This is a genomic window from Amycolatopsis sp. La24, from assembly GCF_029087445.1.
Taxonomy (GTDB): Bacteria; Actinomycetota; Actinomycetes; order Mycobacteriales; family Pseudonocardiaceae; genus Amycolatopsis; species Amycolatopsis nivea.
In genome coordinates this window covers 1-56,037 of sequence record NZ_JARACH010000058.1, presented here as the reverse complement: position 1 = coordinate 56,037, position 56,037 = coordinate 1, and the positions used below count along the sequence as shown (strand labels likewise).

The 56,037-nt window shown below is 69.5% G+C and carries 55 protein-coding genes (1 of these 55 only partly in view); 20 read left to right on the top strand and 35 right to left on the bottom strand.

The window, feature by feature from the left end; genetic code table 11:
• On the top strand, positions 1-271 hold the 3' end of the coding sequence (gene rfbC, locus PUT80_RS36465; protein ID WP_275294843.1) for a dTDP-4-dehydrorhamnose 3,5-epimerase. The gene continues 338 nt to the left of window position 1, outside the view; the window shows 271 of its 609 coding nt (coding positions 339-609); the start codon falls outside the window, past its left edge; it ends in the stop codon at positions 269-271.
• On the opposite strand, the gene PUT80_RS36460 is transcribed toward rfbC, so the two are convergent.
• On the bottom strand, positions 268-1,890 hold the full coding sequence (locus PUT80_RS36460) for a GMC oxidoreductase (RefSeq protein ID WP_043832876.1): 1,623 nt from the start codon (positions 1,888-1,890) through the stop codon (positions 268-270). The genes rfbC and PUT80_RS36460 overlap by 4 nt on opposite strands.
• Before the next feature lie 124 nt (positions 1,891-2,014).
• Positions 2,015-2,491: a hotdog fold domain-containing protein gene (locus tag PUT80_RS36455; RefSeq protein WP_037816508.1), complete on the bottom strand. Its 477-nt coding sequence runs from the start codon at positions 2,489-2,491 to the stop codon at positions 2,015-2,017.
• A gap of 86 nt (positions 2,492-2,577) precedes the next feature.
• Here PUT80_RS36455 and PUT80_RS36450 point away from each other — a divergent pair, with 86 nt between their 5' ends.
• Positions 2,578-3,168, top strand: coding sequence for an acid phosphatase (locus tag PUT80_RS36450; protein ID WP_037816510.1), 591 nt, complete (start codon positions 2,578-2,580; stop codon positions 3,166-3,168).
• A 1-nt stretch (position 3,169) separates the two neighbouring features.
• The gene (locus tag PUT80_RS36445; protein ID WP_037816515.1) at positions 3,170-3,652 is read left to right on the top strand and encodes a GNAT family N-acetyltransferase; all 483 of its coding nucleotides are present in this window, start codon (positions 3,170-3,172) and stop codon (positions 3,650-3,652) included.
• A 51-nt stretch (positions 3,653-3,703) separates the two neighbouring features.
• On the opposite strand, the gene PUT80_RS36440 is transcribed toward PUT80_RS36445, so the two are convergent.
• Both PUT80_RS36440 and PUT80_RS36435 read right to left on the bottom strand, forming a co-directional pair.
• Positions 3,704-5,287 carry an alpha/beta hydrolase gene (locus PUT80_RS36440; protein ID WP_275294842.1) on the bottom strand — a complete coding sequence of 528 codons (1,584 nt, stop codon included), beginning with the start codon at positions 5,285-5,287 and terminating at the stop codon, positions 3,704-3,706.
• A 120-nt stretch (positions 5,288-5,407) separates the two neighbouring features.
• Entirely contained in the window at positions 5,408-5,890 is a 483-nt protein-coding gene (locus tag PUT80_RS36435; protein ID WP_037816520.1) for a hypothetical protein, read from the bottom strand.
• 357 nt (positions 5,891-6,247) lie between these two features.
• On the opposite strand from PUT80_RS36435, the gene PUT80_RS36430 reads away from it, so the two are divergent.
• Together PUT80_RS36430 and PUT80_RS36425 are read left to right on the top strand one after the other, a co-directional pair.
• On the top strand, positions 6,248-7,174 hold the full coding sequence (locus PUT80_RS36430; protein WP_037816524.1) for a diacylglycerol kinase family protein: 927 nt from the start codon (positions 6,248-6,250) through the stop codon (positions 7,172-7,174).
• A 271-nt stretch (positions 7,175-7,445) separates the two neighbouring features.
• Positions 7,446-7,700: a WhiB family transcriptional regulator gene (locus PUT80_RS36425; protein ID WP_009082948.1), complete on the top strand. Its 255-nt coding sequence runs from the start codon at positions 7,446-7,448 to the stop codon at positions 7,698-7,700.
• Positions 7,701-7,960: 260 nt separating this feature from the next.
• Here the strand turns inward: PUT80_RS36425 and PUT80_RS36420 are convergent, their stop codons facing one another.
• From PUT80_RS36420 to PUT80_RS36405, 4 genes are all read right to left on the bottom strand, one after another.
• Positions 7,961-8,920, bottom strand: coding sequence for a GNAT family N-acetyltransferase (locus tag PUT80_RS36420; protein ID WP_275294841.1), 960 nt, complete (start codon positions 8,918-8,920; stop codon positions 7,961-7,963).
• 44 nt (positions 8,921-8,964) lie between these two features.
• Positions 8,965-10,485, bottom strand: coding sequence for a PAS domain-containing sensor histidine kinase (locus PUT80_RS36415; RefSeq protein ID WP_009082952.1), 1,521 nt, complete (start codon positions 10,483-10,485; stop codon positions 8,965-8,967).
• 330 nt (positions 10,486-10,815) lie between these two features.
• A complete protein-coding gene (rsrA, locus tag PUT80_RS36410) occupies positions 10,816-11,139 on the bottom strand; it encodes a mycothiol system anti-sigma-R factor (protein ID WP_037816528.1) in 324 nt (107 codons plus the stop codon).
• Positions 11,136-11,762, bottom strand: coding sequence for a sigma-70 family RNA polymerase sigma factor (locus PUT80_RS36405; RefSeq protein WP_037816837.1), 627 nt, complete (start codon positions 11,760-11,762; stop codon positions 11,136-11,138). Before PUT80_RS36405 ends, rsrA begins: the two co-directional genes overlap by 4 nt.
• A 189-nt stretch (positions 11,763-11,951) precedes the next feature.
• Between PUT80_RS36405 and ybaK the strand changes: the two genes are divergently transcribed.
• Complete coding sequence (ybaK, locus tag PUT80_RS36400) at positions 11,952-12,431, top strand: Cys-tRNA(Pro) deacylase (RefSeq protein WP_037816530.1); 480 nt, start codon at positions 11,952-11,954, stop codon at positions 12,429-12,431.
• Here the strand turns inward: ybaK and PUT80_RS36395 are convergent.
• The 3 genes from PUT80_RS36395 to PUT80_RS36385 all read right to left on the bottom strand — a co-directional run bounded on the left by PUT80_RS36395 (position 12,428) and on the right by PUT80_RS36385 (position 14,789).
• Entirely contained in the window at positions 12,428-13,156 is a 729-nt protein-coding gene (locus PUT80_RS36395) for a class I SAM-dependent methyltransferase (protein WP_275294840.1), read from the bottom strand. The two genes, ybaK and PUT80_RS36395, sit on opposite strands and share 4 nt — an antisense overlap.
• Positions 13,157-13,428: 272 nt before the next feature.
• Positions 13,429-14,037 (bottom strand): alpha/beta family hydrolase, encoded by a 609-nt coding sequence (locus PUT80_RS36390; protein WP_275294839.1) that lies wholly within the window; start codon positions 14,035-14,037, stop codon positions 13,429-13,431.
• Positions 14,034-14,789, bottom strand: a complete 756-nt coding sequence (locus PUT80_RS36385) for an SOS response-associated peptidase (protein ID WP_275294838.1) — start codon at positions 14,787-14,789, stop codon at positions 14,034-14,036. Before PUT80_RS36385 ends, PUT80_RS36390 begins: the two co-directional genes overlap by 4 nt.
• 112 nt (positions 14,790-14,901) lie before the next feature.
• On the opposite strand from PUT80_RS36385, the gene rsgA reads away from it, so the two are divergent.
• From rsgA to PUT80_RS36365, 4 genes are all read left to right on the top strand, one after another.
• Complete coding sequence (gene rsgA / locus PUT80_RS36380) at positions 14,902-15,921, top strand: ribosome small subunit-dependent GTPase A (protein ID WP_037816845.1); 1,020 nt, start codon at positions 14,902-14,904, stop codon at positions 15,919-15,921.
• Positions 15,922-15,993: 72 nt separating this feature from the next.
• Positions 15,994-16,785: a hypothetical protein gene (locus PUT80_RS36375; RefSeq protein WP_037816556.1), complete on the top strand. Its 792-nt coding sequence runs from the start codon at positions 15,994-15,996 to the stop codon at positions 16,783-16,785.
• A 166-nt stretch (positions 16,786-16,951) separates the two neighbouring features.
• Positions 16,952-17,848, top strand: a complete 897-nt coding sequence (locus tag PUT80_RS36370; protein ID WP_037816559.1) for a hypothetical protein — start codon at positions 16,952-16,954, stop codon at positions 17,846-17,848.
• A gap of 152 nt (positions 17,849-18,000) precedes the next feature.
• Positions 18,001-18,798: a lipoprotein gene (locus PUT80_RS36365; RefSeq protein WP_037816564.1), complete on the top strand. Its 798-nt coding sequence runs from the start codon at positions 18,001-18,003 to the stop codon at positions 18,796-18,798.
• A gap of 59 nt (positions 18,799-18,857) precedes the next feature.
• Here PUT80_RS36365 and PUT80_RS36360 read toward each other — a convergent pair whose 3' ends face one another.
• A complete protein-coding gene (locus PUT80_RS36360) occupies positions 18,858-19,349 on the bottom strand; it encodes a hypothetical protein (RefSeq protein ID WP_106961329.1) in 492 nt (163 codons plus the stop codon).
• Positions 19,346-20,743 carry a wax ester/triacylglycerol synthase family O-acyltransferase gene (locus tag PUT80_RS36355; protein ID WP_037816566.1) on the bottom strand — a complete coding sequence of 466 codons (1,398 nt, stop codon included), beginning with the start codon at positions 20,741-20,743 and terminating at the stop codon, positions 19,346-19,348. Before PUT80_RS36355 ends, PUT80_RS36360 begins: the two co-directional genes overlap by 4 nt.
• Positions 20,744-20,777: 34 nt before the next feature.
• On the opposite strand from PUT80_RS36355, the gene PUT80_RS36350 reads away from it, so the two are divergent.
• Complete coding sequence (locus PUT80_RS36350) at positions 20,778-21,542, top strand: RNA methyltransferase (RefSeq protein ID WP_037816568.1); 765 nt, start codon at positions 20,778-20,780, stop codon at positions 21,540-21,542.
• On the opposite strand, the gene PUT80_RS36345 is transcribed toward PUT80_RS36350, so the two are convergent.
• On the bottom strand, positions 21,535-21,918 hold the full coding sequence (locus tag PUT80_RS36345) for an HAD-IA family hydrolase (RefSeq protein WP_275294837.1): 384 nt from the start codon (positions 21,916-21,918) through the stop codon (positions 21,535-21,537). The two genes, PUT80_RS36350 and PUT80_RS36345, sit on opposite strands and share 8 nt — an antisense overlap.
• 324 nt (positions 21,919-22,242) lie before the next feature.
• Here PUT80_RS36345 and PUT80_RS36340 point away from each other — a divergent pair, with 324 nt between their 5' ends.
• Entirely contained in the window at positions 22,243-22,722 is a 480-nt protein-coding gene (locus PUT80_RS36340; protein WP_205670141.1) for an Rv3235 family protein, read from the top strand.
• 144 nt (positions 22,723-22,866) lie between these two features.
• Here PUT80_RS36340 and secA read toward each other — a convergent pair whose 3' ends face one another.
• From secA to mtrA, 6 genes are all read right to left on the bottom strand, one after another.
• Positions 22,867-25,788, bottom strand: coding sequence for a preprotein translocase subunit SecA (secA, locus tag PUT80_RS36335; RefSeq protein ID WP_134666965.1), 2,922 nt, complete (start codon positions 25,786-25,788; stop codon positions 22,867-22,869).
• A 263-nt stretch (positions 25,789-26,051) separates the two neighbouring features.
• Complete coding sequence (gene raiA / locus PUT80_RS36330; RefSeq protein WP_037816576.1) at positions 26,052-26,735, bottom strand: ribosome-associated translation inhibitor RaiA; 684 nt, start codon at positions 26,733-26,735, stop codon at positions 26,052-26,054.
• An 866-nt stretch (positions 26,736-27,601) separates the two neighbouring features.
• Positions 27,602-28,117, bottom strand: coding sequence for a ComF family protein (locus PUT80_RS36325; protein WP_275294836.1), 516 nt, complete (start codon positions 28,115-28,117; stop codon positions 27,602-27,604).
• Positions 28,118-28,308: 191 nt separating this feature from the next.
• Positions 28,309-30,066 (bottom strand): LpqB family beta-propeller domain-containing protein, encoded by a 1,758-nt coding sequence (locus tag PUT80_RS36320; protein ID WP_275294835.1) that lies wholly within the window; start codon positions 30,064-30,066, stop codon positions 28,309-28,311.
• Positions 30,063-31,793, bottom strand: a complete 1,731-nt coding sequence (mtrB, locus tag PUT80_RS36315) for an MtrAB system histidine kinase MtrB (RefSeq protein WP_037816580.1) — start codon at positions 31,791-31,793, stop codon at positions 30,063-30,065. The genes PUT80_RS36320 and mtrB overlap by 4 nt, the downstream gene beginning before the upstream one ends.
• Positions 31,794-31,800: 7 nt before the next feature.
• Positions 31,801-32,478, bottom strand: a complete 678-nt coding sequence (gene mtrA, locus PUT80_RS36310) for an MtrAB system response regulator MtrA (RefSeq protein ID WP_037355684.1) — start codon at positions 32,476-32,478, stop codon at positions 31,801-31,803.
• A 173-nt stretch (positions 32,479-32,651) separates the two neighbouring features.
• Between mtrA and PUT80_RS36305 the strand changes: the two genes are divergently transcribed.
• The 3 genes from PUT80_RS36305 (at position 32,652) to solA (ending at position 36,979) form a co-directional block, all read left to right on the top strand.
• Complete coding sequence (locus PUT80_RS36305) at positions 32,652-33,437, top strand: IclR family transcriptional regulator (protein ID WP_037816581.1); 786 nt, start codon at positions 32,652-32,654, stop codon at positions 33,435-33,437.
• Positions 33,438-33,620: 183 nt separating this feature from the next.
• On the top strand, positions 33,621-35,858 hold the full coding sequence (locus PUT80_RS36300; RefSeq protein WP_275294834.1) for an FAD-dependent oxidoreductase: 2,238 nt from the start codon (positions 33,621-33,623) through the stop codon (positions 35,856-35,858).
• Entirely contained in the window at positions 35,855-36,979 is a 1,125-nt protein-coding gene (gene solA / locus PUT80_RS36295) for an N-methyl-L-tryptophan oxidase (protein WP_275294833.1), read from the top strand. Before PUT80_RS36300 ends, solA begins: the two co-directional genes overlap by 4 nt.
• On the opposite strand, the gene PUT80_RS36290 is transcribed toward solA, so the two are convergent.
• Positions 36,969-37,871 (bottom strand): SDR family oxidoreductase, encoded by a 903-nt coding sequence (locus PUT80_RS36290; RefSeq protein WP_275294832.1) that lies wholly within the window; start codon positions 37,869-37,871, stop codon positions 36,969-36,971. The two genes, solA and PUT80_RS36290, sit on opposite strands and share 11 nt — an antisense overlap.
• An 84-nt stretch (positions 37,872-37,955) precedes the next feature.
• Here PUT80_RS36290 and PUT80_RS36285 point away from each other — a divergent pair, with 84 nt between their 5' ends.
• Positions 37,956-38,528 carry a TetR/AcrR family transcriptional regulator gene (locus PUT80_RS36285; protein WP_275294831.1) on the top strand — a complete coding sequence of 191 codons (573 nt, stop codon included), beginning with the start codon at positions 37,956-37,958 and terminating at the stop codon, positions 38,526-38,528.
• Here the strand turns inward: PUT80_RS36285 and PUT80_RS36280 are convergent.
• Both PUT80_RS36280 and PUT80_RS36275 read right to left on the bottom strand, forming a co-directional pair.
• Positions 38,525-39,166 carry a dTMP kinase gene (locus tag PUT80_RS36280; RefSeq protein WP_037816588.1) on the bottom strand — a complete coding sequence of 214 codons (642 nt, stop codon included), beginning with the start codon at positions 39,164-39,166 and terminating at the stop codon, positions 38,525-38,527. The two genes, PUT80_RS36285 and PUT80_RS36280, sit on opposite strands and share 4 nt — an antisense overlap.
• A gap of 26 nt (positions 39,167-39,192) precedes the next feature.
• On the bottom strand, positions 39,193-39,441 hold the full coding sequence (locus tag PUT80_RS36275) for a hypothetical protein (RefSeq protein WP_205670142.1): 249 nt from the start codon (positions 39,439-39,441) through the stop codon (positions 39,193-39,195).
• A 336-nt stretch (positions 39,442-39,777) separates the two neighbouring features.
• Here PUT80_RS36275 and PUT80_RS36270 point away from each other — a divergent pair, with 336 nt between their 5' ends.
• Positions 39,778-40,770: a hypothetical protein gene (locus tag PUT80_RS36270; protein ID WP_037816597.1), complete on the top strand. Its 993-nt coding sequence runs from the start codon at positions 39,778-39,780 to the stop codon at positions 40,768-40,770.
• Positions 40,771-40,773: 3 nt separating this feature from the next.
• Here PUT80_RS36270 and PUT80_RS36265 read toward each other — a convergent pair whose 3' ends face one another.
• A complete protein-coding gene (locus PUT80_RS36265) occupies positions 40,774-41,238 on the bottom strand; it encodes a YbaK/EbsC family protein (protein ID WP_134666981.1) in 465 nt (154 codons plus the stop codon).
• Positions 41,239-41,285: 47 nt separating this feature from the next.
• On the opposite strand from PUT80_RS36265, the gene PUT80_RS36260 reads away from it, so the two are divergent.
• Positions 41,286-41,828, top strand: a complete 543-nt coding sequence (locus PUT80_RS36260; protein WP_275294830.1) for a helix-turn-helix domain-containing protein — start codon at positions 41,286-41,288, stop codon at positions 41,826-41,828.
• On the opposite strand, the gene PUT80_RS36255 is transcribed toward PUT80_RS36260, so the two are convergent.
• The 3 genes from PUT80_RS36255 to ahcY all read right to left on the bottom strand — a co-directional run bounded on the left by PUT80_RS36255 (position 41,825) and on the right by ahcY (position 44,126).
• Positions 41,825-42,271: a type II toxin-antitoxin system VapC family toxin gene (locus tag PUT80_RS36255; protein WP_275294829.1), complete on the bottom strand. Its 447-nt coding sequence runs from the start codon at positions 42,269-42,271 to the stop codon at positions 41,825-41,827. The two genes, PUT80_RS36260 and PUT80_RS36255, sit on opposite strands and share 4 nt — an antisense overlap.
• The gene (locus PUT80_RS36250) at positions 42,265-42,552 is read right to left on the bottom strand and encodes a toxin-antitoxin system HicB family antitoxin (protein ID WP_037816605.1); all 288 of its coding nucleotides are present in this window, start codon (positions 42,550-42,552) and stop codon (positions 42,265-42,267) included. Before PUT80_RS36250 ends, PUT80_RS36255 begins: the two co-directional genes overlap by 7 nt.
• A gap of 101 nt (positions 42,553-42,653) precedes the next feature.
• Complete coding sequence (gene ahcY, locus PUT80_RS36245; RefSeq protein WP_037816606.1) at positions 42,654-44,126, bottom strand: adenosylhomocysteinase; 1,473 nt, start codon at positions 44,124-44,126, stop codon at positions 42,654-42,656.
• 128 nt (positions 44,127-44,254) lie between these two features.
• Here ahcY and PUT80_RS36240 point away from each other — a divergent pair, with 128 nt between their 5' ends.
• Complete coding sequence (locus tag PUT80_RS36240) at positions 44,255-46,492, top strand: hypothetical protein (protein ID WP_275294845.1); 2,238 nt, start codon at positions 44,255-44,257, stop codon at positions 46,490-46,492.
• A 568-nt stretch (positions 46,493-47,060) separates the two neighbouring features.
• Here PUT80_RS36240 and PUT80_RS36235 read toward each other — a convergent pair.
• The 8 genes from PUT80_RS36235 to PUT80_RS36200 all read right to left on the bottom strand — a co-directional run bounded on the left by PUT80_RS36235 (position 47,061) and on the right by PUT80_RS36200 (position 55,166).
• Positions 47,061-47,780 carry an LPXTG cell wall anchor domain-containing protein gene (locus PUT80_RS36235; protein ID WP_275294828.1) on the bottom strand — a complete coding sequence of 240 codons (720 nt, stop codon included), beginning with the start codon at positions 47,778-47,780 and terminating at the stop codon, positions 47,061-47,063.
• Positions 47,781-48,058: 278 nt separating this feature from the next.
• Entirely contained in the window at positions 48,059-49,603 is a 1,545-nt protein-coding gene (locus PUT80_RS36230) for an amino acid permease (protein WP_275294827.1), read from the bottom strand.
• A 78-nt stretch (positions 49,604-49,681) separates the two neighbouring features.
• Entirely contained in the window at positions 49,682-50,596 is a 915-nt protein-coding gene (locus tag PUT80_RS36225) for a cation diffusion facilitator family transporter (protein ID WP_275294826.1), read from the bottom strand.
• Between the two features lie 94 nt (positions 50,597-50,690).
• Positions 50,691-51,923 carry a mannose-6-phosphate isomerase, class I gene (gene manA / locus PUT80_RS36220; protein ID WP_037816612.1) on the bottom strand — a complete coding sequence of 411 codons (1,233 nt, stop codon included), beginning with the start codon at positions 51,921-51,923 and terminating at the stop codon, positions 50,691-50,693.
• Between the two features lie 83 nt (positions 51,924-52,006).
• Positions 52,007-53,092 carry a hypothetical protein gene (locus PUT80_RS36215; protein WP_037816614.1) on the bottom strand — a complete coding sequence of 362 codons (1,086 nt, stop codon included), beginning with the start codon at positions 53,090-53,092 and terminating at the stop codon, positions 52,007-52,009.
• A gap of 2 nt (positions 53,093-53,094) precedes the next feature.
• Positions 53,095-53,313, bottom strand: coding sequence for a Trm112 family protein (locus PUT80_RS36210; RefSeq protein WP_037816616.1), 219 nt, complete (start codon positions 53,311-53,313; stop codon positions 53,095-53,097).
• A 68-nt stretch (positions 53,314-53,381) separates the two neighbouring features.
• The gene (locus PUT80_RS36205) at positions 53,382-54,737 is read right to left on the bottom strand and encodes a phosphomannomutase/phosphoglucomutase (protein WP_037816618.1); all 1,356 of its coding nucleotides are present in this window, start codon (positions 54,735-54,737) and stop codon (positions 53,382-53,384) included.
• 75 nt (positions 54,738-54,812) lie between these two features.
• On the bottom strand, positions 54,813-55,166 hold the full coding sequence (locus PUT80_RS36200) for a DUF3499 domain-containing protein (protein WP_037718335.1): 354 nt from the start codon (positions 55,164-55,166) through the stop codon (positions 54,813-54,815).
• Positions 55,167-55,245: 79 nt separating this feature from the next.
• Between PUT80_RS36200 and PUT80_RS36195 the strand changes: the two genes are divergently transcribed.
• Positions 55,246-55,710, top strand: a complete 465-nt coding sequence (locus PUT80_RS36195) for a metallopeptidase family protein (RefSeq protein WP_037816621.1) — start codon at positions 55,246-55,248, stop codon at positions 55,708-55,710.
• Positions 55,711-56,037: the final 327 nt, after the last annotated feature.

Here is a 56,037-nt window from a genome sequence, read left to right as displayed (position 1 = left end):
GGCGGAAGGCATCGGGCACGCCTTCATCGCGCTGGAAGACAACACCGTGATGGCGTATCTCTGCTCGGAGCCGTACAACCCGGCGGGCGAGCACGGCATCAACCCGCTCGACCCGGCGCTGGACCTGCCGTGGCCGACCGGACTGGCCCCCATTGTGTCCGAAAAGGACAAAGCAGCGCCGACCCTGGCCGAAGCGCTCGACCAGGGCCTGCTGCCGTCGTACGCCGATTGCGCGGCGTACTACGAAAAGCTGCGGTCAGCGCACCGCTAGGCGCGCACGCCGTCCTCGGCGATGACCCGTTCGATATTGCGCTCGGCCAGCGCGGTGATCGTCACGAACGGGTTCACGCCGGTGCTGCCCGGAATCAGCGAACCGTCCGTCACATACAGGTTCCGGTACCCCTTCACCCGGCCGTAGTCGTCGGTCGCTTCGCCGAGCACCAATCCGCCGAGCGGGTGGTAGGTGAAGCGGTTCTCGAACGCCCGCGTGTCGCCGAAGAGGTCGTAGCGGTAGATCGTGGAGTTCGCCTTGTTGATCCGGTCGAACAACGATTTCGCCGCGTCGATCGACGGCTGCCCCTGGTCCGGCGACCACTGCAGTTTCGCCGAATCGCTGGCCGCGTCGTAGGCGAAATGGCCGCGTTCGGGGTTCTTGGTGATCGCCAGGTACAGGCTCGCCCACGTTTCGAGCCCGGCGGGCACCGGCGCGATCTCGGCGAACACCGGATGCGTCGGGTTGTCCCAGTCGTCGATGCCGAGCGCGGGCATTCCCGCTTCGAGGCTGCCGGTCGTGTCCCACACGTGGTTGGCGCGGCCGAGCATCACGTTGCCGTTGGTGCCCCAGCCCTGGCCGACGGCTTCGGACAGCCGCGGCAGCCGCCCGGTGTCGCGGGCGCGCACCAGCAGTTCGGTCGAGCCGAGGCTGCCCGCGCCGAGGAACAGGTACTTCGTGGACAAGTGCTTGGTGGCGAGCACATTGCCGAGCGCGTCGGACTCGCGCACCACCAGCGTGTACGTGCCGTCCTGCTGCTGGATGATCTCGCGGACCTCGTGCAGCGTCTGGATGGTCACGTGCCCGGTGCCGAGCGCGGCGGCGAGATACGTCTTGTCCAGCGAGCGTTTGCCGTGGTTGTTGCCGTAGATGACCTCGGACGCGAGCGCCGAGCGTTCGACCGTGCCCGCCTCTTCCTTCTTCATGTACTCGAAGTCGTAGACGCTCGGCACGAACGTCGTCTTCAACCCGGTTTTCTGCGCGGCTTTCCGGGAAACGCGCGCGAACTGGTACGACTTGCAGGTCTCGAACCAGTCCTCGTCGATGTGGTTCACGCCGAGGCCCGCGTTGGCGCGCGGATAATACTTGCCGTACATCTCGTCGGCGTTCACCCGCGGCAGGATTTCCTCGAAGTATGAACGCTTCGGCTGCACCGCCATCGCGCCGTTCACCAGCGACCCGCCGCCGACGCCGCGCCCGACGTACACCGACATCCCGCCGTAGTTCACCCGGTCCAGCACCCCGGCGTACGGATCGATGTCGTGGTTCGCGACGTCCAGCCACAGGAAGGACGCGAGCGGCGCTTCAGTGCGCTTCTTGAACCACATCGACCGCCGGTCCGGCTTCAGCATGTCGCAGAAGACCTTGCCGTCCGGGCCCGGTTCGTTCCACAGCTGGCCCATTTCGAGCATCACCGTGGGCACGCCCGCCTCGCCGAGCCGCAGCGCGGTGACCGCCGCGCCGTACCCGGTGCCGATCACCACCGCGGGCGAGTAGTCCGGCAGCGGCGGAGGCGTCGCCGCACGCGCGGTCGTCGCCGAAATGCTGGTCAGTCCAAGGGCCGCGGCGGAGTTCAGCGCGGCGAGGCCGAGAAATCGGCGACGGTTGAGGGAGGCCATGCCCGGCATGCTGACGCGGCCCGGAGCACCCTGGCAAGGCTAAAACGAACGCTATTCGCATTTGCCCAGTAAACGGTGTTAAGTTTCACTCGGCCGGGGTAACGGGAGGTCCAGCTTTCGCCGGTCAGGCCGCTTTCCGGGGTGTGACCCACACCGTGATCGTCGCGGTGACGACCTCGGTCCCGCGCGCGTCCACGATCCGCACCGGAACGGGAAGATCGAATCCCTTGTCGCCGAACTCGGGGATCTCCGGCAATTCGGCGATCGCCCGGAGCCCGGTTTCGGCTTTCGCGACGTACCTCACTTCCATGCCCTTGGGCAGCCACCGGTGCGTGGCCGGGACGGTGGCCTCGGCCAGCATGCCCATCGCGATCTCGGCGAGGTTGCAGGCGGCGATCGCGTGGAAGGTCCGGATGTGGTTGTGGACACCCCACCACTTCGGCGCGGTCACCGAACAGTGGCCGGGACGGATCTCCCGGATGCTGGGCAGCACGGTGCCGAAGTAGGGCACCCGGAGGCACATCGCGGCGGAAAACAGCTGCTTGCCGCCCGGTTTCGCGGCCAGTTTGCGCCACAGCCCGTACGTCGACGGCGTACCCATCGGCACCTCCCAGGTGAAGTTACTCACCAGTAGCCTTACACACGACGAACCTGCCGGGCAAACCCGCCCCGGCTATATTCGGCCGCGTGGCACATCGGCTCTTTCTTCTCCGGCACGGCCAGACCGAATGGTCGTCGAACGGCAAGCACACCGGGCGCACCGACATCCCGCTGACCCCGGCGGGCGAGGACCAGGCGCGCGCGGCGGGCGGCACCCTGCGGACTCTGCTCGGCGGACCCGGGCTGGTGCTTTCCAGCCCGCGCGGCCGCGCGCTGCGCACGGCGGAACTCGCCGGCCTGCGCGTGGACGAGGTCACCGAAGACCTGGCCGAATGGGACTACGGCGACTACGAAGGCGTCACCACGCCGACGATCCGCGAGACGGTTCCGGACTGGACCGTCTGGACCCACCCCGTCCCCGGCGGCGAAAGCGCGGACGACGTGCAGGCCCGCGCGGACAAGGTGCTCGACCGCGCCCGGCGCGAAATCGAGAACGGCGACGTCGTCCTGGTCGGGCACGGGCACTTCAGCCGCGTGCTCGTCGCGCGCTGGCTCGGCCTGCCCGGCACCTCGGGTGTCCACTTCGGACTGGACCCGGCCGGTCTCGCGGTGCTCGGCGACGAGCGCGGCGAACCGCAGATCGAACATCTGAACCTGCTGCCCGCGTTGGAGGGATGAAGTGACCGACCCCCGCGTACGGCGGATCCGGCCGGAAGACGTCGACGCCGTCGTGGAGCTCGTCTACGCGCTGGCCGAGTACGAACGCGCCCCGCAGGAATGCCATCTCACCGCCGAGCAACTGCACGGCGCGCTGTTCGGCGAGGCTCCGGCGCTGTTCGGCCACGTGGCCGAAGTGGACGGCGAGATCGCCGGATTCACCTTGTGGTTCTTGAACTTCTCGACTTGGCGCGGCACGCACGGGATCTACCTGGAAGACCTGTACGTACGCGAGGAACAACGCGGTTCGGGCCTCGGCAAGGTGCTGCTGGCGACGCTGGCCGCGGAATGCGTGGACAAGGGCTATCACCGGCTGGAGTGGTCGGTGCTGAACTGGAACCCGGCGGTCGGGTTCTACCGGGCGCTGGGGGCGCTGCCGCAGGACGAATGGTCGGTGTACCGGCTGACTGACGAACCGTTGCAGGTGCTGGCCAAAGAGGCGTGAGACTCGTGCGCGCCTAGGCCGGTTCTAACCGGCTTAGGCGCGCACGAGCTTTTACGGCGTGGGCAACGGCAGCCCCGGCAGGCTCTGGTCCCTCGGCACCACCCCGTCGACCAGGTAGTCGTCGACCACCTTGTCCACGGCCTTGTTCCCGCCAATTCCGTAGATCCCGTGGTCGCCTTCCCCGGTCACGGTCAGCATTCGCGAGTTCTGGAACGCGGCGTGCGCCTTCCGGGCGCCTTCGATCGGCGTGGCCGGGTCGTGTTCGGACTGGACGATCACCACTGGCGGCACGCCTTTCCCGTCCAGCACCGGCATCGGCCGCGGCTGCCCGGGCCAGAAGGCACAGACCTGCATAGACATCCACAACGAACTGTGCACGGTCACGCCCTGGTCGAGATACTCCTGCGACCGGCGGATCAGCGACTGCCGGTTGCCCTTCCACGGCCCGTCGTTGCACAGGGTCGTGATCAACGTCGACACCATCGCGTCGTCCGCACCGGCCTGAACCGCGACGCCCATCGGACTCGTGTTCTTCGCCTCCGACAACGTCTTCCCGAGCGCCGCGCGAGCGTCGTCCTTGACCTGCGCCGAAGACCGCGCGTCGGTCAGCGTTTTGACCCGGACCAGCACGGTCGCGATCGTCGGGAACTGGCTTTTGGCCTTGAGCGCGCCGACGATGAAGGAGTCGAGCGCGACCGCGCCGAGCTTCGTGCCGTTCACCTCGACCGGCTCGCGGGTCAGCGCGTACCGGACGCTTTCGTAGGTTTGCCGGGCCGCCTCGCCGGTCGTGCCGAAGTGGAACTTGGCGTCGTAGCGGGCCAGCCACGGCAGGAAATCCTGCCGCCAGCGGCGTTCGTAGCCGGCCGGCTGGAAGTCGAACGACTGCTGCCAGGAGCCGGTGAACTGGGTCGAGGAATCGAGCACGAACCGGCCGGTGTGCTGCGGGAACTGCTGGGCGTAGTGCGCGCCGAGCCAGGTGCCCGCCGAGTACCCGATCCAGTTGATCCGGTCGCGGCCGAGCAGGGTGCGCAGCAGGTCGAGGTCCCGGACGTTCTGGAAGGTGCTGATCAGCGACCCCAGTTCGCCCGAGGCCCGGTGGCAGGCGGTCGCGACGTACCGGACCGCGTCGACGATCTGGTTCAGATTGCGCGGATCGCGGTCGCGGGGATCGAGATCGGCTCCGGTGTCGGCCGCGCCGCCGCAGGTGACGTTGGTGCTGCGGCCGGTGCCGCGGGTGTCGATGCCGATGATCTCCTGGTGCTCGCGCAGTTTGCCCTGCCCGCGCAGCATCGCCGGGAACCAGCGGCCGGCGCCGCCGGGACCGCCCGGGTTGGTGAGCACCGACGCCGTCGTGGCCCCGGTGGATTTGAGCCTGCTGATCGCGATGGTCAGGTACTGCCCGTCGGCCGGACGGTCCCAGTCCCGGGGCGTGCGGTAGGCGGAGCATTCGAGGCCCGAGATGTCGGTGCCCGGTGGCAGGTCGGCCAGCTCGCCCGGCGCGCAGGCGTGCCAGTCCAGCGCCTGCCCGGCGTAGCGGGCCGGGATCGCGGCGGCGTCCGCGGCCGCGGGCAATGCCCCGGCAAGCAGCCCGCCCGCCACCGCGGTGCTGGTCACGACGAGACGCAGTCTCCTCATGGGTTCCCCTCTTCGGAATTCGGATGAATTCGGTTGCGCAGTCCCGATTCCATCGGCTGAGGGGTGCCGCTACCAGTGCCGCCGCGTCACCTGTCCGCTATGACGTGACGTCACTGTCGTTCAGTCCTGTTCGTGCCGCTCCCGCTCGGCCCGCCGCCCCGCGAGACCGCCGCGTTCGGCGGCTTCTTCCTCGGTCTCGTCGTCGTGCATTCCGAGCGCCCACGCCCGCGACGGGCGGCGGAACAGCAGCACCAGCGCCGCCAGCCCGCACAGGCCGATCGGGACGCCCCACAGCGGCTGCCCGGACGGTCCGAGCAGGTACCAGCCGACCCCGATCAGCAGCAGCGCCACGACGACGCCGGGCGACCGCGCCCACGTCTGGCCCAGCAGCAGTCCGACCGAGGCGGCGAGGAAGACCACCGCCAGCACCGCGTACGTGCCGAACTCGGCCCACACGTTGTTGCCCGGGATCGGCGGGTTCTGCAGCCCGTGCACCAGCAGCACCACGCCGAAGACCAGCAGGCCGATCCCGGGCACTCCGGTCAGGACGCCCGCGAGGCGGACCTCGAACGGGGTGGGCGGCGGGTTCTCGGGATGCGACACGGGCGCGGCCCTTTCAGCTGCTGGGGCGGGACTTTTGCGGGGAGCTTCGCCGGGGCACAGCCACCCGACCAGCGCGGGTCACCGTGCGTGAGCACTACTGATCGTATGCCACCCGGTCGGCCGTTTTCCGGGGCGGCGGCCGCGGAGAAAATCGGGGTAGTCGTCGATGAGCGGGCGGTCGGCCCGGGTGCACTTGTCACGACGCGCGGAGTTTTCGCCGTCTGCAGAGGAGGACCGCCCGCCACAGGGTCGCCACAGGTCACCGAGCCGGGACGGCGCGCGCGAGCGGCTGAGCTTCGCGTCACCATGTGGCGCTGGAGGTACGTCCGCCGGGCGGAAAGCACTTACCCTGCGGTAGTGCGCGCCATCCTCGTCGTGAACCCCCAGGCCACCTCGACCACCGCGGGTGGCCGGGACGTGCTGGCGCACGCGCTGGCCAGCCAGGTGAAGCTCGACGTCGTCGAAACCGACTACCGCGGGCACGCGCTCGCGGTGGCCCGTTCGGCGGCCCGCGACGGTTTCGACCTGGTCGTGGCCCACGGCGGCGACGGCACGGTCAACGAGGTCGTCAACGGTCTCCTCGCCGATACCGCGGGCGCTCCCGGACGCTCCGGGTCCGTCCCGATGCTCGGCGTCGTGCCGGGCGGCTCGGCCAACGTGTTCGCCCGCGCGGTCGGCCTTCCCGCCGATCCGGTCGAGGCGACCCACCAGTTGCTCAACGCACTGGAGACCGAACGGACCCGGCGGATCGGCCTCGGACTGGCCGACGGGCACTGGTTCACCTTCAACGCGGGCCTCGGCTGGGACGCCGACGTCGTCGGCCGCGTCGCGAAACGACGCGGCAAGCAAACCAGCGCGAGCCTCTATCTGCGGGCCGCGGTGCGCTCCTACTTCCGCCCTCCGCTCGGGCGGCCGGCGCTCACCGTCCGGATCCCCGGCGAGGAACCGGCCGAGGCGGTGACCGCGTTCGTGTCGAACACCGATCCGTGGACTTACCTCGGGGAACGTCCGGTCCACCTCAACTCCGGCTGCTCGTTCGAGACCGGATTGGGCCTGTTCGCGTTGAACGGTCTGCGATTGCCCACCGTGTTCACGCATGTACGGCAAGCTCTGCTCACGGAGAGCGATCAGCACGGCCGCCGTCTGCTCCGTCGCGACGATGTGCCTCTGATCCGCATCGACGCAGCTGAACCGGTCAACTTCCAGGTCGACGGGGACCTCGTCGGACAACGCACCCGGGTCGAGTTTCAGAGCGTTCCGGATGCACTCACCGTAGTCGGGTAGCCGAGCGACCACTGATCGCCCGCGGCAAAGTGCGTTCTGCCGCTCGGCGACGCAAACCCTCCGTTCACCGCACCGGCCTTCCGGCGAGCGGAGCTTTTCAGAACGAAACCGCAGGTCAGAGGCATAGCTCGGCCGGGTGAGCTGACTCACCGATCTTGTCGAAACCCTTGTCGAACGCGGTGCTTCGTGAAAGCATTCACAAGCACCCAAAAACACGACCGCCACTACTGTGGCGCGGCCCTCCCGCGTCACTGTGAAGGAGCTCACGAACATGGACTGGCGCCACGACGCGGCCTGCCGAGACGAGGACCCCGAGCTGTTCTTCCCGGTGGGAACCAGCGGTCCGGCTCTGTTGCAGGTCTCCGAGGCGAAGGCCGTGTGCCACCGCTGCCCCGCGGCTTCCGACTGCCTGGCCTGGGCTCTGGCCAGCGGCCAGGACGCAGGCGTCTGGGGCGGAATGAGCGAAGACGAGCGACGCGCGCTCAAGCGCCGCCGTACGCACATCGGCACGCGTACCACCGCCTGAGTCTTTCGACTCAGCTGCAGCACCCAGAATCGCAAGCACCACCTCGGACCGGACTTTCGCCCGGCGGGCATTCGCGTGCCCGTGCCGCACATGGCGACATATACCCGGTTCGAGCGTAACAACCGAGGTCGGCCACCCCGCATCCGGGTGCCGCCTCGCCAAGGACTATCCAAGTCCTCCCGCGGAACGTTGAACGGGCCGGTACCGCCGAGCTTCACTGGTACCGGCCCTTCACCGCGTCTGGGGTCCGATGTGGACACTCAGGCTTCGCGTGCCCAGCGCACGTAACGCATCTTCTGCGTGAACCCGGCGCGCTCGAAAACTCCGGGTGCCCCGACTGCGCTCGCCGTGTCCACGGCGAGGCTGGCTTGGTCGTACCCGTGCTCCGCGGCGGCCCGCAACGCGTGTGCGATGGCCGCGCTGGCCAGTCCTCGGTTCCGGTAGCCGGGAATGGTGCCGATCACCATGAAGTGCGCGTCGCGAATTCCGGTCGCTTCGGTGTCGGCTGCCCAAGACAGGGCCAGCACGAGACTCACCGGAGCGCCGGTTGCCTTGTCCCGCAGCAGAAAACTGATCTCGGGCTGAAGAGTGTGGTTGGTGAACTTGTTCTGCCACGCGTCCGCGTTCACCGGGGTCGCGCCCCAGTGGTCTGAAAAGGACTCGTTGCGGACGAGCCGGAACTCCTCGTCGAGGTCCCGGGTCCACTGTTCCGCTTGGAATCCGTCCGGGAGCGGCGCTTCGCCGACCGTCCCGAGTGGATGTTCCATGCGCTGGAACCAGCGAGCGGGCGAAAAACCTTGCGCGGCAAAGAGTTCTTTCGTCCCGGCGATGTGCTCGGCCTTGTGGATGTCGACGGCGAGCTTCAACGTCGGATGGTGCAGTTCGTGCACCGCCTTCGCCCCGGCGATCCCGGCTTCCACCAGCCTGGTGCCGATCCCCTGGCGGCGATAGTCCGGATGGACCCCGCCGTCGAGGAAGACCCGGTGGATTTCCTCGGGATGCTGCTTGTACCGGGTCTTCACGTAGCCGACCATCCGGTCGCCGTCGAACGCGGCGAGGCTCGCGCGTTCGAGATCGGAGAACGGGTCGATCAGCTCTTGGAGAGTGTCGTCGGCGGTGTAGTTCTCGCCGATCCGGTCGGCCGTTTCGATGGCGTTGAGCAGATCGGCCGAGGACTGGGCGTCCGCTTTCGTGAGCGGGCGCCACTCGAGGGCAGGCATGCGCCGGACAGTAATCCGGCGCCTGCGGGCTGTCGCCGGATTTTCTAGAGCCGCCGCGACAACGGAATCCGCAGCGCCGCCTCGGTGCCCGGCACCCGGTTGCCCGCCTCGTCGGTGCGGACCTGGCGCAGCGAAAGCGACCCGCGCAGCTCCGATTCCACCAGCGTCCGCACGATCTGCAGCCCGAGCCCGTCGCTGCGCTCCAGCGAGAACCCGGACGGCAGGCCGCGGCCGTTGTCGCGGATCAGGATGTCCAGCCAGCGCGCCGACCGTTCCACTATCAGCTCGACCTTGCCCGGCCTGCCCTGCGGGAACGCGTGCTCGATCGCGTTCTGCACGAGTTCGGCGAGCACCATCACCAGCGGTGTCGCGATCTCGGCCACGACCACGCCGAACGAGCCCTTGCGGGTCATCCCGACCTTCGATTCCGCGGTGGCGACCTCGCCGACCATCGGGAGCACGTTGTCGAGCAGTTTGTCCAGGTCCACGCGTTCGTCGACGGAGATCGACAACGCCTCGTGCACCATCGCGATCGACGACACCCGCCGCACTGATTCGCCCAGCGCCAGCCGGGCCTCCTCGCTCGTGGTGCGCCGCGACTGGAGCCGCAGCAGCGCGGCGACGGTCTGCAGGTTGTTCTTCACCCGGTGGTGGATCTCGCGGATCGTGGCGTCCTTCGACATCAGCGCGCGGTCGCGGCGCTTGACCTCGGTGACGTCGCGGACCAGCACCAACGCGCCCGCGGGCTGTCCGGCCGGGCGCAGCGGCAGCGCACGGAACAGCACGACCGCGCCGCGCTTCGAGTCGGCCTCGGTGCGGGTGGACGGCTTGCCGTCGAGTGCCTCGATGATCCGGTGCGACACCTCGGTGGCGTCGAACGGGTCGCGGATCAGGGACCGGGTGAGCGGGGCCAGCCGCTGCCCGACGAGGTCGGATTCGTGGCCCATCCGGTGGTAGGCGGACAGGCCGTTGGGGCTGGCGAACACGACCGTGCCGGCCTGGTCGAGCCGGACGAGACCGTCGCCGACGCGCGGGCTGGTGTGCGTGTCGGTCTGGTTGCCGCCGGCGGGCGGGAAGGTGCCGTCCACGATCATCTGGCACAGGTCGCCCGCGCTGCCGAGGTACGCGATCTCCAGCGGGCTCGGCACGCGCGGCGCGGCGAGGTTGGTCTCGCGGCTCAGCACGGCGATCACCTCGCCGCCGAAGCTCACCGGCACCGCTTCGCGGCGCATCGGCAGGTCGCGGTACCAGTGCGGGTCTTCCTCGCGGCAGATCTTGACCTCGCGCATGGCCTTGGCCAGCTGCGGGTGCTCGTCCACGGTGAACCGGGTGCCGACGACGTCCTCGGGATGCGCGGTGGGCGCGGTGGTCGGCCGGGCGTGCGCGACGCACACGAAATCGCCGCCGTCGGGCTGGTGCTCGGCGGAAACCGGGACCCAGAGCAGGAAGTCGGCGAACGAAAGGTCGGCGAGCAGCTGCCACTCCGCGACGACGGTCTGCAGGTGGTCGGCCGCTTCGCCGGGGAGGCCGGTGTTCTCGGCGAGCAGGTCGGAAAGGGTCGACACGGCTACCGGCCGCCCTCGAATGCGGTGTGTTCGTTCATGCCTGCGCACCTCCTGAGTTCATCCAACCAGAGCGTAGGCGCGGGTGCCGCCGAGGAGCTCAGCGGCCGCATGACACACTGGAACGGTTGACCCGTTCCCGGCCGGTGTGTCGAACCCCGCCCCGGGACATGCAGCGGACACCCGAGGAGAGAACATGTCGAAGCGCGCCCGCAAGCGTCGCGACCGCAAGAAGAACGGCGCCAACCACGGCAAGAAGCCCAACGCCTGAGTCCGCGCCCGGACGTGACACGGCCCCCGCACCGGATCGGTACGGGGGCCGTTGTCGTGTGGTCAGTCGCGGCTGGTGCGCTGCTCCACGGTGATCTCGGTGCGCTCCACGGTGACGCCGCCCTGCGTGGCGACGGTCTGCCGGATGGAGGCGCGCAGCCTGCTCTTCAGCTCCGCGGGGGCGAGGTCGCCGCCGCATTTGCGGGCCAGCAGGTGCTTGATCTGCTCGTCGATGCCGTACTCCTCGAGGCACGGCGGGCAGTCCTCGATGTGCCTGCGCAGTTCCGCGTCCCGCTCCGGACTGCATTCGCGGTCCAGCAGCAGGTAGATCTCCGCGAGCGCGTCCTCGCAGGGCATCTTCTCCGCGGGCACGTCTTCCGAGCTCATCGTTTCGCCACCTCCTCGCGGTTGCCCCGGATGAAGCCGCGCTCGCGCGCGACGTCGGCCAGCAGGTCGCGCAGCTGGGCGCGGCCGCGGTGCAGCCTGGACATCACGGTGCCGATCGGAGTGTCCATGATCTCGGCGATCTCCTTGTACGCGAAGCCCTCGACGTCGGCGAGGTAGACCGCGAGCCGGAACTCCTCGGGCAGCTTCTGCAAAGCGGCCTTGACGTCGGTGTCCGGCAGGTTGTCCATCGCCTCGACCTCGGCCGAGCGAAGGCCGGCGGAGGTGTGGCTTTCCGCACGGGCGATCTGCCAGTCGCTGATCTCGTCCGTCGGCTGCTGCACCGGCTGCCGCTGACGCTTGCGGTAGCCGTTGATGTAGGTGTTGGTGAGGATGCGGTACATCCACGCCTTGAGGTTCGTGCCCGCCTTGAAGGACGCGAACGCCGCGTACGCCTTCAGGTAGGTTTCCTGGACCAGGTCCTCGGCGTCGGACGGGTTGCGGGTCATCCGCATCGCGGCCGCGTATAGCTGGTCGAGCAGGGGCATCGCGTCGCGCTCGAAGCGCTCGGCGAGCTCCAGTTCGTCGGCCGCCGTCTCCGGCGCGGAGTTGGGGGTGCTCGGCAAACCGTTCCCTTCCCGTTCGGCGTCGATGCGCGTCTGCGCATACGGCAGCACCGAGTTTACGCGGGGATTCGGAAAGCCGGTCCCGGGACGGCTCCTTGCGGGGCGGGGGGTGGCGAGCGTGGTGGTCACGCTGTCTTCAACAGAGTGTGCCGACCAGGCATTCCCGAGCTGTTTCGTAGACTCGCCGCCATGGCGGGCAAGGGCACTCCGGCGACGGCGCTGCTGCAGAAGCAGAAGGTGGCGCACACCGTGCACACCTACGACCACGATCCCCGGGCCGAGTCGTTCGGCCTGGAGGCGGTGGAAGCGCTGGGCCTCGAGCCCGGCCGGGTGTTCAAAACGCTGGTCGCGGACGTGGACGGGAAACTGGTCGTCGGCGTGGTGCCGGTCACCGGCCAGCTGGACCTGAAGGCGCTCGCCGCGGCGGCCGGGGGCAAAAAGGCGAAAATGGCCGACCCGGCCGCGGCCCAGCGGGCCACCGGATACGTGCTCGGCGGGATCTCGCCGCTCGGCCACCGGAGCCGCCTGCCCGTGGTCCTGGACGGCTCGGCACTGGACCACCCGACGATGTTCTGCTCCGGCGGCCGCCGCGGTCTCGAGGTGGAACTGGATCCCGCCGAACTGGTCCGGCTGACCGGCGCGGTCGTGGCCGGGATCGCGGCGGGCTAAGCGGCTTCGGGTTTTTCGAGGACGAAGAACAGGAAGCAGAGGAAAGCTTCCTTGCCCTGCATTTCCTCGGGGAACTTCTCCTTCGCCCCCTCGGCCGGGTGCGGCTCGCTGACCACTGAGATGCGGAACCCGGCTTTGGCGAAGTCGTCGGTCATCGCGTGCAGCGGACGGTGCCAGTACTCGAGGACGCCCTTTTGCCCGTTGAAGGTGTACTCCTCGGACCATCGTTCGACGGCGAAGTAATCGCCCTCGGGATGGACGAATTTGCAGAGAACCGGGTGGTTGACCGCCAGGATCAGCCGCCCGCCGGGCCGGATGATCCGGCGCAATTCGGCCAGCGGGGCGGTCCAGTCCTCCAGGTAATGCAGCACGAGGGCCACGATGACGTCGTCGAACTGCTGGTCGGCGTACGGCAGCGGCTGGCTGATGTCGGCGACCCGGAGATCCGCGTCCGCGCCGAGTCTTTTCCGGGCGAGCTCGACCATGGTGGCGCTGAAATCGAAACCGCTCACCTGCGCGCCGCGTTCCCGCAGCGAGGCTGCCAGCGGTCCGGCCCCGCAGCCCGCGTCGAGGATCTTCCGGCCTGCCACGTCGCCGGCGAGGTCGAGAATCGCGGGGCGGGTGTAGTAGGCGTTGATGAGACTGTGCTCGGTTTCGATCGCGTAGGCCTCGCCGAACGTGTCGTAGTCGTTGGCGAGAGTCTCGTCGGAAGCGTTGGCAGTCATGAAATCCACCCTGGCACGGGCTGCCCATCGCTCGCCGCCGCAGCCACGAGTTGCCCACAGGCTCGCCAGCTTGTGGATAACTCAGTTTAATAGGGTCTGAGCTGCGAATTCTTTGCGCCGGATTATCCACAGGCCACCGGGCGAGCCGCCAAAACGGCGCGGTCGGAAAAACGCGGCCAAACCGGTGCGCGAGCCGCTGCGGCCGCTCAGAGGTACGTGAGGGGAACCCTCACGACACCACCTCCCACCGCAGCCAAGACAAGTCCCAGCCGTCACAGGTGCGGCCGGACAACCCGCCCCAGCCACTCCGCGGCAGCCCGCGCCACCGCGTCCAAATCGCTCGCCAGCGTGTGGTCCCCCGCCACCATGACGACCTCGTGGTGCGGAGCCGCCGAAGGCCTCCCGAACGGGTCCCGCTCCCCCTGGATCACCAGCGCGGGCACCTCGACCGCATCGAGCTCCGCTTGCCGGGACTTCTCCGGCTTCCCCGGCGGATGCTCCGGAAAAGCCAGGCACAGCACGGCAACCGCCTGCCCGGCCGAAGCCGTTCGGCACGCCACCCGGGCACCCGAGGAACGGCCGCCGAACACCAGCGGCAGATCGTCGAACCGGGCGGAGATCTCGTCCGCCACCGTCAGCCACGCCGTGTCCAGTTGCTTGGCCGGAGCGGGAGCCCGGCGGCCGGCCACCCGGTACGGCTGTTCCACCAGCGCCACGTGCATCCCGGCCGCCTTCGCCGCCTGGGCTACCGCGACGAGGTCCTTCGCCCCGATGCCGCCGCCCGCGCCGTGGCCGAGCAGGAGCACCGCGTCGCCATCGGGCGCGCAATGCAGTTCGGCTCGCGCGATCCCGTGCTCGGTGTCGATCTCGAGCGTGGTCATGACAGGTCGAACAGCGAGTCGACGGATTGTTCGGTTTCCGTGCGCCGCAAGAGTTCCGGGCCGTTGTTGCGGACGTTGTTCACCAGGCTCGACACCGGCCGCAGCTCCAGCGATTCGACGACCGAGGGCGACGTCGGCACCATCAGTTCGTCCACTTCGGACCGGTCCGGGTCGAGCCAGCCCGCCCAGTTCTCGTGCGGCACGATCAGCGGCATCCGGTGGTGGACGTCGGTGAGCTGGCCCGCGGCGTCGGTCGTCAGGATCGAGAAGGTGATCAGCGGTTCGGCGTCCGCGTCGTCCTTGGCCCGCCAGCTTTCCCAGATTCCGCCGAAGGCGAGCGATTTCCCGGAGGGATCCGTCATGTAGAACGGCTCCTTCTCCTTGCCCGTGCGCCGCCACTCGAACCAGCCGTCGGCGGGGACCAGGCAGCGCCGCGACGCCAGCGCGCGCTTGAACGCGGGCTTCTCCTTCGCGGTTTCCGCACGCGTGTTGATCATCCGCGAACCCGCCGAAGGATCCTTGGCCCAGAACGGAACCAGGCCCCACCGCATGATCCGCAGCGAGCGCTCCGCCGGTTCGTCCTCGAGAACGAGCCCCTCGGCGTCGCGGGGGTGCCGCTGCACCACGGTCACGACGTTCTTGGTCGGCGCGACGTTGTGATCCACTCGCGCCCGGCCCTCGGTCAGGTCGACCGCGGCGAACTCCTCGACCAGCTTCGCCGGGTCTTTCGTCGCGGCGTAACGGCCGCACATGCCAACCTCCTCGGGGTGCCTCGAACGCCATCGTCGCACGCAAACCGGGCCCGGCGCGACCGGCATGGGATCATTCGACCAGGCAAAGGGCGACCGGGAGGACGTGGGCGGCTTGGGGCGAGGCGACTGGAGGCGGCTGGACGAATCCGACGTGCGGGTGCGTCCTGGCAAGGGCACCAGGCCACGCAGCAAGCGCAGGCCCGAGCACGCCGACGCGGTCACCGCGATGGTGATCGGCAAGGACCGCGGCCGCTGGACGTGCGCGGTCGACGCCGATCCGGATCGCGTCGTGATGGCCATGCGGGCCCGCGAAATGGGTCGGGTCTCGGTGGTCGTCGGGGACATGGTCGCGCTGGTCGGCGACGTGTCCGGACGGCCGGACACGCTCGCCCGGATCGTCCGCGTCGACGAGCGCACCAGCGTGCTGCGCCGCACCGCCGACGACACCGACCCGTACGAACGGGTGGTCGTCGCCAACGCCGCGCAGCTGCTGATCGTCACCTCGCTGGCCGATCCCCTTCCCCGGCCGGGATTCATCGACCGCTGCCTCGTCGCGTGCTACGCGGGCGGCCTGGAACCCGTGCTGTGCCTGACGAAAGCCGACCTCGCCAGCCCGGATTCGCTGCTCGCCGGCTACGCGGGCCTCGACGTCCCGGCCATCGTCACCCGGCACGACGAGGAGCCCGAGGGCCTGCGCGAACGCCTCGCCGGCCGGATCACCGCCCTCGTCGGGCACTCCGGAGTCGGCAAGTCGACATTGGTCAACCGCCTGGTGCCCGCCGCCGAACTGGCGACCGGCGACGTCAGCTCGGTCGGCAAGGGACGGCACACCTCGGTCGCCGCGGTGGCGCTGCCGCTGGCGGGCGGCGGCTGGGTGGTCGACACCCCCGGCGTCCGGTCGTTCGGGCTCGCGCACGTGACCGCGGACGACATCGTGAACGCCTTCGAGGAGTTCGCCGCGGCCGCCGAGGAATGCCCGCCGAACTGCGGCCACCTCGGCCCGCCCGAGGACCCGGACTGCGCGCTGGACGACGTGGTCGCCGACGGAAACGCCGGAGCGGAACGGCTGGCGTCGCTGCGCAGGCTCCTGGTGTCGCGTTCGGGCGGCGGGGACATCCGCACCGAATCGTGACCTGAACGGCGTAACCCCTGGCGTCGGCCGCCGATACGGAGTGCGACAGCTTCCAAGTCCAGGGGGAAATCCATGCGGCTCCGCGTTGGCGCCGCGGCCGTTTGCGCCGCGCTCGCGCTGGCTGGGTGCGGCGCGCCCGCGCCATCGACGGCGGGCCCGTTCACCGATCTCGGGTCGCTCGCCGCGGCTGTCCGCCAGAGCCTCGGGAAGACCGGCACGGTGCGGCTGACCATGTCCGAAGAGAGCGGCAAAGGAACGGCCGACGTCGAGGTCGGCCTTCTCTACAACGGCCCGCACACCGCGGTCGACCTGCGCATGACCAACGGGGCCGAACTGCGCATGTCCGGCCAGACGGTGTTCGTCAAACCGCCCACCGCGCAGGCCGACTCCGGCAGCCGGTGGATCCGGGTCTTCCCGCTCGCCGCCGACCTGTACTCCAGGGCGTTCTGGAAGCTCGCGGAGCAAACCGCCGAACAGACCGACCCACTGCGCACCGTCGACCAGCTCGTCCGAGGCGGCGAGCTGGCCGGGTCCGAACCGGCCGAACTCGACGGCCGCAAGCTCACGCACTACCGAGTGCGGCTCGATTTCGAACGCGTGGCGGACCATCTGATCGGCTTCGTCTCCGACGAATCGCAGTACCGGATCCGGACGCGCTTGTCCGGGAAGGAGGTACGGATCCCGCTCGACCTGTGGCTCGACGACTACCAGCGGCCGGTCAAGGTCGTCCTGGACGAACGGCCCATGGCCCGGTTCGACCCCGATCTGACCGGCTCGGTGCTGACCGTCCAGTACCGCCGCTGGGGCACTCCGGTCGAGGTCGCGGCCCCGGCCGCGGATCTGGTGGACAACCTGGGCGGATAAGGTAAACCGGAAAAACCTCTCCGGCGGAGGGAACCTTTTCCCGCCGGACGGCGTCTCAGAAGCAACCTCGCGGAGTCGCCCCGCGCGCCGGACCGCAAGGACGCGGCCGCGAAGGCAGCCGGCGGCAACGCAGGTGAAAGACCGATTCCTTCCTAGGGGGAGAACCATGCGCAAGACCACGACGTTCGCTGTCGCCGCCGGTGCGGCGCTGGCGCTGGTGCTGACGGGCTGCGGCTCGAGCGCCGAGAACGGCACCGCGTCCCCGGCCGGGCAGTCCAAGGACGGCGGGTCCGGCCTGGCGTCGCCGTTCAGCGACGCGCTGAAGCTGGCCGACGCGGCCAAGCAGGGCACGGAGAAGGCCAAGTCGGCGAAGATGACGATGGAAATGATGGGCCAGAAGGCCGAAGGCTCGATGCGCTTCGACGGCGAGAACTCGGCCATGGCCATGACGATGGACAGCCCGCAGGGCCCCACCGAAATGCGCTACGTCGACAAGACCCTCTACATGAAGGTCCCGGCCTCGCAGTCCAAGCAGTTCGGCAGCGACAAGCCGTGGCTGAAGATCTCGCCGGACGCCACCGACCCGATGTCGCAGTCGTTCAGCAAGATGATGTCGCAGTCGACCCAGCAGAGCGACCCGACCCAGATCCTCGACCAGGTCTCGAAGGCCGGCCGGATCGTCTCGGCCGACCAGGTCGACCTGAACGGCGAGAAGGTCAACCACTACAAGGTGGAGCTGGACGTCAGCAAGTCCATGGAGACCTACGCCAAGGGCATGCCCGAAGAAGTGAAGACCCAGATGAAGAAGATGCTCGAGGGCAAGAGCATCCAGATCCCGGCCGAAATCTGGATCGACAAGGACCAGCTTCCGGTGCAGATCACCATGGACCAGACGGAAATGATGAAGCAGCTCGGCGCCTCGACCGGCTCGCCCGCCGCGGCCGCGGCCGGCGGCAAGATCGACGTCAAGTACAGCGACTGGGGCAAGCCGGTCGACGTGACCGCGCCGCCCGCCGACCAGGTCACCGACTTCGGCGAGCTCATGAAGAAGATGGGGCGCTGACCCCCGCCGCTCTTCGCGGGCCCCGAGCCACTCCGGCTCGGGGCCCGTTTTTTGTGCGCTACTGCCGGTAGCACGCGTTCCCCCGAACGGGGCGGACCCGCCCGTTGTGCTTGGCTTGAGACACCTTACGGCCGGTCAGAGAGGGTTTTCGGATGCGCAGGACGGCCGTGGCGGGTGTCGCCGCGCTGCTGGCGATCGCCTCGGCGGGTTGTTCCAGCACCCCGGAACCGCAGCGCTTCACCGACGCCCGCGCGCTCGCGGACGCCGCTTCGGCCGCGACCTTGGCCGGGCACACCGCGAAGTTCACCGCTGACGTCACCACCGGCACCCTCGTGTCCCACGGCCAGGGCCAGGCGAAATTCGACCCCGCCGGAACGTCGCTCTCGATGACGACGGACTACGTCGGCGAGCCGATCGAACTGCGCCTGGTGGACAAGACTCTGTACGCGAAGGTGCCGGAAAGCGCGCGAGACCAGGTCAGCGACCACAAAGCGTGGGTGAAGGTGTCGCCGGACGGCACCGATCCGCTCTCGCAGGTGCTGGGCGGCAGCCTGGCGCAACTGGCCGAGCAGAACGACCCGGCGCGCACCCTGGCGCAGGTCCGCACGGCGGGAACCGTGGCGTCCAGCGAGCAGACCACCCTCGACGGAGCCTCGGCCGAGCACTATCACCTGACCGTCGACCTGGGGAAACTCGGCTCGGAACTGCCCGGTGGGCTTCCCGCCGAAGCGCTGACCCGGCTCGGCGACCGCGGCAAGACGGTGCCGTTCGACCTTTGGCTGGACCCGCAGCACCGGCCGATGCAGCTGGTCCTGGACCTGACGCCGGTCATGCAGGCCACCGGGCAGACCGGCGTCGCCACGGTCAAGGCGCACTACACGGACTGGAACTCCCCGGTCACCGTGCACGCCCCCGCCCCGGCGGAGATCGGCGTCCTCACCGGCGGCTGACGTGCCGTGAAGGGCTCCTTCCGGGAATCTGATTCCCGGAAGGAGCCCTTCACGGACCGCTAAAGCAGTTCGAGCAGGAAGGGCAGTTCCTGCAGCGCGTACCAGGCCAGCTCGTGGTCTTCGGCGTCGCCGAGGGTGAACTCGGCGTCCTCGTCGCCGAGGTCAGCGGCGTCGATCACCGCCGCCGCGGCGGCCACGGCTTCCTCCGCTTCGGCCGAGTCCACGTGGATCGCCGCGATCTGGGACTTCGGCACGGGACCGGCGAGGCGCACGACGGCCGCGTCCAGGTCCGGCCGCAGCGTCGCGTCGTCGACGTCGACCGAGACCACGGCCCGCCGCGGTTCGGCCTTTTCCTCAGCGGCGATCAGGCGCAGCGAGGCACGGGCCGCGTCCAGCAACGCCGCGTATTCCAGTTCCTCGTCGGAACCGCTCGCGTACGCCTCGCGCAGGGCGGGCGTCAGCGCGAAACCGGTGCCGCTGCGAGCGCGGAACTCGCCATTGGCCTCCAGGTCGCGCAGCATCGCGATCGTCGCAGGCAGATAAACCCTCACCAGTGCGCACCCTTCAGCTCTTCCAGTGCTTCTTCGATCATCCCGCCGAGCAGCCCGACGTCGAACGCGGCCTTGCGGTCGCCGTTGAGTCCGAAGTAGACACCGCCGTGGTAGGAGGTGACCCCGATCGCCAGCGCCTGCGTGCGCATCAGCGGCATCACCGGGAACATCTCCACCAGTCTCGCCTCTCCGGCATACATCGGCACCTGCGGCCCCGGCGAATTCGTGATCATCAGGTTGAAAATCCGCCCGGACAGCGATCCGCCGGCCCGAGCGCCGAGCGAATGCAGCGTCGCCGGTGCGAACCCGCTCACCTTCAGCAACCCGCGCGCGGCCACCGATCTTCCCGAATTCAGGTGCTCGGCCATCGCGTGGCCGATGTGCTGCAGCCGCAGCACCGCGCTCGGCTCGCCGACCGGCAGGTCGATCAGGTAGGCCGCGACCTCGTTGCCGACCAGCGCAGGAGTCGCGAACTCGGCCGTTTCGGCGTCGGTGACCGCCATCGGCACGAGCGCGCGCACGGTCTCGGTCGGCGTGAGGTGCTCCCCGCGCGACAGCAGCCATTCCCGCAGCGCACCGGTGATCGCGGCGAGGATGACGTCGTTGACCGTGCCGCCGTGGTCCGCGCGGATCTTGCGGAAATCCTCCAGTCGCGTGCGCACGACCGAGAACACGCGTCCGCCGGAGACCCGGACGTTCAACGGCCCGGGCGGCGCGGGTCGGGTGATCGTCGCCGCGACGCCACCGAGCGTCTCGACGGCCTTGCTCACCGTGGTCACCGCGTCACCGGCGATCGAGCGCACGTTTTCGATCAGCTCGCCGGGCCGTTGCACGGTCTCGCTCATCGCGTCGAGCACCAGCTGCGCACGGCTGGGCTCGCGCCGAGGGGCCCACATGTCCTCGAACGGCTCGGGCGGTTCGGGAGTCTCGTCGAGGATGAGCTGGCCGAGGTCGATCGTGCCGACACCGTCCACAACGGACTGGTGCGTTTTCGTCACCATCGCGACCCGGTCGCCGGCCAGCCCCTCGACGAAATACGCCTCCCACAGTGGGCGTTCCGGCGCGAGCCGCCGCGACATCAGCCGCGCGACCAGGTCGAACAGCTGGTCGTCGCTGCCCGGCTGAGGCAGCGCGGAGCGGCGGACGTGGTAGTTCAGGTCGAAGTCGACGTCGTCCACCCACACCGGACGCGCGAGGTGCCCCGGCACGCCGAGCACGCGCTGCCGGTAGCGGGGCAGGAACGCCAGCCGCGCGGCGACGAGGTCGAGCACCTGCTCGTAGGTGAACCCGGACGACGGCCGTTCGAAGATCGCCACGCCCCCGACGTGCATCGGCGTCGTCTGGTCCTCGACGTACAGGAACGAGGCGTCCAGCGCGGACAGGCGGTCGGGCATGAGCCGATCCTTACACAATGCGAGACTGGCCGGTGTGGGTGATGAGCTGGCGGGTTCGCCGAAAGACCGCTTCCTGACCGTCTACGGGCGCAAACCCGTGCTGGAGGCGCTGGGCGATCCGGATCTGCGCGTGGACAAGGTGATCCTCGCCGACACCGCGCGCGGCCCCGCCGCCGCGGAAATCCAGCGCGCCGCGAAAGCCGCCGGGGTGCCCGTGCAGCGAGCGAGCGCCCACCGGGTGAAAGTGCTGGCCGGCAATGGAAAACAGGATCAGGGCGTACTGGCCGACGTCGTCGCGCCGCGAATGCGAGCCCTCGCCGCGGCCCTCGACGACCGCCGCCCACCGGCCCGGCTGCTGCTCCTGGACGGCATCACCACACCGGCCAACGTCGGAATGATCCTGCGCACCGCGACGGCCGCCGGGCTTTCCGGCGTAATCGTGCCGCGCCGGGGCGTCGCCGCGCTGGATCCGATGGTGGTGAAATCCTCGGCGGGCGTTGCCTTCCGGGCACCGGTACTGCGCTGCGGATCGGCGCGCGAGGCGGCGGAAATGCTGGTGGAAGCCGGATACAGTCTGTTCGCACTCGGTGCCTCAGCGTCGACCTCGGTGTTCGACGCGGAGCTGCCGCAGCGCTCGGCCTTCGTACTGGGCGGCGAAACCGAAGGCGTCGGCGAGGCAGTTGCCGAGTTGGTGACTGAGTGGCTGTCCATCCCAATGCCCGGCGACGTCGAATCACTGAACGTCTCCGCCGCAGCTGCCGTGCTGTCGTTCGAACTGGTGCGACGCGGGGTCAGCTGAACAACGCGGCCAGCTCGTCGAGAGTCTCGGCGACGCTGCGGTGATGCACGCCGACCATGCCCGCGGCGACCGCCCCACGCACGTTCCGCTCGGCGTCGTCCACGAACACACACCGCGGCGCGGCCAGCCCGATCCGCTCAGCCGCGACAAGATAAATCTCGCGGTTCGGCTTGGCCACGCCGACCTCGCCGGAGAAGACGAGCGCGTCAAAGTATTGGGCCAGCTCAGTTTTCACCCCAGGGGCGGCTCCGGGTGCGTTCGAGACGAGCGCGGTGCGGGTTCCGTTCGCGCGGGCGTCGCGGAGGTATTCGTAGAGCAGCGCGGCGTCCGGGTCGGTTAGGACTCCGGCGTAGTCGACGAGCAAGCCTTTCAGCACTTCGCCAGCCTAACTGTTTGTTCTGCCGGTCGGGTTTCCTCGGCAGGTCAGCACGATGCGCGTTGCGGTTATTCGGGCAGGGCCGCCCAGGTCCGCGCGGGATTCACGCATCGCCTCCGGTGCGCTCAACGTGGCGCGCGCACTGGCCACACTCGTCGCGGGCGTCCTGCGCCCACTGCTGCCGGGAAGCCCCCTAGCGCATCAAGCTCATCCCGTCTGCGCCAATCTGCCCTTTTCGCCGGATCAGGCACTCAACGTCCCATCCCCCGGCCCTTGGACGCACTAACCCGCGGGTGGACGTCCATGTTTCGGGGAGGGAACTCAATGACGAACCACAGCCTCCGGCCGCTGGCTGCGGTCCCGGAGGTCAAGGGGCGGCGCAGGCATCGGCGCGGTCGGTGGCCGTCGCCGCACGAGCTGCCGCCTGCCGGGCATCGGCTGGTGCGGCTTGCCGATCCGCCTACTGGGCAGCGGCTGAGCCAGCGGCTCAACGCCATCCTCGAAGTCCTCGCCGGGCGGCGGGCGGCCGGGCAGATCCGTCCGCTCGTGGACGAGGCGTTGTTTTCCCGGCTCAGCAGCCAGGGGCTGATGCCTGGCATCCGCCATCACGTCGCCGGGGAGTTGCGCGTCTGCCGTCCGGCCGAGACCGCGTTGGAGACCAGCACGATCATCCACTCCGGACCTCGAGTGCTGGCGTTGGCGGCCCGGTTCGAGCGCACGCGGACGGGGTGGGTGTGCACGCGGTTTCACGTGCTCGCACCGCGCGCCGAGATCGCGCAGGCTGGTCGGTCCTCAGTGGCCTGATTCCCAGTGGGACACGTGTCCTGAAGATTAGGACAGGGATCCTGCAGCAAGTCCACTGTGGAGACAAAAAGAACGGCAGCACGAGCGTTCTCGTGCTGCCGTTCTCAGTCGGTACCGTCCACAGTGGACGGAGTTAGGCACGCGTCAGCGACGCGGGCCCTTCTTGCCCTTCTTCGCCTGCGCCCGCTCGGCGGCCCGGCGTTCGCGGCGGGTGCCGCCCGCGGCTCCGGCGTCCGCGTCGTTCGCGCTGTCCGAATGGGACTCGACGCCGCCGCCCTCGGAGGGGCCGGACATGGTCAGTCCGGATTGGACACCGCCGCCGCCGAGGCCCTTGCCGCGCAAGGCGGACGGGACCGAATCGGAGTCGGTGGCCGGCGGCTGCGGCGGGGCGGGGCGGGCGTGCTTGCCCTCGTCCTCGCCCTGGTTGCCGAAGGCGCCCGCCGCCGCGGCGGTCGCGGACGTGACTCCGCCCGGGAGCGCCGACGGTTCCGGCTGCTGCACGGTTTCCGGCTCGGCGCGCTCGACCTGAAGGTTGAACAGGAAGCCGACGGCCTCCTCCTTCAGCGAGTCGAGCATCGCGCGGAACATGTCGAAGCCCTCGCGCTGGTACTCGATCAGCGGGTCGCGCTGCGCGAGCGCCCGCATGCCGATGCCCTCCTTGAGATAGTCCATCTCGTAGAGGTGCTCGCGCCACTTGCGGTCCAGCACGGTGAGCATGACCTGGCGCTCGAGGCGGCGCATCGAGCCTTCCTCGCCGACCAGTTCGTCGATCTCGGCCTCGCGCTTGGCGTACGCGTCGAGCGCGTCGTCGACCAGCGCCTGGCTGAGCGATTCCGCGTCGAGGTCGCCGTCCTCGATCAGGTCGTCCCAGTCGAGGCTCACCGGGTACAGCGTCTTCAGCGCGGTCCACAGCTGCTCGTGGTCCCAGTCCTCGGCGTAGCCCTGGGAGGTCGCGCCCGAGACGTACGCCTTCACCACGTCGACGATCATGTGCTCGATCTGCTCGCGCAGGTCCTCGCCCTCGAGCACGCGGTGGCGCTCGGCGTAGATCACCTTGCGCTGCTCGTTCATGACCTCGTCGTACTTGAGGACGTTCTTGCGGGTCTCCATGTTGAGCTGCTCGACCTGGGTCTGCGCGCTCTTGATCGCCTTGGAGACCATCTTGTGCTCGATCGGCACGTCGTCCGGCAGCCGCATGGTGGTCATGATGCGTTCGACCAGCACCGCGTTGAACCGGCGCATCAGGTCGTCGCCCAGCGACAGGTAGAACCGCGATTCGCCGGGGTCGCCCTGCCGTCCGGAACGACCGCGCAGCTGGTTGTCGATGCGCCGGGACTCGTGCCGCTCGGTGCCGAGCACGTAGAGCCCGCCCGCCTCGCGGACGACGTCGGCTTCGGCGCGCGCCTCTTCCTTGATCTCCTCGAGCACCTTCGGCCACGCGGCCTCGTACTCCTCGGAGTGCTCGACCGGGTCGAGGCCGCGCTCGCGCAGCACCTCGTCGGCCATGATGTCCGGGTTGCCGCCGAGCACGATGTCGGTACCGCGGCCCGCCATGTTCGTGGCGACGGTGACCGCGCCCTTCCGGCCGGCGCGCGCGACGATCAGCGCTTCCTTGTTGTGGTACTTCGCGTTCAGCACCTCGTGCGGCACGCCCAGCTTGAGCAGCAGCTTCGACAGGTGCTCGGACTTCTCCACGCTCGTGGTGCCGACCAGCACCGGCTGGCCCTTTTCGTGCCGTTCGGCGATGTCCTCGGCGACGGCCTCGAACTTGGCCTGCTCGTTCTTGTAGATCAGGTCGGCGCGGTCCGCGCGGACCATCGGCCGGTTCGTCGGGATCGGCACGACGCCGAGCTTGTAGGTCTGGTGGAACTCGGCCGCCTCGGTCTCGGCGGTACCGGTCATGCCGGACAGCTTCTTGTAGAGCCGGAAGTAGTTCTGCAGCGTGATCGTGGCGAGCGTCTGGTTCTCCGCCTTGATCTCGACGCCTTCCTTGGCCTCGATCGCCTGGTGCATGCCCTCGTTGTAGCGGCGGCCGACCAGGATGCGCCCGGTGAACTCGTCGACGATCATGACCTCGCCGTCGCGGACGATGTAGTCCTTGTCCTTGTGGTAGAGCTCCTTGACCTTCAACGCGTTGTTCAAGTAGCCGACCAGCGGGGTGTTCGCCGCCTCGTACAGGTTCTCGATGCCGAGCTGGTCCTCGACGAACCGGACGCCCTTCTCGGTGACCGCGACGGTGCGCTTCCGGACGTCGGTCTCGTAGTGGTACTTCGAGTTGATCAGGTTGGCCTTTTCGACCCGTTCGCGCGTGCCCATCGTGGTGGTGTCGATGCCCTGCATCAGCGGCGCGAGCCGGGCGAACTCGACGTACCACCGCGACGACTGGTCCGCCGGGCCGGAGATGATCAGCGGGGTGCGCGCCTCGTCGATGAGGATCGAGTCGACCTCGTCGACGATCGCGAAGTTGTGCCCGCGCTGCACGCATTCGTCGAGCGACCAGGTCATGTTGTCGCGCAGGTAGTCGAAGCCGAACTCGTTGTTCGTGCCGTAGGTGACGTCGGCGTTGTAGTGCTTGCGCCGTTCCTGCGGGTCCTGCTCGGCGACGATGACGCCGACCTCGAGACCGAGGAAGCGGTGGATGCGGCCCATCCACTCGGCGTCGCGCTTGGCGAGGTAGTCGTTGGTGGTGACGACGTGCACGCCGTCCCCGGGGATGGCGTTCAGGTAGGCCGCGAGGACGCAGGTCAGCGTCTTGCCCTCGCCGGTCTTCATCTCGGCGACCTGGCCGAGGTGCAGCGCGGCCCCGCCCATGAGCTGGACGTCGTACGGCCGCTGGCCGAGCACCCGGTGCGCGGCTTCCCGCGCGACGGCGAAGGCCTCCGGCAGCAGTTCGTCCAGGGATTCGCCCTTGCCGTACCGCTCGCGGAACTCGTCGGTCTTGGCCCGCAGTTCGGCGTCCGACAGGTCCTTCACGTCGTCTTCGAGGGTGTTGATGTGATCGGCGATGTTGCGCAGCCGCTTCACCATCTTGCCCTCGCCCGCGCGGAGCAGGCGGTTCAGCACCATCCGGTCGACCTCACTAGCTGATCATGATCGCGCCCAGGCCGTTCCCGGGCAGTAAATCGCCACGGCTGGCGCCCGTGTGCGCCGCCGCCGTCTCCCCCATCGTAGGGAACGCGGCCTGGTCCGCGCACGCACGTCGTCGCAGAAGGTCACGGAAGGTTTGCACAGGTCCCGACGAAGGTCGTGCCGCGGGTCGTGCTCCGGGCACGCGGACGGCCCGCACGCGTTCGCGTGCGGGCCGCCGGTGCGGTTTGTCCCTGGCTGGATCAGCCCAGCCGGATCACGCCGTAGTCGAAGCCCTTTCGCCGGTAGACGACACTCGGCCGGCCGGCCTCGGAGTCGTTGAACAGGTAGAAGTCGTGGCCGACCAGCTCCATCTCGTAGAGAGCCTGGTCCACCGTCATGGGATCCGCGTCGTGTTGCTTCTCGCGGACGACGCGGCCGGGCTGATGGCCCAGGTCCTCGTCTTCCCAGCGCCCCTGCCGGGGAATGTCGCCCGCACTCGTCGCCGCGAAACCGTTCACCATGGGTTCGGTCGCGTCGGGTGCGTCCAGGACGGCCGTGCCCATGGCGGGCCCGGCGACGGCATCGGATCCGCCGACCATCGAGGTCGCCTCGGCGACCGACTCCGGACGGCTGCGTCCGTAATGCACGCGCCTGCGGTCGTGTGTCCGCCGGAGCCGGTTTTCCAGCTTGGTGACGGCGGAGTCGAGCGCTGCGTAGAAGTCGGCTGCGCTCGCTTCTGCGCGAACAGCCGGACCGCGGCCCTTCCCGGTGATCTCGACGCGCTGGCAGCTCTTGGCCTGCCTGCGGTTGGGCTCGTGGAAGAGCTCCACGTCGTAGCGGATGACCTTCTTGTCGTAGCGCTCAAGGCGGGCCAGCTTTTCGCTGACAAGCGCCCGGTAATGCTCGGGCACCTCCACGTTGCGGCCCTTAACGACGATGTCCATACACGACCTCCCTCGCTGAGGAAACTGCGAGCTGTTGTGTTCTCACGGCACCGGTACTGAACGGCTACTGCACGGGTTCGGCGGGCTGATAAAGAATTCGCGACCGGATCACGACGTCTCGTGGCGGTAGCGCGAACGCGGACTCAGCGGGCCGCCGGCGCCAGGGACATGGGCTGCACACCTCCCTGCCTGCGGGTATTGCTGATAGCGGAGCACGTTAGCTTCATCACGCCGTCCGCAACAGCCCCCGAGCCGGGGGATGTCACGATCCGGGAACTCGTCACGGGGCGCAGTGAATCATGCGTGCGCAGCCCGGAACCGCCGCTCGGAAGGCCGAGCGCGCGTGCCCAAGTTTCACGCGGACGGCTCAACAGAGCGGCACCTCGGACGCCGAGGGTGACCGGCCCCTGCAGCACAGCCGCCACCTCGGTGGACTGCCCCGTCGCGGGGGTGATTCCGGCCTCGACCCTCATGCCCCGACAACGGGCGACGAGGACAGGAGGTTCCCTCTTGACATCACTCGTGTAGGTGACACCTGGCGGTAGTGGGCATGCGAACGCGAGTTGCCTCCCCGGCGAGAAAGCGGACGGACGTTTTCGGGCGGACGGTTTTTGGAATCGTTCCGTTTTGGCCGGACACGGAGTGGAGGATCGGTTTCCGCGTAACCGGATTTCGGTTTCCGCGCTCGCCGAACTGGGGCGCGCGACTGGGGCGCGCGGCGGATTCGCGGGCGGCCAGGGGCACGCTCAGGTTCCCGATCCGCGCACGGCCAAGGCGCATCCGGGTTCCGGATCCGCACACGGCCAACGCGCATCCGGGTTTCGGAAGTAGGACAGGCCGCCTTTCAACGTGGGACAGGCTCCCTTTCAGACTGTCGCCAGCAGGGCCAGCACCGCCACCACCGGCACGCCCGCGTTTTTCAACGCCGTGACGCATGCGGCGGACGTGGCGCCTGTGGTGATCACGTCGTCCACCACCACGACCCGCGTGCCCGGCGGCGGACGCCCTGCCGCGGCGAATCGCAGCCGTCCCTCCAGATTGGCCGTCCGTTCCGCCCGGCTCAGCCCGACCGCGTCCCGGCCGCCCTTCAGCACCAGGGCAGGCGCGACATACGCTCCCGTCAGCCGAGCGGCTTCCGAGGCGATTCGCTGGACGTGCGGGCCGCCGCGCACCCGCGAAGCGATCCGGCGGCTCGGCGCTGGAACCAGGCACCAAGGACTGGCGCGAGGACCGCCGGAAGGCAACGCCATCAGCCCGGCCGCCAGTACCCGGCCCAAAAACGGGGCCACGTCCCGACGGCGGCGTTCCTTGCAGGCGATCAAGATCCGCTTGGCGGCACCCGTGTAGCGAGCCAAGGCGTAAGCCGGGACCAGCGCTGCCAAAGGCGCGCGGAATACCGCAGTGGGGGACCCCCACGTCGTTGAGCATCCGGCGCACACGGGCGCGCCGCGGGTTTCACAGCCTGCGCAGTAGGTCGGCAGGAGCAGGTTCAAGAGCAGTCTCAGCAACACGACTCCGAGTGTGCACCCGACCACCGACAGTTTTCGGCCGCGCGAGCACCGGAGCCCGGAAATCACCCCGGATAGAACGGATCCGCGTTCTGCATCGAGTGCGCCTGCGGCCGCCACACCTCGCCCAGTTCGGTCGCCGTCCACAGGCCCCCGGCGTCCGCGACCACGATCGGCTGGCTCGGGGCGGACGCGACCGCCCGCACCGGCGCGGTGAGGTTCGAGCTGTTGTAAGCGTCCATCCGTCGTCCATCGATCGACAGCCGCTGGACCGGCTGCGAGGGCGAGGACGTCGCGGCAACCAGGGTGTCCGGCGTCGAGCCCCAGTCCACGTCCAGCACGTCGGTCAGCACGCCGGGCTGCAGCACCCGCGGCTCGCGCAAGGTGACCGTGTCGCCACTGCGCACCACCGACGCCACGACCAGCTGGCCGTTCACCGTCGCGGCCACGCGGGCGCCGTCCCGGGAAAGCCGCAGGACGCCGATCGACCCCAGCGCCAGCAGGTCGTTCGCGTTGACGCTCTGGCGCAGCCAGTGGCCGTTCGGGTCGAGGACCATCCGCGCGATGATCGAATGGTCGACGACCGTCCACACCTCGTTCGACGGCCCGGCCCCGGCCTGAGCCGGACGCCAGGTCGGGCGGCTCAGCGAACCGCCGCCGAGGTCGACCGTCGGCAGGTCGCGGCCGAGATCGCCGATGCGCAGCCGCACGCGGTCGCCGTCCTGCTCGACCACCGCGAGGCGTTTGCCGTCGATCGACTCGGCCGCGCTCACCACCGGGTACGCGCCGTTGCCCACCGCGCCCGGGATCGGCGCGCCGTCGCTGAGCGAGCGGACCCGGCCGCCGACCGTCATCAGCCCGTTCGGCGACGAGGAAGCGTTGTACGAGGGCAAATCGGTGCTGCGCCAGTACTCGTGGCCCGCCACGAGCGGAGCGCCGTCGGCGAGCAGCCGGATCCGCGTGGACGTGACCGTCTGCATGGACAGCACGATCTGCGCGGCGATCAGCGACCGCGTGTCCGCGCCGACTCCGGTGAGCCCGCTCAGCTGCACGGTCAGCGAGCCGTCGTCGTTGTTCTTCACGTTGTTTTCGAGCGACACCCCGTCGCCGAACAGGTTTTTCACCGCGCCGGTGAGCCCGGCGGACGGGCCCTGGAGGATCAGGTCCATCACCCGTCCCGGCATGCCCGACTGCGGTTTCGCCGGAACGTAGCGCAGGTCCGGCGCGAAGGATCCGGAGTCGGGCGAGTAGAAGCTCACCACGACCGGGTTGTAGTTGCCGTCGAACTCGTCGTCGGTCACCAGCAGCACCGGCGGGGGCGGGCTGGAGATCCGCCATTGCCCGTCGGCCTGCTTGCGCACCTGGAAGGTCTGTTCGGCCGGACCGCTGCCGGGGATGAACGCGGAATCCGCGCTCAGCGTGCCGAGCACCGAACCGCGCACGGTGACCGTGCGGACGTTCGGGTCCGGCGCGGTCGACGACGGAGTGGGCGTCGCGGTGGCGCCGGTGCTGGCCGTGGGGTCGTAGACCGTGCTGAAGGTCTTGTCGATGATCGTGAACGAGCGGTTCGGCCGCCACGCGCCGCGCTGTTTGTCGTCGAGGAACGCCCGCGAGGCCGCGTTGCCCGACCGCGGATCGGCGTTGGCCTTGATGAACAGCCGCACGATGTCGAGCGGTTCGGCGTTGGTCGGCGGTTCCGGCGCGTTGTTGGCCTGCTGGGGCGCCTTTTCGACCGACACCACGACCGGCAGCGATTCCTGCGGAACGTTCGCGCAGCTCACGAGCACCAGTGCGCAGGCGAGAAGGACGAGCACTCGCCTCACTGACCGACCTCCTCCCGGTCCGGCGCCGGATCGGCGAGGATCGCCTCCGGCGCGGGATGCAGTTCGGCGACCGACGACGGCGACAGCGTGATCTCCGAAACGGCGTCCGGCGGCGGCAGCACCAGCGGGCTGTCCGCGATCGGCACGCCTTGCCGGCGCGGCACCACGAGCCGGAAGCACGCGCCGTGTCCCGGCTCGCCCCACGCGTCGAGGACGCCGCCGTGCAGCCGCGCGTCCTCCTGGCTGATCGCGAGGCCGAGCCCGGTGCCGCCGGTGCGCCGGTTGCGCGACGGGTCGGCGCGCCAGAACCGGTTGAACACCAGGTCGGCCTCCCCCGCGCGCAGGCCGACGCCGTAGTCCCGGACGGTGATCGCGACCGCGGTCTCGTTCACCGCGACCGTCAGCACCACCGGTTTGCCCTCGCTGTGGTCGACGGCGTTGGCCAGCAGATTGCGCAGGATCCGTTCGATGCGCCGCGCGTCCACCTCGGCGGAGGTGTCCTCGTCCGGCAGCACCAGTTCGACCGCGCTGCCCGCGGTCCCGGCGAGCACTCGCACCTGCTCGACCGCGCGCGTCGCGATCGGCCGCACGTCGATGTACTCCGCCGACAGCTCCTCGACGCCCGCGTCGAGCCTGCTGATCTCCAGCAGGTCGCCGAGCAGTGCCTCGAACCGGTCGAGCTCGTCGACCAGCAGTTCGGTCGAGCGGGCGAGGCCGGGCGGGAACTGCTCGCGGGAGGCGTGCAGCACGTCGGCGGCCATCCGCACGGTGGTCAGCGGGGTGCGCAGTTCGTGCGACACGTCGGAGGTGAATCGGCGCTGCAGGCCGCCGAATTCCTCGAGCTGGCGGATCTGGTTCTGGATGCTGGCCGCCATGCTGTTGTAGGACACCGCGAGTTTGGCGAGGTCGTCCTCGCCCACGACGGCGAGCCGCTGGTCGAGGTCGCCGCCGGCGAACTGCTCGGCCGCCGCGACGGCTTGCCGGACCGGCCGGACCACCTGCCGGACCACCAGGTTCGTGATGCCGGCGAGCAACAGCAGCAGCACGATCCCGGCGACGAACAACGTGTTCTGCACCGTCGACACGGTGGTCTGCTCGCTGGTGAGCGGGAACAGCAAGTACAGCTGCAGCGGACTGGCCGCGGTCGACAGCGGAGTGCCGACGATCAAGTAAGTGGTCCGGACGCCGTTCTCGTCGACGGTGTGCTCAAGCCGGGCGAGATGGTCGGCCTCGACGAACTGGCGCAGCCGCTCCGGCACCGCGGGGAACGGCCCGACGTACACCGGGTCGGCGTCCGACTGCCCGCGGCCGACGCTGGCCAGCACCGGCTCGAAGGTGCCCGCGGTGGAACCCGCGCGCGACGAGGACGTGGTCGAGATCTTCTTGAGCGCGTTCTGCAGGCGCGTGTGCAGCGCCTCCGGGGACTCGCCGCCGATCCCGACCAGCTCGCGCGTGGCGGTGTCGGCCAGCGCCTGCGTCTGCTCGATCGCGGCGCGGCGTTTGGTGTCCAGCAGCCGTTCGGTGATCTGGTTCTGCAGGACCATGCCCAGCACGAACACCACGGCCGAGGACAGCGCCAGCGTCGAGATCGTGACGCGGAACTGCAGCGAGTGCTTCCACAGCTCGTTGAACGCCACCGCGCGGCGGCGTGCGAAAACCACGACCCGGGCCGAAAGCCGAGCCGTGGCGCGGGCGGCGGCGCGAAGCCGCCCCGCGAAACCGGTCATCGCACAATCACGGCGGGCCGGCCTTGTACCCGACCCCGCGCACCGTCAGCACCACCTCAGGGTGCTCCGGATCCTTCTCCACCTTCGAGCGAAGGCGCTGGACGTGCACGTTCACCAGCCGGGTGTCGGCCGCGTGCCGGTAGCCCCACACCTGTTCGAGCAGCACCTCGCGGGTGAACACCTGGCGCGGCTTGCGGGCCAGCGCCACGAGCAGGTCGAACTCGAGCGGCGTCAGCGGGATCGCCTTGCCGTCGCGGGTGACCTCGTGTCCGGGAACGTCGATCGCGAGATCGCCGATGGTGAGCGATTCGGCGGGCTCGGCCTCGGTGCGGCGCATCCGGGCGCGCACGCGGGCGACGAGTTCCTTCGGCTTGAACGGCTTGACCACGTAGTCGTCGGCGCCGGATTCGAGCCCGAGCACGATGTCCACGGTGTCGCTCTTCGCGGTGAGCATGACGATCGGCACGCCGGACTCGGCGCGGATCGCCTTGCACACGTCGATGCCGTTCATGCCGGGCAGCATGAGGTCGAGCAGGACCAGGTCCGGTTTCAGCTCCCGCAGCGCGGGAAGCGCGCGCGAACCGTCCGCGACCACCGCGGTGTCGAACCCTTCGCCGCGCAGGACGATGGTGAGCATCTCCGCCAGCGCCGGGTCGTCGTCGACCACCAAGACACGTGCCTTCATGACCACATGTTCGCACTACCTCCCGCACCCGTGCGCACGACCCGCGCGTTTGACCACCGGAAAGATCAAGATCACCGGCCCGGTTGGGCCATCCGGACGCCTCGGGCGCCCGGCCGCGGCCGGATTCGCCCGCTCAGCCGAACAGATCGCAGCCGAGCGGTTACTGTTGCGCTATGCGGAACCAGGACTCGGGAAACGCAACGGGAAGCGCGGTGCAGTCCGTCGACCGGGCGATCACGGTCCTGGAGCTGCTGGCCCGCAACGGGGAAACGGGCATCACCGAGATCGCGGGCGAGCTGGGCGTGCACAAGTCCACCGCGTCCCGGCTGCTGAGCGTGCTGGAGGCGCACGGGCTGGTCGAGCAGCTGGGCGAACGCGGCAAGTACGCGATCGGGTTCGGCGTCGTCCGGCTGGCGGGCGCCGCGACCGGCCGGATGGACCTGGCGAAGCTCGGCAGGCAGACCTGCCAGTCGCTCGCCGAGGAACTGGGCGAGACGGTCAACATCGCGATCGCCGACGACGGCGTCGCGATCAACATCAGCCAGGCGCGCGGGTCGGCGGCGATCACCACGCAGAACTGGACCGGACAGCGCACGCCGCTGCACGCCACGTCCAGCGGCAAGGTCCTGCTCGCCGCGATGGACGACGCCGAGCGCAAGCGGATGCTCGCGCACGAATTAGAGCAGTACACGCCGCGCACCACGGTCGACCGGGACGAGCTGGCGGCCGAACTGGACCGCGTCGCGGAGGACGGCTACGCGGCCTCGTTCGAGGAGCTGGAACTGGGCATGCACGCGGTCGCGGTGCCGGTGCGCGGCCCCGGCGGCGAGGTCGTCGCGGCGATGAGCGCGTCCGGTCCGTCCTACCGGCTGTCCAAACAGCGGATCCGGCAGATCGTCGCGCCGATGGCCGAGGCGGCCCGGGAGCTTTCCGCTCAGCTCGGCTACTTTTCCGCGTGACCCCGGCGGCCGCGGCGGCTCTCTTGACAGCACGCCCGCGATCCCGCAATTTGTGAGTTGCAGCAGACGGAACATCGATCTCCATCCGCAACGCGTCCGTTCCCCGGCGGGGGCGTTCCGGCATGCCTGTCTCGTCCCGAGCCGGGCCGTCCGCGACGGCCGGCAGGCAGGAGGTACCTCGCGATGGCAGTGCGACCGCGGGTGGTTGTGCTCGGCGCCGGACTCCTCGGCTGCGCGGTCGCCGACGAGCTGACCGGACGCGGCTGGACCGACGTCACCGTCCTCGAACCGGAACCGGCGCTCGCCTCGGCCGGACCGGGACTGCTCTTCCGCACGCACGCCGATCGCACGGCGTCCGAGTTCGCCAAGTACACCGCGGAGAAGTACAGCGGGCTGACCGTCGACGGCGGCTGGTGTTTCCAGCCGGTCGGGAGCCTGGAGCTCGCGACCACGCCCGAGCAGCTTTCCCGGTTGCGGCAACGGCTTGGCTGGGCGACGTCGTCCGGCGTGCGCGGCTACCTGCGCGAACCGGGCGAATGCGCGCAACTGCATCCGCTGCTCGACTCCGCGAAAGTGTTCGGCGGCCTGCACATTCCCGGCGACGGGCTGGTCAAACCGATCCGCGCGGCGCTCGCCCAGGCCCGCCGCGCGAAGGAGCGGGGCGCGAAATTCCTTACTGGGCAAGAGATTGTCGAGATCGTGCGCACGGCGGGCCGGGTGACCGCCGTGGCGACCGCGACCGATCGGTTCCGCGCCGACGTGGTCATCTCCTGCGCCGGAGTACGCGCGCCGCAGTTCGGCCGGCTGGTCGACCTCGCAGTGCCGGTGGTGCCGATCGCCGTCGAGCACGCGCGCACCACGCCGTTGGCGCAGCTCGCCGGAGACAACGACCACTTCACCGAGGCGGACAAACCGATCCTGCGCGGAGCCGGGCTGTCGCTGCGCGAGCACGTCGACCGGCTGGGCATCAGCGCGCTGGGTCCGGTCGAAGCCGACGCCGAGTTCGCTCCGGCGGGCTTCGAGGAATCGTGGACGGCCGCGCTCGGGTTGGTGCCGGCGCTCACCGACGCGAAGGTCGAGGAAGGGGTCCGGCAGCTGGTCCCGGGCACGCCGGACGGGTTGCCGCTGCTGGGCGAACATCCGGAACTCGACGGGTTCTGGGTCGCCGAAGCGGTGGACTGCGCGTGGTCCGCCGGGGTCGCGCGGGAGCTGACGCGCTGGCTGATCGAGGGGCAAGCACACCTTGACCTGCACTCCGTAGACCTCGCCCGGTTCGATCGGCTTCAGCTCGCGCCCGGCCGGGTGCGGGAGCGGAGCCTGACGGCGGCGGGCCATCAGCGACCGGCGACGGAACTGGTGCGGACCACGCCCTGTTACGAACGCGAAGTCGCGCTGGGCGCGGAGTTCCGCGAGGTGGACGGCTGGGCGCGGCCGCAGCGGTACTCCTCTGGCAGCCGCGCGGAAGCAGTCGCGGCCCGGAGCCGGGTGGCGTTGTTCGACCTGACCCCGCGGCGACGGCTGGAGATCACCGGCCGCGGCGCGCTGCCGTTCCTGCAGACGATGACCACGAACCAGCTCGACCGGCCGCCCGGCTCGGTCACCAGCACGTTGCTGCTCGGCGAAGACGGCGGGATCCGCAGCGATCTGACGGTCGCCCGGCTTGGCGTCGAGCGGTTCCACGTCGCCGCGCACCATCATCGGGACGTCGCCTGGCTGCGCCGTCACCTGCCCGGCGACGGCTCGGTCCAGCTGCGCGAAACCACCGGCGGTACCTGCTGCCTCGGCTTGTGGGGACCGCTCGCCGAACAGGTGCTGCCCGAACTGTCCACATCGGACTCGCGCGCGTGGAAGACGTACGTCGGCGACGTGCCGGTGACCGTGCTGCGCGGGTCTGACGTGGGCGAACCCGGCTGGGAGCTGCACACCGGCGCGGATCTCGGGCGTGCGCTGTGGGACGCGGTCTGGTCGGCCGGGCAGCCGTACGGGATCGTCGCGGCGGGAGAGGACGCGCTGCGCAGCCTCCGGATGGAGGAGGGCCACCGGAACTGCGGCGTCGACGTGACCACCGAGCACGATCCGTACGAGGCGGGGCTCGGGTTCGCGGTGCGGATGGACAAGGGCTACTTCCTCGGCCGGGACACGCTTCTCCACCGTTCTCCCGCGACGGTGCGGCGGAAACTGGCGTGTTTGACCGTCGACGACCCGGACTCGGTGATGCAAGGCCGGGAGCCGGTGTACGTCGACGGCCGTCCGGCGGGATACGTCACGAGCGGCGCGTACGGCTACACCGTCGACAAAAACCTGGCCTACGCCTGGCTTCCCGTCGAGGACGCCAGGCCGCGGACGCCGGTGGAAATCGAGTACTTCGGGAAACGGCTCGCGGCGAAGGTGGCCGCGGAACCGTTGAGGAGCAGTGAATGACGCACTACGACGTGATCGTGATCGGCCTCGGCGGAATGGGCAGTGCTGCCGCCTACCGACTGGCGCAGCGGGGCCAGAAGGTGCTCGGGATCGACCAGTTCGCGCCAGTGCACAACCTCGGTTCGAGCCACGGCGGCTCGCGGATCACGCGGCAGGCGTACCTCGAAGGTCCGGATTACGTACCGCTGCTGCTGCGCGCGCACGAGATGTGGGACGAACTCGAACGCGACTCCGGACGGTCGCTGTTCACCCGCTGCGGCGCGGTGATGGGCGGACCGCCGGAGTCGCGCACGATCGCGGGCAGCACGCTTTCCGCGGAGAAGTTCGACATCCCGCACGAAATCCTGGACGCGGCTGAGATCCGGCACCGGTTCCCTACCATCACCCCGGCCGACGACGAGGTGGCACTGTGGGAACCGGGTGCCGGTTTCGTGTCGCCCGAAGGAAGCGTCGCCGCCCACCTGCAACTCGCCGCGCGCCACGGTGCCGAATTGCACCACGAGGAGCAGGTGTTCACGTGGACCACCACGGAAACCGGGGTGCGCGTCGGCACCGCTTCGAGCTACTACACCGCCGAGCGGCTCGTGCTGTGCCCCGGTGCTTGGGCACCCGTGCTGCTCGCGGACCTAGGCGTCGATTTCGAGGTGCGCCGCCAGGTCCAGTACTGGTTCGAACCGGCCGACGTGCGGCCGTTCACCGATCATCCCGTCTATCTTTGGGAAACCGCTGAAGGCGGCCAGTTCTACGGTTTTCCCGCGCACACCACGCAAGGCGTCAAGGTCGCCGTGCACCTTGGCGGCACGCCGTGCACCGCCGACACGATCGACCGGCGGATCCACGACGACGAGGTGCGCGCGATCGCGGACGTCGTCGGCTCCCGGATCCCGACACTCCCGGCGACCTTCCGCCGCGCGGCGACCTGCCTCTACACGAACACCCCGGACGAGCATTTCGTGATCGCCCCGCACCCGCGGCATCCGCGCGTGGTCGTGGCGTCCGGGTTTTCCGGGCACGGCTTCAAATTCGTGCCGGTGGTCGGGGAAATCCTCGCCGACCTGGTGGTGGACGGCGAGACGCGGCATCCGATCTCGCTGTTCGATCCGGCGAGGTTCACGCCGTAGCGAAGTAGTGCTCTTCGGCGAGATCTTCAAGCAGGCCAGGGTGTTCCGGCTTCCAGTCGAGGAGTTCACGCGTGCGCGCGGCGGACGTCGGCGCGTCCGACTGCACCATCGGCGCCAGGAACGCGAAGTGCGCCGCGGCTTCCTCCGGCGCGATGGACTTCACCGGGACTCCGAGCCGCGCGCCGATCGTCTCGGCGATCTGCCGGAGCGAGATGGCTTCGTCGCCGACGGCGTGCAGCATCGTCCCGGCCGGAGCCTTCTCCAGCGCCAGCCGGTAGAGCCTGGCCGCGTCGAGCGTATGCCCGGCGGACCAGCGATTGACGCCCTCGCCGACGTACGGCGAAACCCCGGCCGCGCGAGCGAAGCGGATCATGGTCGGGACGAAGCCGTGCTTGTCGAGCGAACTGTGCACCGACGGCGGCAGCCGCACGACTGACGACCGGACACCGCGGTCAGCGAGCCCGAGCACGTAGTTCTCCGCGTCCACGCGCGGACCGCCGGGGAGCCGGTCGTCCTCGGTGCCGGCGCGGCCGAGCCCGGCGAACATCAGGGTTCCGGAGGTCGAGACCAGTGGCTTGCCGGTGCCGGCGAGAGCCTCGCCGAGCGCTTTCAGCGCGGACAGATCCGCCTCGACCGCCGCGCCGAACTCGCCGCTGGCCATCAGGTCGTGCTTGAACGCCAAGTGCACGACGCCGTCCGCCTCGGCCACCGCTTCGCGCAGGCCGCCGAGATCGTCGAGGTCGCCGCGTCGCACCTGCGCGCCGCGTTCGGCGAGCGCCGCGGCAGAGGCGTCCGACCGGGCGAGCCCGACTACCTCGTGTCCGGCCGAGAGCAGTTCGGGAACGAGGGCCGAGCCGACGTGGCCGCTGGCCCCGGTGACGAAAACCCGCATGAGCTGTCCTTTCACAGTTGATGACACCTAGTGCCATCAACGTACGCCTGATGTCATCTGGTGTCATCACCTAGACTGGACGGCATGGGCCGCTGGGAACCGAACGGACGCCAACGCCTGGAGCGGGCCGCGCTCGACCTGTTCACCGAACGCGGATACGACCAGACCACGGTCGCCGAAATCGCCGAACGCGCCGGGCTCACGAAACGGACCTTCTTCCGCCATTTCGCCGACAAACGCGAGGTGCTGTTCGGCGGGCAGGAGGAGCTGACCCGGCTGTTCTCCGAGGGCATTGCCGGGACGCCAGCGGGCGCGACGCCGTTCGAAGCGGTCGGCGGGGCATTGGATGCCGCAGCGGCGGTTTTCACCGGCGAGCGGCTGGCTCAGGCCCGGGCGCGGCAGCCGGTCGTGGCGGCGAACAGCGAGCTGCTCGAACGCGAATTGCTCAAGCGCACCAAGATGGTCCAGGCCATGCACGACGCACTCGCCGCACGCGGAATCAGCGAGCCGACCGCACGCGTCGCGGCGGAACTGGGCTGCCTCGCCTTCGGGACGGCTTTCTACCGCTGGGTCGAGGCAGGGAACCGGCGGGAGTTCGGCGCGCTGGCCGACGAAGTGCTCAGCGAATTGCGCAAAGCGACCGCGGCGCTGGGTTAAGCGAGCAGAGACTTCGCCAGCATCGGCAGATCAACGCCCGCCACGCCGTCCAGCACATGCCACGGCGCGAGCCACGAAGCCGCGGCCAGTTCGTCGTACACCGCGGCGCAACGCTGCTGCAGCGAGTCGTCCGACTCGAACGCGTCCCGCGCCCGCGCCGCGTCCGACTCCGCCCGGCGGACTGCCCGCTCGGCGGCGACCTCCGGGCTCACCCGCAGCAGCAGGTGCGCGTCCGGCCGGGGCAGCCCGAACCGCGTCACCTCGAGGTCCCAAACCCACTGCACCACAGCGCCATCGGCGTGCTCGCGAAGGCGCGCGGCGGCGTACGCGGCGTTCGAGGCGACGTAACGATCCAGCAGGACGACGTCGTTGGCCGCGAGCAGCGCGCGGATCTCGTCGGCCGCACCGCTGCGGTCGAGGGCGTAGAGCAACGCCATTCCGTACACCGAGTCGGCGAGGTCGCCGTGCCCGCGGTGCAGCGCTTCCCGCACCAGGTCGGCGTGCACGCTGCGGCCGTAACGCGGGAAGGCGAGGCTGCCGACGCTCGCGCCCGCCTCTTGCAGCGCAGCAGTCAGCCCCTCGGACAGCGTCCGCTTGCCCGCGCCGTCCAGACCTTCGATCACGACCAGTCGCCCCACGCCGTCGAAGATACTTGGTGGCGTGCTCAGGCCGTCTCTCGGCGGGCGCGGGCGTAGCCGAGGTAGCCGACCGGCACCGCGACCAGCAGCCCGGCGAGGCAGAGCAGCGGGATCCAGTCGTCGCCGTGCGGCTGCGCCGGCGTGCTCTGGCCGCCGTCCCGCTGCACCACCTCGCTGCGCGGTGCGGCCGTAAGGTGGGCGTTGCCGGTGTCAGCGGGCTGCGCCGCGCCCGCGCCCGGAGCCGACACCGGCAACGCCAGGCCCGTGAACGCCACGAGGAGCAGCAAGCGTCCGACGTGCCTTCGGCAAGTGGTCGAGGACCGCCGGACCCGCCCGGCAGTGCTCCCCACGTGATTCGGTTTCCCCAGACCCATGACGCACCTCCCGCCTAGACGTGGCCAGTGGTGGTCACAACGGTGAACCGGTCGATCACTCCGAGCAAGATGCCTGTCCGGCGACGATGGTGTTCCGGGTCCGCGGTGGAACACGGAACGGTTACCCTTCCGTGGCCAAGCACACCAAACGGGGGCCGGACCCGTTACCGCGCGCTGCTAACGTGAACGTTCCGCGGCATTCACGCCCAGCGCACGGGCGGCGTTGAAGGGACAGCGGTGGCACGAGACGGGGATGGCCCACTGATCATGGAACCTGGCCGGCGCGGCGCGGGTGAACTGCCGCCCGAGCTCGGCGAAGCACTGCGATCCGGTGAATTCCACCAGGCGCTGCGGCTCGCGATCGCGCATCGCGGCCTGTCGCTCGCCCGGCTGCGGGCGCATCTCGCGCTCCGCGGCGTCCACATCGGACAGTCGACGCTGAGCTACTGGCAGCGCGGGCTGCGCCAGCCCGAGGTGCCGAAGGCGCTGCCCGCGGTCCGCGCGCTGGAGTCGGTGCTGCAGTTGCCCGCGGACTCGCTCGTGGTGCTGATCGGCCCGCGCACGGCGCGCCCGCGCGGGCACCAGGCCGCGGCGTCGTTCCACGACCTGCGCTCGGGCGAGATGGGCGCGATCGTCGAGCAGCTGATGAGCGACCTCGGCGCCGCGCCAGCGTCCCGGCAGTCGAACTCCGACCTGGAGATGCTGTCGGTGCACGACCAGATCACCATCGACGAACAGAAACATCAGGTGAAATTCCGGACCCGGCTGGTCACCCGCGCGCGGCGGCACGGACCGGACCGGTACGTGGCGGTCTACAACGGCGACCCCGGCTGCCGGATCGACGACGTCGAGCTGATCACCGCGGAAGGCTGCCGCGTCGGGCGGATCCGCAGGCATCCGGCGCGCGAGACGATGGCGACGGAGCTGCTTTTCGACCGGAAGCTCGCCGAGGGCGAGATCCACGTTTTCTGCTTCGAAATCCACGACAATTCCGCCGTGACGTTCCCCGGGTACTACCGGATGCTGCGCGACCAATGCGCGAGCTATCTGCTGCAACTGCAGTTCGCGCCCACCGCGATGCCCGCCCGGATCACCCGGGAGGTCCGCGCCCGCGACGACGCGCTGCCGGTCGAGGCGGAGGAATTGCCGTGCGACACCGGCGGCGTGACGAGCGGGTATTTCCGCGACACCGGACCAGGGCTGGCCGGCATCGCGGTGGAATGGAACTGAGCTTTATCCGTCCACGCGCTGCGGCGTGCCCTTGGTGATCCGCACCAGTTCGTCGAACGTCGTCGGGAAGACGGCGTTCGGCGTACCGGCCGCGGCCCACACCTCGGTGTACTGCCGCAACGCCTCGTCGACCACGGTCTCCAGCGGAGCCGGATGCCCGACCGGCGACACCCCGCCGATCACCTGCCCGGTAGCCGCGCGCACCTCGTCCGGCTTGGCCCGGCGGATCCGGCCGCGCTCGAGCCGCGCGGCGAGCGCCTCGGTGTCCACGCGGTGCGCGCCACTGGTCAGGACCAGCAGCGGGGCGTCGTCGGCCATGAAGACCAGGCTGTTCGCGATCGCGCCGACCGGACAGCCCAGCGCGTCCGCCGCCTCGGCCGCCGTCCGCGTGGACTGCGGGAGAGTCCGCGCCCGGCCTTCGACGCCCGCCTCGTCGAGCGCGTCCTGCACGTTTTGCACTGCCGACATCTGCACACCTCCAGCTGTTCTGTAAACAGAACACTAGACTAGGCCCAATGTCGACGTCACCCGCCCCGGACGGTCGCGCTCTCGCCGCGGCGGTCGGTACCCGCATCCGAACGCTCCGCACCCGCGCAGGCGTCGGCCTGACCACGCTCGCCGCCGACAGCGGTCTCGGCAAGGGAACGCTGTCGGAGCTGGAGAACGGCCGCAGGAACCCGACGCTGGACACGCTGTTCGCCATCGCCACCGCACTGTCGATCCCGTTGAGCGACTTGCTCTTCGGCGACGAAGGGGTGGCTGAAGCGCATGGCGACAGCGTGGCGGCGACGCTGCTCGGCCGATGGGAGGATCCGGACGGCGTGACCGAGGTGTACCGGCTCACGATCCACGAGCGGGTTCAGGTGTCGCATCCGCACAGCCCTGGGGTGCGGGAGGTTTTGACGGTATTGACCGGGACGGCTGAAGTGGGGCCGATCGATGCGCCGGTGACGGTTGCCGCTGCCGGGACGCATACGTTTATCGCGGAGACGGACCATGTTTACCGAGGAATCGGCGGACCGGCTACTGCGGTGTTGACGATGCGGTATCCGCGTTAGCGGACGAGGAGGCCATTGGCCTTTGCCGCATCAGCCTGCCGCGCGTCACAAGTAACCACAGTGACGGGTTCACCGCCAGTGAGGTCGGCGGTTTCCCGCATCACGACCGCGAGATGAAGCGCATCAAGCGTGCGAAGAGAATAGTTCTCGACGACCAATCGCTGCGCGGCGGGAAAAACACGCGCAGGCCGGAACGGAATCACGCCCAACGTCGAAGAACGACTCATCGCGTCGAACTGATCGAGAAACTCCCGCGCATCCGGGATGCACCCGGACCGCTTGGCCGCCGCCATCGCGCTCGCGAACTCGATCCGGGTCAGCTCACTGGCGAGAACCCGGTTCCGGCCGCTCGCAAGCAGGTCGCGCAACTCGGCGTGCTCGGGCTCATCAGCGAAGAACACCCGCACGACTGCGCTCGTATCGGCGTAATAGACAGTCACCATTCACCCCGCGACCAGTCGAGCGCCTCGCTGACCGACGCACCCCATCCAGCCGAACGCCGCTCCAGTTCGTCGAGGCCAACCGGCTCCCGCTCAGACTCGAAAGCGATCAGCTTGCCCTCCGCGAGCAGCCGGGCTTTCCACGCCTCCGGCGTCTCTTCCCTGTTGAGCGCGTTGCTGAGCACTTCGGTGACCAGGTCGTTCATGCTGCGCCCCTCAGCCTCGGCCCTGGCCTTCAGCCGAGCGTGCAGCTCGTCGTCGACGCGAGTGATCAATTGCTTCACCACACCATGATAAAACGTAACCAATTAGAGTTATCACGTGTTTTCATATGCAGACAAAAGCCGCCCCGAAACGCATTCCGGGGCGGCTTTAGCGTCAGCAATCAGTAACGATAGTGCTCAGACTTGAACGGACCCTCGACATCCACGTCGATGTATTCCGCCTGTTCCTTCGACAGCTTCGTCAGCTCTCCGCCCAGCGCTTCCAGGTGGATCCGCGCGACCTTTTCGTCCAGTTTCTTCGGAAGCCGGTAGACCTCCTTGTCGTACTCCTCCGTCTTCGTGAAGAGTTCGACCTGCGCGATGACCTGGTTGGCGAAGCTGTTCGACATCACGAAGCTCGGGTGCCCGGTCGCGTTGCCCAGGTTCAGCAGCCGGCCCTCGGACAGCACCAGGATGCTCTTGCCGTCCGGGAACACCCATTCGTCGACCTGCGGCTTGATGTTCACGCGCCGCACGCCCGGGTAGCGGGCGAGGCCCGCCATGTCGAGTTCGTTGTCGAAGTGGCCGATGTTGCCGACGATCGCCTGGTGCTTCATCCGCGCCATGTGCTCGACCATCACCACGTTTTTGTTGCCCGTGGTGGTGACGTAGATGTCACCCTCGTCCAGCACCGTTTCCAGGCGCTTGACCTCGTAGCCGTCCATCATCGCCTGCAGTGCGCAGATCGGGTCGATCTCGGTGATGATCACGCGGGCGCCCTGGCCGCGCAGCGATTCCGCCGCGCCCTTGCCGACGTCGCCGTAACCGCAGACCACCGCGACCTTGCCGCCGATCAGGACGTCGGTGCCGCGGTTGATGCCGTCGATCAGCGAGTGGCGGATGCCGTAGCGGTTGTCGAACTTCGACTTCGTCACCGAGTCGTTGACGTTGATCGCCGGGAACAGCAGTTCGCCCGCGGCCGCCAGCTGGTACAGCCGCAGCACGCCGGTGGTGGTCTCTTCGGTCACGCCCTTGACGCTCTGCCCGATGGCGGTCCACTTGCCCTTGTCCGCCGCGACCGACGCGCGGAGCAGCTCCAGGAAGACCTTCCACTCCTCGGGGTCCTCGTCGTCGGCGGGCGGGACCACGCCTGCCTTCTCGTACTCGGTGCCCTTGTGGACCAGCATGGTGGCGTCGCCGCCGTCGTCGAGGATCATGTTCGGGCCTTCGCCCTCCCACGTGAGCATCCGCTCAGTGCACCACCAGTATTCCTCGAGCGTTTCGCCCTTCCACGCGAACACCGGGACGCCCTTGGGCTCCTCGGGCGTGCCGTGCGGTCCGACGACGACCGCGGCCGCGGCGTGATCCTGGGTGGAGAAAATGTTGCACGAGGCCCAGCGCACCTCCGCGCCGAGCGCCACCAGCGTCTCGATCAGCACCGCGGTCTGCACGGTCATGTGCAGCGACCCGGCGATTCGCGCCCCGCGCAGCGGGTAGACCTCAGCGTATTCGCGACGCAGCGCCATCAGGCCGGGCATCTCGTGCTCGGCGAGCCGGATCTCCTTCCGGCCGAACTCCGCGGCCTCGAGATCGGCGACGGCGAATTCGAGGCCGCCCCGGGTGTCGTGCCGCTTGACAACGCTTTCGGGGGTCATAGTGCGGTTCCTCCAAGGTTTGATGGCACCTGAACAGTACCGTTGTCGGCTCGACCCTGACTCGAACGGATGAGGAGAGAACCACCGTGCCCGCCCCGCTCCCCGGCCCTGACACCCGCATCGTCGAAATGAGGGTGTCCGGACTCGTGGGCACGAGCGGCGAGACGCTCCTCGACACGGTCCAGACCGTCGACGTCGCCGGCGACGAACTCGGCCGCGTGGTACGCCCGGCCGACCGGCTGCGGCGCCCGGCTCCCGGTCCGGTGGTGCCCGCGCTCGGCCGGTCGATCCCGCGCACCGTCGAAGGCTACCTGTGGAGCGGCATGACGTCCGGCGGCGTCGCGAAGGCCGCCTGGGCGCTGCTGTTCCCGTTCTCGCTGGCGAACGTCGCGTTCTGGATGCTGCCGCCGGTCCACCGCGGCCGCTGGCTCGGCGGCCTGTGCCGCGGCCTGCTGCGGATCGCCGCGGTGCTGCTCACCATGCTGCTGGTCAGCCAGGTCGCGGCGGCGGTGCTGGACCTGGTCGCGACGCAATGCCTGGCGCCCGGCCGCGCCTGCCTCACCTGGGTGACCCCCGAACTGCGCAAGGGATCGCTGCGGATCGGCGTCGGGGTCGCCGTGCTCCTCGCGCTGGTCTACGCCCTGCACCGGATCTCGTCGACGAACTGGCGAGTCCGCCCGCCCGATCCTCCCGTCCGCCGGGGCGTCCCGATGCGGTTGCGCGCCGATCCGGAAGCGCCCGGAATGTCCGCGACGCACGCGGTCGCCGCACTCGCCTGCATCTCCTTGCTTCTGCTGGGCGGACCCTTCCACGTGCCCACGAAAATCCCGCAGTTGATCGCGTGGATCTGCACGCTCGCCCTGGTCCTCGCGGTTTTGCTCGGCGGCGCGATCGGCAGCGACACCGGCACCATCGCGCGCCGAAGCTTGATCACCTTCGCGACGCTGCTGGTCATCTTCGCCACGGTGCTGGCCGCCCCCGTCGACAACCGGTTGCCCGGCGTCGACAACACCGTCGAAGGACTCGGCGGCGCTCTGCTCGTCGTCACCCTGCTGTTCGCACTCGCGCTGATCCCGTCCGCGCTGCTGGCCCGCTCCGCCTGGCGCGACCGCCCACGCCGGCTCCGCCCGTGGCTCGGCGGCTGGGCAGCGGCCCCGGTACTCGCACTCGCCGGCCTCCTCGGCGGCGGTTTCGGCGCCGGACTGGCGATCGCCATCCGAAAACTTCTCCGCGCGGAGAAACTGGCCCTGCCCACGATGTACGACCTGGTCACCGTCCTGTGGGGCGGCGGTCTGGGCCTGATGGCCCTGCTCGCCATCGCCGGGTACGCCATCGCCGTCCCGCTGCGCCGCCGCCGACGCGGCATCCCGCCCATCGTCGAGCTGATGGAACACGACGAACAGCAAGAACAAGACGCCGCCCGAGCCTGGGCCCGCTCGGCTTGGGAACGCCGCCACCTGCACCACCTGGCCGTGATCGTCGCGCTGGGCCTCTGCGTCGGCGCGATCGCACTGCTGGTCGTGCGGTTCGGCTTCAACCTGCAGCCAGGCTGGTTCACCACCGTGTCGGCGATCGGCGTATTCGCCCTAGGCGCGCTGGCCGCCGGTCTGCTGCGAGTGGTCTACTCCGCCGCTCGCTCCCCTCAACGGAGCCGCCACCTGGGCGCCCTGGCGGACCTGGTCTCGTTCTGGCCGCGCGCCGCCCACCCCGGCGTACCCCCTTGCTACGCGCTGAAGGTCGTCCCCGAACTGGCGGCACGAGTCAAGGAACACCTCGCCGAGCCAGGCACGCGAGTCGTCCTGTCCGGCCTGAACCTGGGCAGCATCCTCACCGTGCTCACGGCAGCTCAACTCAGCGCCGAACTCCCCCCGAACGAACGCGACCGAGTCGGCCTCCTCACCGCAGGTTCCCCCTTGCAGTGGGGCTACCAGCGCGCCTTCCCCGCCGTCCTGCCGCAAGATTCGCTGGCCGACTTGTTCTCGTCGCTGGACGGCCGCTGGCGCGCATTGTGCCGAGGCACCGACATCTTCGGCGGCGGCGTGACGACCTGGCGCCACCAAACAAGCAACGGCCACCTGCTGGGCGAGGGCTACCTCCCGGACGGCAAATGGGGCGCCCTGGAAACCACCCCAGACGACGCAGGAGTCCTCATCCTCGGCGGCGACCATTGGGTCCCCGACCCCCTGCGAGCCCCCGACGGCCGCAGCCGATGGGCCCCCGGAGTCCTGAAACACACCGAGTACCTGGCCGACCCGGAGTGGGACAACGCTGTAGCGATGGCCGCAGGCCTAGGCCGCCCCAACGGCCGCGCCCGCACACTAGGCGAACAAGGCTCCCTCTTCGGCGACCTGCCCCGCCCCCGCTAGCCCCCCCGTTGTCCTGAGGCCACCCTCACAGCCGCTGATTCCCCCAGGGTTCCCCTCACGACCTTTTCGCGTACGTGAGGGTCACCCTGAGGGAACCTGATTCCCTGAGGGTTCCCCTCACGACCCGCTCACGACCCGAGCGAGTTCCGTGAGGGACCCCTTCACAGACCTGGATTCCCTCAAGGAGCCCTTCACGGCCCACCCCCGCCAGCCGCGGCCGCCGGGGTGCTGACCCCAATGCCACATTGGGGCGCTAGCCCCGCCACGAACGAAACCGCCCGCCGATGCACCCGCCATCGACGCACCCAGCCCCAAACCGCCGCCGATGCACCCGCTATCGACGCACCCAGCCCCAAACCGCAACCGATGCACCCACCCATCGAGGCACCCACACCACCCCCGCACCCCGATACGAAGCCAAAAATGCGGACGGCGGGTGTTTGTCAAGGCATCTTTCCCGCCTTGACAAACACCCGCCGTCCGTCATCACAATCAGCTTCGGGGTGCCCCGCCGCACCAACCGTGCGCAATGTCGCCGCCAGGCGACGAGCCGAAACCCCGAACCGAATCAGTTAGTCCCGCGCCGCCGAACCTTAAGCAGCACCAGCAACGCACCACCGCCAACAATCAACACCCCAGCAACCCAAAACAGCCAGGCATTGTCAAACCCGGTGTTAGCCAACCCGCCACCAGTCCCGTTCTGATTCCCAGCCGGAACCACAGCCGGAGCACTGGTCGTAGTAGCAGGAGCAGAAGTCACACCCCCCGGCACCGACGACGTAGTCGGCGCAGGCGTAGTGCTAGGCGCCTCCGAAGTAGGCTGCGACGGAGTAGTGGTCGGAGTCTCCGACACCGGCGGCTTGGTCGGCGTGGTCTTGGTCCCGCAGGCGAACCAGTGGCTGATCGTCGGCAGCTGGTCGCCGCGGTTGTACGGCGAGCGCAGCTTCTCCCACGGCGGCGTGGCCGACATGCCGCGCTGGCCCGGCACGTACACGTTGAACCCGGGGCCGCCCTTGACCACGATCGCGGTGACCGTGACGCCCTCGCCCACCGCGGTGACGTTCAGGTACTTGTCCTTCTGCGTGCCGCCGGTGACGGTGAGGTCGCCAGCGCCGAGCAGGTCGCCGGGCACCTTCGCCTGGGCGCAGGTGGTCGCGTTGCCCTCGACCGGCTTCGCCCGGCCGTCGTCCGTGGTGCAGGCGAGCGCCGAGGTCGCGGTGCCGAGCAGGGCGAGTCCGGCCACCGCGGCGACCGTGAAACCGGCACGCAGTCTAGTGCTGATGGGCATGGAGTTACTCCTCAGGGAAAATCCGAACGGGGGATAACACACGCGGAGAACTGCGACCCTCCGTAGGAACCCCGACCACTGTTCGTGCGAATTACCCGAGAGTGATTAACCCGTCAGAGGGAAGACGACGCGGAGGGTATCGCACGCTCAGCACGCCTTCCCTGGTGGGCCCGAGTAGCCACCCGAACCGAGATCCGCGAGTTGCGCATCCGTGACCGACCATGCGAAACGGCCCGCCGCCCACAGGGGGCGACGGGCCGCTCGTCAGCGAAAACAGGTCAGTCGGCGACCGGCGGCGCGGGTTCGGAAACCGCACCGCCCTGGTCGACACCCGACTGCCGCTTCCCCAGCAGCGAATGCCGGCGGCTGTAGGCGAAGTAGATCACGACGCCGATCACCATCCAGGCGACGAACCGCAGCCAGGTCAGCACGGTCAGGTTCAGCATCAGCCACAGGCAGGCCAGGATCGCCAGCGGCGCGATGACCCACACGCCCGGCACGCGGAACGCGCGCGGCAGGTCCGGGCGGCTCTTGCGCAGCACCAGCACGCCCGCCGACACGAGGATGAACGCGAACAGCGTGCCGACGTTGACCATTTCCTCGAGCTTGTCCGCCGGGAAGAACGTCGCGCCCGCCGCGACCAACGCACCGACCACCAGCGTCGCGCGCTTCGGCGTCCCGCGGTCGCTCGTCTTGGCCAGCGAACGCGGCATGAGGCCGTCGCGGGACATCGCGAAGATGATCCGCACCTGGCCGAGCATCAGGACCATGACGACGGTGGTCAGACCGGCCAGCGCGCCGACGGAGATGACGTTCGCGGCCCAGTCGACGCCGTTCGCGGAGAACGCGGTGGCGAGCGTCTTGTGGCTGCCGTCGCCCGCCGAGGTCGACAGGTCGGTGTAGGGCACCATGCCGACGACCACGAGCGACACCGCGACGTACAGGACGGTCACGATCGCCAGCGAGCCGAAAATGCCGCGCGGCACGGCCTTCTGCGGGTTGCGGGTCTCCTCCGCGGTGGTCGCGACGATGTCGAACCCGATGAACGCGAAGAACACGATCGACGCGCCGGCCAGCAGGCCGAAGATGCCGAACGAGCTGCTGCCGCCGCCGGCGAGGAGCGAGAACAGCGACTGGTCGACGCCGCTCGACCCGGATCCGGCGGGCTTGCCCTCGGGCACGAACGGCGTGTAGTTGCTGGACTTGATGTAGAAGAAGCCGAGGATGACCACGAACAGCACGACAGCGACCTTGATGCCGGTGATCACCATCGAGAATCGCGACGACAGCTTCGTGCCGAGCACCAGCAGCGTCACCAGCGCGACCACGACGATGAACGCGCCCCAGTCGATGCCGAAACCGCCGCCGAGATCGATCGACGTCTTGGTGCCCTTGCCGAAGATGTACTCCAGCACCGTCTGCAGGTACGACGACCAGCCCTTGGCGACCGCGGCGGCGCCGACGGCCAGCTCCAGGATCAGGTCCCAGCCGATGATCCACGCCATGAACTCGCCGAAGGTGGCGTAGGAGAACGTGTACGCGCTGCCCGCGACCGGGACGGTGGAAGCGAATTCGGCGTAGCACAACGCGGCGAGCGCACAGGCGATCGCCGCGATCACGAACGCGACGGACACCGAGGGACCGGCGAAGTCCCCTGCCGTGCGCGCGGTGAGCGTGAAGATGCCGGCGCCGATGACCACCGCGACGCCGAAGACCGTGAGGTCCCAGGCGCTCAGGTTCCTGCGGAGTTTTGTCTCCGGTTCATCGGTGTCCGAAATGGACTGCTCGATTGACTTAGTGCGCCACAACCCAGTGCCGGGCAACGTTGACCTCCTGCGGTGACCTTCGTGGGGACCGGGCGCCACCCTAGCCTGTCAGTTGGGCGCCAGCTGTCCGGACAGTCAGCGCGTCTCGCGGTCGAGGTCGGGCTCCAGGTAAATCAGCGTCGCGACGGGGACCTTCGCGCGCACGCGGGCCTCGGCGTCGTCGATCGCACCGGCGATAGCGGCGGTGTCGAGACCGGGCACGAGCGCGAGCTTCGCGGCGACGAGCAGTTCGTCCGGGCCGAGGTACTGGGTGCGGATGTGGATGACGCGCTCGACCTTGCCCGCGGCCAGTTCGTCCACAATGGTCGCGAGATCGGTTTCGGTCGCGCCCTCGCCGATCAGCAGGCTCTTCATCTCGATGATCAGGATGATCGCGATGACGCCGAGCAGCACGCCGATGAACACAGTGCCGATGCCGTCGAACATCGGATTGCCGGTCAGCACCGAAAGCCCGACGCCGAGCAACGCGAACACCAGACCGAGCAACGCGCCGGAGTCCTCCAGCAGCACGACCGGGAGTTCCGGCTCCTTGGCCTGGCGGATGAACCGCCACCAGCTCGCATTGCCCTTGATCTTGCGCGACTCGCCCATCGCGGTGTAGAAGCTGTAGCCCTCGAGGCAGATCGCGACGAGCAGGATGATCACCGCGACGACCGGCGTCTCCAGCGGCTGCGGCTCGATGATCTTGTGGATGCCCTCGTAGAGCGCGAACGCCGCGCCGAGCGTGAAGAGCATGAGCGCGACGATGAACGAGTAGAAGTACCGATCGCGGCCGAACCCGAACGGATGTTCCTTGGTGGCGCGCCGCTTCGAGGTCTTCTGCCCGAGCAGCAGCAACCCCTGGTTCGACGTGTCGGCCAGCGAGTGCACCGCCTCCGCCAGCATCGACGACGACCCGGTGACCAGGAACCCGACGAACTTGGCCACCGCGATCCCGGCGTTGGCGGCGAGCGCCGCGATGATCGCCTTGGTTCCCCCGCCAGCTGACACTTCCCGCTCCCTGCTCCGCGCCCGAATTGCCCGGTGGGAGCCTAGAGGAACCTCGGCGAAGGGAAGCGCTGGGCCTGACAATCAGCTGGTCGGATCACAGCTCGCAAGCCCCGGCGGTAGCCCGGAACAGCTGCGACCGCTCCCCGCCCAACGGGCGTACCCGCACCGCCGGATCCGCGGCGGGCAGCCAGACCGACTGTCCCCTCCGCAATTCCGCCTGTTCCCCGTCCGAGGCGAGCACCAGGAGGTCCCCTTCGGTGCACAGCAGGATCTGCGGACCGGCCGAATCGACCTCGATCTCGGTGTCCTCCCCGGCCGCCCATTCCATTCGGGACAGTTCGAATTCCGGGGCGTCCGTGTGGTACACCGCCATCCGCTGGCCGGCGCATTCTCCGTGCTGCACCGGCATTTCCCCGCACGCGAAGTCGACCACGCGCAGCAGCTCCGGCACGTCCACGTGCTTCGGGGTGAGGCCGCAGCGCAGGATGTTGTCCGAGTTCGCCAGGATCTCCACCGCGGTGCCGTGCAGGTACAGGTGCAGGTTGCCGGCAGGCAGGTAGATCGCCTCGCCCGCACGCAGGGTCAGGCGGTTGAGCAGCAGCGCGGCCAGCACGCCTGCGTCGCGCGGGTGGGTTTCGCCCAGTTCCAGGATCGTGCGGCATTCGGTCGCGAACTCGCCGTGGTCCTGGACGTGCCGGACGCACGCGTCGAGCACCTCGGGCAGCAATTCGTCCAGCGCGGACTGCGGCAGCGTGATCCAGGTGGTGAACAGCGCGCGCAGCCCGGCGGGGTCCGGCTGGGCTTCCAGCAGGCCGGTGTACTTGCCCAGCCCGGGCGTCTCGATCGCCTTCAGGAGCTTGACCGTGCGGTGCGGGTCGCGGAACCCGGCGAGCGCGTGGAACTCCGTCAGCGCGCAGACCAGCTCCGGCTTCGCCGTGGGGTCCGGGTAGTTCCGGTTCGCGGCGTCGCGCGGGATGCCCAGCTTCTCCTCGCGGGCGTGTCCCTCCGCGGCCTGCGCCGCCGACGGGTGCGCCTGCATCGACAGCGGTTCTTCCGCGGCGAGGATCTTCAGCAGGAACGGCAGCCGGTTGCCCCAGCGCCGCGCGCAGTCCTCGCCGAGCTGGCCGACCGGATCGGCGTCGACGAGTTCGAGCAGGCTCACCTCGGCGCCGTCCGGGCCGAGCACGTGCGACGGGTCCCCTGGGTGCGCTCCCATCCACAGCTCGGCCTCGGGGTGCGGCGCCGGCACCGGACGTCCCTGCAGCTGCGGGATGGCCGTTCGCGATCCCCAGGCGTAGGGCCGTACGGCGTTGCGCAACAGCTCCACTGTCAACTCCCAATCCTTCCCGTCGGCACTGGGCCGACGCACGCGGCGGCGGAACCGCCTGCCCGCGTTCCCCCCCTGCTCCCTCAGGCGGAGGCCGGTTCGTATCTCCCGGCCCCGCCGATGCTGCCCGCCGCCAGCCCCAGGTACACCGCGGCCAGCTCGAACCGCAGCGCCAGCACCGCGGCGCGGACGATCTCGTCCGCCTCGATCTCCTCGGCGGGCGCGATCAGGTCCGCGCCCGGCAGGAACTCCTCGGCCTGGTACCGGGCCGCCTCGGTGGCCGGACCGGTCCGCACCGACAGCAGCAGCACCCGGGTCGCGACTCCGCCGGGAGAGTCGTCCGGGTCGGCGAAAATGTCCCGCTCCGCCCCGCCGGACTGCGCGACCCGGCGCAACGCCGGGCGGGCCAGCGCCTGCCGGTAGTCCTCCACGTCGCACACCAGCGCGGCGTGCGCGGCGAACGCGTGCGCCGCGTGCTCGCCGACCGCCACCGCGACCGGGTCGAGCCCCCACAGCAGCGGCACCCGGTCCGCGACCCGCAGCGCGAGCGCCTTCGCCGGATTGGCGAACGACTCGCGTGCCAGGTAGTCCTTCTCCGCTTCGAGGTCGAGCTGGTCGGCGAGCGCCTGCACGTCCGCGACCAGCAGGCCGAGCGCGTTCGCGGTGAGCAGCCCGGCGGCCAGCCCGCGCGGGAACGCCAGCTCCGGCGGCACCGGCACGCGCGGCGCGAGCAGCACGCCCTTGCCCGCCACCGACGCCGCGACCGGCCCCTCCGCCGGCGCGGACAGCACCACCGACGCGCCGAACCGGGCAGCGCGCTCCAGCGAAGCGGCCAGCTCGCGGTCGCCCGCGTCGTCGGTGTGCGCGAACACCACGTCGAGCGCGCCGATCCAGGCCGGCACCGATTCGGCCACCACGACCGGCACCGGGCACGACGGCGTGAGCAACGCGGCCAGCAGCCGGGTGAGCGTGCGGCTCACCCCTGGCCGGTCGATGAGCACCAGCGAACGCGGACGCCCGACGTCCAGCCGTTCGCTCAGCTCCAGTTCGGCCGCCGCCTCGGCGGTGGCCCGCACCTGCGCGCCGGCCATCGCGGCGGCGCGCAGCAACCCCGCGCGGTCGGCATCGGCCAGCCGCGCGGAGTCGTCGAGCAGGGAATCGTCAAGCATGGTCAAGCACTGTCGCCGTGGTCAGCGGCCGAACCGGGCAGCGTCGCCTCGTCGAGCAGCAGCACCGGGATGCCGTCGCGGACCGGGTACACCCGGCCGCATTCGGTGCAGGTCAGCGCGTCGGCCTCGGCGTCGTCCGGCGTACCGGGACGCAGCGGGGCGTGATCCGGCGACGGGCACGCGAGGATCTCCAGCAGCTGTGCGTCAAGCGTGATGGCCATAGTTCCTCCATACCACGCGTCGTTGGGGTGTTGAGGGCGCCTTCCGGACACAATCCGGCGCCAGCCGGTCAGGCCCGGACAATGGCCAGCACCTCGGCGGTGAGCGCCTCGACCGCGGCCCGGTCGGCGGCCTCCACGTTGAGCCGCAGCAGCGGTTCGGTGTTGGAGGGGCGCAGGTTGAACCACGCGCCGCCGGGCAGCTGCACGGTGAGGCCGTCCAGCTCGTCGATCTGGACGCCGGACTTGCCCGCGTACGCGTCCTTCACCGCGAGCATCCGCGCGACCTGGTCGCTGACCGTCGAGTTGATCTCGCCGGACGCCGCGTAGCGCGAGAAGTCCTGGGTGAGCGCGGACAGCGGGCCGTTCTGCTCGCCGAGAGCGGCCAGCACGTGCAGCGCGGCCAGCATGCCGGTGTCGGCACGCCAGAAGTCGCGGAAGTAGTAGTGCGCGGAGTGCTCGCCGCCGAAAATCGCACCGGTGCGGGCCATCTCGGCCTTGATGAAGGAGTGCCCGACCCGCGTGCGCACCGGCTTGCCGCCGTGCTCGGACACGATCTCCGGCACGCCCTTCGACGTGATCAGGTTGTGGATGACCGTTCCGCCCGGCTCCTTGGCCAGCTCGCGCACCGCGACCAGCGCGGTGATCGCGCTCGGGGACACCGGCTCGCCGCGCTCGTCCACGACGAAGCAGCGGTCCGCGTCGCCGTCGAACGCCAGCCCGGCGTCCGCGCCGACCTCGCGCACCTTGGCCTGCAGGTCGACGATGTTGGCCGGGTCGAGCGGGTTGGCCTCGTGGTTCGGGAAGGTGCCGTCGAGCTCGAAGTACATCGGCACGACCTCGATCGGCAGCCCCTCGAAGACCGTCGGGACGGTGTGCCCGCCCATGCCGTTGCCCGCGTCGACCACGATCTTGAGCGGCCGCGAGCCGGAGAGGTCGACGAGGTTGCGCAGGTAGGCGGCGTAGTCGCTGAGGACGTCGCGCTCGGAGACGGTGCCGCGCTGGCCGTCGAAGGCGGGAACGCCCTGCTCGACGGTGTCGCGGATCTCCGCGAGGCCGGTGTCCTGCCCGACCGGCGAGGCTCCGGCGCGGCACATCTTGATGCCGTTGTACTTCGCGGGGTTGTGGCTGGCGGTGAACATCGCGCCGGGCAGGTTGAGCGAACCGGAGGCGAAGTAGAGCTGGTCGGTGCTGGCCAGGCCGATCGTCACCACGTCGAGGCCCTGGGAGGTCACCCCGTCGGCGAACGCCGCGGACAGTTCCGGCGACGAATCGCGCATGTCGTGGCCGATCACCACGGCCGGCGCCTCGGGTTTGATGAGCAGCGCGAACGCGGCCCCGAAGTCCCGGACGAGGGCGGCGTCGAGCTGTTCGCCGACCACGCCGCGAATGTCGTAGGCCTTCACGATGCCCGAAAGGTCTGGCACGCCTTCTCCCCGCCGCTAGTTCCGTGGCGACGCCACTCGCGCCGCGGGCGAAAGCCTACCGGTCGGGAGGATGGCTCAGGCGCGCCCCGGGAGGACGCGCAGATGGCCGCGCCTGCCGGAGGGCCCTTCGGGCTCGGGCTGCGCGGGCGGGACGTCGGAGCGACCGGCCTCGCGCACCGCCTCGGCCAGCGCGGTCAGCTCGTCGGCGGACTGCTCCGGAGCGGCGAAGGCCCCCTCGTGGCGGACGACTTCCCAGCCCTTCGGGACGGTCAGCCGCAGCGCGTGGGCCTCGCAGAGGTCGTAGGAGTGCGGTTCGGAAGCGGTGGCCAGCGGTCCGACGACCGCGGTCGAGTCCTGGTAGGCATACGTGAGCGTGGCGACAGCGGGTTCGAGGCAACCCGTTCGCGAACATTTCCGTACGCTCCGCACGATCCGAAACGATAGCGCGTCGCCGCAAGCGAGTACCGGCGACACGCGCGTTCCCCTGGCGACCGCATAGACTTGGCCGGTGGCGACGGCTCGTGACTACCGACAACGGCAGCGGCTGCGACGGGACCGGCACGGCCGGGGCCTGCGCGGAACGCTCTATCCGGCGACCCTGCCAGCGGCCGCGAGCCGCGCGGAACGCTTCGACGCGCTGGTGCTGGACGCCCTGGAGCCCATCGAGGCCCGCTGGCGACACGAGCTGACGAAACTGGACGTAGCGGTGGACGACGTCCCCGAAGTCCGGATGGACGGCCGAGCCCCCGCAGACGGGGTGCTGCACGACGGCGCAGTGCCACTGTCGAGGCTGGTCCCAGCCGGTGTCGACCGAGCAGGCCTGCCCACCCGCGCCCGCATCGTCCTGTACAGGCGTCCGCTGGAAGCACGCGCCAAAGACCCCTCAGAACTTGCGGACCTGGTCCACGACGTCCTGGTAGAGCAAGTCGCAGGCTACCTAGGCGTAGAACCAGACGTCATCGAAGGCGACTAACGCACCCTCGTCCGTGAGGGCCACCCTCATTGACTCTGATTCCCTCAGGGTTCCCCTCACGTACGGCGACGGTCCGTGAAGGGCTCCTTCACGGACTTAGATTCCTTCAACGAGCCCTTCACGGCCCGCCTGCCCCACTCGACCGCCCCGCGCCCGCCGGGATGCCGCCCCACCCCCACTAAGCCGCAGCCGGTGCACCCAACCATCGAGGCATCCAGCCCCTCCCCCGCACCCCGATACGAAGCCTCCCTGCGGTTCGGGGGTGCTTGTCAAGGCATCTTTCCCGCCTTGACAAGCACCCCCGAACCGTCAGCACAATCAAGCTTC

Coding starts and splice junctions, on each gene's coding strand:
- PUT80_RS36455 (WP_037816508.1), bottom strand. CDS start 2,491: ATGGGTACGCCGTCGACGTACGGGCTGTGGCGCAAACTGGCCGCGAAA.
- PUT80_RS36240 (WP_275294845.1), top strand. CDS start 44,255: ATGAGGGTGTCCGGACTCGTGGGCACGAGCGGCGAGACGCTCCTCGAC.
- PUT80_RS36305 (WP_037816581.1), top strand. CDS start 32,652: ATGCGGAACCAGGACTCGGGAAACGCAACGGGAAGCGCGGTGCAGTCC.
- PUT80_RS36235 (WP_275294828.1), bottom strand. CDS start 47,780: ATGCCCATCAGCACTAGACTGCGTGCCGGTTTCACGGTCGCCGCGGTG.
- PUT80_RS36395 (WP_275294840.1), bottom strand. CDS start 13,156: ATGACTGCCAACGCTTCCGACGAGACTCTCGCCAACGACTACGACACG.
- PUT80_RS36440 (WP_275294842.1), bottom strand. CDS start 5,287: ATGAGGAGACTGCGTCTCGTCGTGACCAGCACCGCGGTGGCGGGCGGG.
- PUT80_RS36340 (WP_205670141.1), top strand. CDS start 22,243: ATGACGAACCACAGCCTCCGGCCGCTGGCTGCGGTCCCGGAGGTCAAG.
- solA (WP_275294833.1), top strand. CDS start 35,855: ATGACGCACTACGACGTGATCGTGATCGGCCTCGGCGGAATGGGCAGT.
- PUT80_RS36210 (WP_037816616.1), bottom strand. CDS start 53,313: ATGGCCATCACGCTTGACGCACAGCTGCTGGAGATCCTCGCGTGCCCG.
- PUT80_RS36355 (WP_037816566.1), bottom strand. CDS start 20,743: ATGCCCGACCGCCTGTCCGCGCTGGACGCCTCGTTCCTGTACGTCGAG.
- PUT80_RS36390 (WP_275294839.1), bottom strand. CDS start 14,037: ATGACCACGCTCGAGATCGACACCGAGCACGGGATCGCGCGAGCCGAA.
- PUT80_RS36300 (WP_275294834.1), top strand. CDS start 33,621: ATGGCAGTGCGACCGCGGGTGGTTGTGCTCGGCGCCGGACTCCTCGGC.
- PUT80_RS36290 (WP_275294832.1), bottom strand. CDS start 37,871: ATGCGGGTTTTCGTCACCGGGGCCAGCGGCCACGTCGGCTCGGCCCTC.
- PUT80_RS36420 (WP_275294841.1), bottom strand. CDS start 8,920: ATGCCTGCCCTCGAGTGGCGCCCGCTCACGAAAGCGGACGCCCAGTCC.
- PUT80_RS36375 (WP_037816556.1), top strand. CDS start 15,994: ATGCGGCTCCGCGTTGGCGCCGCGGCCGTTTGCGCCGCGCTCGCGCTG.
- PUT80_RS36385 (WP_275294838.1), bottom strand. CDS start 14,789: ATGTGCGGCCGTTACGCCGCGACGAAAGACCCGGCGAAGCTGGTCGAG.
- PUT80_RS36265 (WP_134666981.1), bottom strand. CDS start 41,238: ATGTCGGCAGTGCAAAACGTGCAGGACGCGCTCGACGAGGCGGGCGTC.
- PUT80_RS36460 (WP_043832876.1), bottom strand. CDS start 1,890: ATGGCCTCCCTCAACCGTCGCCGATTTCTCGGCCTCGCCGCGCTGAAC.
- PUT80_RS36255 (WP_275294829.1), bottom strand. CDS start 42,271: ATGGTGACTGTCTATTACGCCGATACGAGCGCAGTCGTGCGGGTGTTC.
- PUT80_RS36365 (WP_037816564.1), top strand. CDS start 18,001: ATGCGCAGGACGGCCGTGGCGGGTGTCGCCGCGCTGCTGGCGATCGCC.
- PUT80_RS36425 (WP_009082948.1), top strand. CDS start 7,446: ATGGACTGGCGCCACGACGCGGCCTGCCGAGACGAGGACCCCGAGCTG.
- rsrA (WP_037816528.1), bottom strand. CDS start 11,139: ATGAGCTCGGAAGACGTGCCCGCGGAGAAGATGCCCTGCGAGGACGCG.
- PUT80_RS36260 (WP_275294830.1), top strand. CDS start 41,286: ATGTCGACGTCACCCGCCCCGGACGGTCGCGCTCTCGCCGCGGCGGTC.
- ybaK (WP_037816530.1), top strand. CDS start 11,952: ATGGCGGGCAAGGGCACTCCGGCGACGGCGCTGCTGCAGAAGCAGAAG.
- secA (WP_134666965.1), bottom strand. CDS start 25,788: ATGGTGCTGAACCGCCTGCTCCGCGCGGGCGAGGGCAAGATGGTGAAG.
- PUT80_RS36370 (WP_037816559.1), top strand. CDS start 16,952: ATGCGCAAGACCACGACGTTCGCTGTCGCCGCCGGTGCGGCGCTGGCG.
- PUT80_RS36285 (WP_275294831.1), top strand. CDS start 37,956: ATGGGCCGCTGGGAACCGAACGGACGCCAACGCCTGGAGCGGGCCGCG.
- mtrA (WP_037355684.1), bottom strand. CDS start 32,478: ATGAAGGCACGTGTCTTGGTGGTCGACGACGACCCGGCGCTGGCGGAG.
- ahcY (WP_037816606.1), bottom strand. CDS start 44,126: ATGACCCCCGAAAGCGTTGTCAAGCGGCACGACACCCGGGGCGGCCTC.
- mtrB (WP_037816580.1), bottom strand. CDS start 31,793: ATGACCGGTTTCGCGGGGCGGCTTCGCGCCGCCGCCCGCGCCACGGCT.
- PUT80_RS36215 (WP_037816614.1), bottom strand. CDS start 53,092: ATGCTTGACGATTCCCTGCTCGACGACTCCGCGCGGCTGGCCGATGCC.
- raiA (WP_037816576.1), bottom strand. CDS start 26,735: ATGGACATCGTCGTTAAGGGCCGCAACGTGGAGGTGCCCGAGCATTAC.